This is a genomic window from Acinetobacter sp. Ac_3412, from assembly GCF_013072675.1.
GTDB classification, from domain to species: Bacteria; Pseudomonadota; Gammaproteobacteria; order Pseudomonadales; family Moraxellaceae; genus Acinetobacter; species Acinetobacter higginsii.
The window spans coordinates 805699-855581 of sequence record NZ_LXUJ01000007.1; the positions used below are offsets into that span (position 1 = coordinate 805699).

Genomic DNA, 49883 nt, shown 5'->3' on the forward strand with positions numbered 1-49883 from the left:
AATATCCAAATTCACGTGTGAAAATACTGGTTGCTAGAAGTACTTTAGGCGTGGTGATTAGGCCATGATCACCTTCTAAGACCCATTGATTATTATTTCTTTTTAAATCACGGATTGGTGATTGCTCTAATAACTCGACAGTTTCTGGTAAATGATCACCCATCCCCCTTACCAAAGCTGCTGGTTGCATTAAGTAAGAACCAGGAGTAAAAATTGCAAGACTATAAAAATCTGTCCCGAGTACTTTTTTCAGCTCGGCCTTTTCAACCCAACGATAGGGTTCACCTAAATCTTTCATCAAATGTTCAAAATGAATGAGATGAGCTTCACCTCTTTCACCTACAGCGCCTTGGTATTTACCAACTGCCGACCACTGACAATCAATATGATGGCGCTCGACTAAACCTTGTAATTGTGCAATTGCAGATCGATTTAGACTTAACAACTTTTGCTTATGCGAAGGATCTGGATGTGATAATGCAAATTTATGCGGTAAATCAATCACAAAGCCAGAGTTACGTCCAGATGCACCTTCAGCCACACGTTGTGCATCTACTAAAATAATCCGGGCATTTGGCTTGAGTTCTGCCAATCTACGAGCTGCGGCTAATCCGGCGAAACCCGCTCCAATAATGGCGTAGTCTGCTTTTTGTGAACCTATTAACTTTTTAGCAGGACCTGCTGGAGGTAATGCCGCATACCAACCACAGGTACGATCATCATTTGGTAAAGCAATCATTTTGTTATTCCTTTAACTTAAACTGTGGATGAACACGAATCTAGTTTCTCTAGCCATTCACTACGATGATGTTGTAATTGACGACCGAGTAAGGCAAAGCCTGTTAACCTGCCTTGTTCATTGTAAAAACCAGCAGCAAACTCTCCGTCATGTTGTTCCACTCTCCACTCACCTGTCCCCATTGCAGGTAAAACAGAGAGCGGCAAAATTGGTGTTTTTACTAAAACAGGTGTTGATTTCAAATCCGCAGCAGTTGACTGACCTAAAAGATTATTCACTAAAGCAGGTAATGCTTGCGTGATTGGATTGATATAAGGCACCCAGTGGCCATTCACTTCCGCACAATCTCCCAAAGCAAAAATTGCGGGATCACTACTACGGTGATCAAGTCCAGTACAGATACCCCGTGCTGTCGCTAAACCAGCTGCTTGAGCAAGTGCAATATTAGGTCTCAGGCCCACTGCACTTAACACCAAGTCAGTTTCAACTGATTGACTATCTTGGAGTGTTAATTGGTAACGACCATCTGCTGATTGAATAGAACGGATACTATTTTGTAATTTCCACTCTACGCCTAACTCACTTAGCGCATTTTGTAGTGCATGACCTAAAGGTTCTGGAATAAGACGTTCCATCGCCCATTTACCTAGTCCAACAACGGTAACTTTGACACCATGTGCAGCTAAATCATTAGCGAACTCACAACCAATCAGACCATCCCCCAGAATTGTGACATGTTGTTTATTTGATAATTGCTGACGAAAACAGCGATAATCTGCGAGATTATTTACGCTTATTGTTGCTGTAGAATCCCCATCAATCGAAATGACAACTGGAGTTGCGCCAGTCGCAAGTACGAGTCTGCCGTAAGGATAATCACCAATTGTGGTTTGAAGCTTTTTATTAGCACGATCAATATGAGTCACTTTAGTATGAGGATAAACACGGATATTTAAGCGTTGTTCCCAACTAAGAGCAGTCTCACGGACTAAACTATCTCCATCTTTACCTAATGCCAAAGCATTCGATAAAGCAGGTTTGCTATATAAAGCCCCATCATCAGCAGTAAATACGGTAATAGACAAGTCTGGAGATTGTGCACGTAAAGTCGAAGCCACTTGATAACCCGCATGGCCACTACCAATAATCACCACGGGTTCAATCACTGCAGTTACTGCTACTTGAGGAATTTCCTCACTCTCAACATCAGTAATATCAAGCATTTCGAAGTCAGCTTTACCCACCTGACACTCTGGACACATCCAGTCATCTGGAATATCTTCCCATTTTGTTCCTGGCGCTATCCCGTCATCAGGCCAGCCTTTCGCTTCATCATAGATCCAGCCACAGACAATACATAACCACTTTCTCATCTTGTCTATTTCCTTATTTCTTACACATTACACGCTATGTTTCAAACGAATACCGATGTTACGAGTCTGAACATAACTGTAGATGGCTTCCTGCCCTTTTTCACGACCAAAACCTGATAAGCCCACGCCACCAAACGGTGTTTCAATACCACCTGCAAACCATTCATTAATAAAGACCTGACCTGCAATAAGACGATTTGCAACTCGGAGTGTTTGATTTAGACTTTCACCAAACACACCAGCGACAAGACCGAAGTCCGTACCATTAGCAATCGCAACGGCTTGGTCTTCATCATCAAAAGGCATGATTACCATTACAGGACCAAACACTTCTTCCTGAGCAATCGACATATCTGCTTTTGCTTCAATAATCGTAGGTAAGACAAAATAGCCGTCTAGATCTGCAGCTTGACCACCCGTTAAGATTTTTGCACCTTCTTCACGAGCCTTATCAATCATGCTAAGAATCTGTTGCTGCTGATCTTTAGAAACAACTGGTGTAAGTTCTGCATTACTTTCACCAATGCCTATTGTTAGGTTTTCTGCCAGATGAATAACGGCTGCCTTAACTTCTTCATAGCGACTACGATGTACTAATAACCGAGACATCGCTGAGCAGACTTGCCCAGAGTTATAAAAAATTCCGACTTTAACGCTACGTAGTAACTGCTCTAGATCAACATCTGAAAAAGCGATAGCCGCTGACTTACCACCTAACTCCATTACAGAAGGTGTAGCACGTTCAGCCGCATCTTTCAAAATGCGTTGGCCTGTTACAACGGAACCCGTGAATACAATCTGATTAGTCTCTTGATGTTTAACCAGATGGGTGCCAACTTCTGACCCTTTACCACACAGTAAGTTCACTGCACCTTGTGGAAAACCAGCTTGCTCAATGGCTTTGATGAGTAAAACCATTCCTAACGGCGAAACTTCAGGTGACTTAATCACCACCGCATTGCCAGCTGCTAAAGCTGGTGCAAGTGAACGTGCACAGATCGAAACAGGAAAGTTCCAAGGTACGATCTGAACCGATACACCCATTGGAATATACGAAGTGAAATCAATATAATCTTTACCTAAAGGGACTGAGATTCCTTCAATTTTATCTGCCATACCTGCGTAGTATTCGAAATAGCGAGCAGCTTCATCGAATTCTTCACGTGCCGTATCAATATTTTTACCGTTTTCACGACAAAGAATGAGAGCGCCCTCTTCTGCAATTTCACGAATGGCTGCTGCTGCTTTTAACATCCAAGTTGTACGTTGTGCAGGACGTACATCAATTAGTGCACCACTGTTTACACAACCTCTAGCCGCAGCCATTGCTGCATCTGCGTCTTCGATACTTGCACGTGCTACGGTTGCAAAAACATGAGCTGTAGCAGGGTTGATCACCTCAAATTGGTGTGCAGCATCTCGCCACTGACCATTCACATAGTTCAAGTAATGTTGCATGTTAGGCCTCCAACGCAGCTTTAGCCTGAGTCGCTAACCACTTCTGGAAAAAGTGTGTTGGCAAATCCATTTCAGGAGAAAAAACACCTCCACCAAAACCTGGTGAATGACGACCTTTCTGCATATTTTCGACAGCAAAAACATCTTCAGCAAAAACTACCTTCCATGATTCTAATGTTGCTTCACGGCATGCATCATATTTGGCATTTAGAGACTCATCGCTGACGTAATATAGGCGAAGCCTTTCTATGGTCTGTTCTGGCGCAATTGGATCAATCATCATGGCAAATGCATGATCAGCTTGAATACCTAACAATACGTTTGGAAATACAGCAACATATTCTGCATGGCGTAATTGATCTTCAGGCCAAGTTGGGAATTTTGGTAAATGGGTGCCTGCTGTCGCTGATAGGTTATATTTATAACTACCCTGACCTGCAAAGCGATCTTCGAACATAATGTTGTAATGATCTTCAAGTTTGGAGTAAGTATTTAGTGCTGGATGTACCCAAGGTAAATGATAGGCTTCACAATAATTTTCAACGGTAAGCTTCCAATTGCTTTTTACTGGAAGTTCAAAATGTGAACCCACATTGCTACTACGGATGAGCTTTAAACCATTTTCGCCCAAGAAAGGTTTCCAACGCTCCACCAAAGGTGCAATATGCGATTCAAATGTTGCTGCATCGCCAGAAATATTGACGAATACCATATCCATCCAAATTGCTGAACGAAGTGCTTTTAAACCATGTTTTTCACACTTAAAACGAGCATCTTTGTGCTGACCAATTCCACCGACATGCGGAGTACCTTTCAAATTACCATTTAGGTCATAACTCCATGAATGGTATGGACAGCGAATAACCCCTTCAATCGTACCTTCATCATGTACCAGTTGCATGCCACGATGGCTGCATACATTATGAAATACCTGAACTAAGCCATCACGGTTACGCATCATGACCAATGGCATACCCATAAAATTCACTGGCTTTACATAACTATTTTTAGGTAAATCTGAAGCAAAACCCACACATACCCATGTTTTACTTAAAATATTGTCACGTTCGAAATTAAAATATTCATTGCTGGTATAAGCCAAATTTGGCATGCCATTAGATTCAGTAATTGGATTTAAAACATTATCAACTTGCTGAACCGTAATTAATTGTTGGCTAACTCGACTATTCATCTGATGATCTCCCTTATATTTAAACGAATGCAGAACTCCCTGCGCTGAGATGATTTGCACACTCTGCTATTTCTTTGGAGATTGTGTTAAATATCGGGTTGTCCCACAAACGACTTTTTAGCTTGGTATCTATGAGTTTTAATCATGCTCTTCAGATTTATTTTTTATGACCAAATTAAATATTAAAAAATAGAGTTCTTTGAACAATCGAAGAATGATCCATCATTAATAAAAATTGTTGCTGAGAGTTCCTTATTAGGATGAGGGGGATTCTTCATATAAATTCTCTCCCGCTTGCGCGTAACGATGCTCATCCTTTTAAAAGGAAAAGGGACTTTCGTTGCGAATTCACTACAGCTTAAAAAAGACTTATGCAAGAGCGCTAATCATCTCCCATGATTAAAACTCACTGATGAATGAGAATAAATCAGTTGAGTGTTCTTCCTCCTCATTACTACTCTGTATTATTCGCATCTGATAGCTAATAGTTTTTAGCTATTTGCAACGCATCCAAGGAGGAGTTATGCGTACAACAACAGAGGCCACTGATTCTCATTCAGTTGTTTCAATAATTTCAAAAGTATTTGTAGTTGCATTCGTTATATTTTGTGCTGTTTGCGCAGATTCCGCGGGAAAAATATTCGCCGATCTATCCAGTATTTTATTACACAATATGAAGTGGTTTATTTTGTCTTCTGTATCGGCAATGTGCTTTTTCCTGCTGTATGTAATGTGTAGCAGATACGGCTTACTTAAAATCGGGAAAGATACAGATAAACCTGAATATAGCTATTTTGCATGGATTTCCATGCTATTTTCTTGTGCTATGGGAGTTGGTTTGGTGTTTTGGGGTGTCGCCGAACCGATGAACCATTATGCAAGCAACCCTTTTACCAAAGGCTTAACGGATGAAGCAGCCAGTATGGCAATGCAAATTTCCTATTTTCATTGGGGTTTACACGCCTGGTCCATTTATTGTTTAGCCGCTTTAGCCATTGCCTATTTTTCATTTCGCAAAGGCTTGCCCTTTTCATTACGTTCAATCTTGCATCCTATCATTGGCGATCGTATTTATGGCCCAATCGGGCATATCGTTGACATACTTGTGATTATTATTACAACCTTCGGCATTTCACAAACACTCGCCATCGGTGTATTACAGATTAATGCAGGCTTGCATAAAGTTTTTGATATAGAAGTCAGCGTTACTGTTCAATTTATTCTCATGATTTCATTGTCGAGTATTGCGACCTTCTCGGTTGTGCGTGGTATCGGCACAGGTATGCGCCGTCTTTCAGAAGTTAATATTATCTTGTCCATCTTGCTCATTTTGATTCTGATGTTTATCGGCCCTGCACGCTATATCACCAATTCATATATCGAAGGCATTGGCAACTATACATCGCACTTTATTGGGATGAGTTTATGGAGTGATGCCCAAAAAGATTCAGAATGGCAAAATTGGTGGACCGCGTTCTACTGGTTATGGTGGCCGACATGGGCGCCGTTTGTAGGAATGTTTATTGCCAAAATTTCTAAAGGACGTACCATTCGCCAACTCATTTCAGGTGTGCTGATTGTTCCAACTTTAGTGACTTTCTTTTGGTTTGCAGTATTTGGTGGTTCTGCCCTCAAAATTGAACAAGATGCTCGTAAAAGTTTTGAACAACAAACCGCATTGATTGAAAATCATATCGCACCATCTACGGATACGATTGCATCTCAAACATCAACAGTCACACCTGCTGCTGTTGAATTTAAGGGTGGACCCATTGTAAAAGCAACTCAACAAGATAATACGCTGGCTGTATTTGAATTATTTAATGCCATAGATAGTGGATTATTTGGATCAATCCTCAGTATGGCGACCTGTCTGTTACTGATTACCTATCTTGTAACTTCACAAGATGCGGGTACCCATGTGCTGTGTTTTCTAGATACGCGTTCCGAAAAGGATACACCTATTCGTATTCGAATCATTTGGTGTCTATTCGTTACCGCAATTAGTTTAGGTTTACTCTATGCAGGTGGACTAAAAACAATTCAAGCCGCTGTTATTCTGTTTGGCTTTCCAATTATCGTTTTCCTCACTATTTCAATGTTTGCCTTAATGAAGGCATTTAAACAGGAAGACATTTCTAATATTGGTGTTGTGCCAAAGCATCCTGAAAGTGAAACCAAAATTTAACTTTATGGAATCTACATATAAAAAAGAGAACCCTTTTTAAGCGGTTCTCTTTTTTATAGCATAAGCTGGAAAAGCTGTTTTCGCTTAAATATATTGCTAGTCCATTAACAGCTCATTCAAACCTTTCTGCCCAACTTGCCCTGGCAACTGCTCTAAAAGCCAATGACGGAACTGTTTGACTGTAGAAGGAATAACCCCTCGATCAGTAGGTTCTAACATACAGAAATTCGCTTGGGTGCGTAATACGGTTTCAACAGGACGAACCAATGCCCCACTTTCTAAATAATCATCGACTAGAGAACCCCATGCCAAAGCTACACCCTGCCCATTAATAGCAGCCTGAATGAGTAATGGGTAATTATTAATATTGACTCTGCTTTTGGGCTTGAACATCGGATATCCCACCAAAGCAAACCATTCAGCCCAATTTACCCAATCCTTTTGCGATTCATCCAAAGACAATAAACTCTTTCCAAAGATATTTTCAGGGCTTTTATCCTGAAATTGAGCAAGATAAGCAGGACTACAGACAGGAAAAACTTCTTCAGGGAATAAAGGCGTAACTTTCATCTCGATTGGTGGTACTTTGCAATAAAATAAAGCTAGGTCACAATCCATTTTATGCAGGTCAAGAATATTCTCAGTGGTTAATATTCTTAAATCAATGCCTTCATTTTGTTGAAAACTCGCCACTTTGGGTAATAACCACAAGGCTGCCATAGCATTGGTTGTAACAACAGTCACCTGATGCTCACCCTGCCATTTTTTAATTTCGGCTGTTGCCTGAGACACATCCTGTAAAGCACTGTATATGGTTTGATAATATTGTAAGCCTGTGGGCGTTAAAACAAGATTGCGATTGGCACGGACAAATAACTCCTTCCCTAGATATTCTTCGAGTTGCCTAATCTGACGACTTATTGCACCTTGAGTCACATTCAGTTCATTCGCAGCCTGCGTAAAACTCAGATGGCGTGCTGCTGCCTCAAATACAATCAAACTGTTCATGGGTGGCAATGGTTTAATTCTCATGGACGCTCCTTATTTGTCCTCTATGTCGATGTCGAACACCTGTGTTAACCACCTTGTTCAAGTAAAGGTGGCTAAAGGTTCAAACGGACTTCCTTGTGATGTCACTCAATTAACTTATTATCCAAGTAATAAATTATTTCATTTTTTTAATTTCGATAAAGTCTCATAAATCACAATCGATAAAAAGTGAGAAAAACAAATAGATGCATGAGTTTTTCTCATTCAAAATAATTTGCCCAACATAAAAACAAAAAGGGCTGAATTTTCAGCCCTTTTTAACGATCAATTTACAACTTAAGCATCTGTATTCAACGCCACACTCGGCTGAGCATTTCTTAACTTACGCTGCTTCAAATAATAGGCCAACATCAAACACAGAATCCATGCGGGAATCATCATGACCGCGATACGCATATCTGCAGTCATTGACATCACCACAAGAATACTAAGCATAAAAATAATGCATAGATAATTACTGAATGGATAAGCAATACTTGGGAACTTAGTCGTTAGCCCTTGCGCTTGCATGGCTTTACGGAACTTTAAATGCGTCCATGAAATCACCACCCAGTTAATCACAATCGCTGCAACCACCAACATCATCAATAAACCAAATGCTTTCTCAGGAAATGCATAGTTCAACAATACACACAGCACTGTCACAAATGCAGATACATACACCGCATTGGTCGGAATACCACGTTTGTTGATTTTCTTAAGGAATTTAGGTGCATTACCTTGTTGAGCCAAGCCCAATAACATACGGCTACTGCAATAACTGGTTCCGTTATAAACAGATACAGCCGCAGTCAAGATCACAAAGTTCAGCATTGTTGCCACGCCTTGGCTATCTAATGATGCAAAGACCATCACAAATGGGCTACCACCTTGTGCCATTTGGTTCCAAGGGAACAGTGCGAATAAGATGAAAAGCGTTGCAATATAGAAAATCAAAATACGGTAGATAATTTGATTTACTGCTTTCGGCAAGGTTTTATCAGGATCACGTGCTTCTGCCGCAGTGATACCAAATAACTCAATTCCACCAAAGGCGAAAATGATCACTGCCATGGCCATGACCAGACCTTCTACACCAAATGGAAAGAATCCACCCAATGCCCAAAGATTACTGATACCAGCTTGTGGCCCTGCTGTTCCTGTTGCAAGTAAATACGAACCAAAACCAATCATGGCCAAGATTGCTAAAATTTTGATGATAGAGAACCAAAACTCCATTTCACCAAAAAACTTGACATGCAAAAGGTTGATACCGTTAATTAAGATAAAAAAGGCCAATGCCGAAACCCATGTCGGGATTTCAGGCCACCAATATTGAATATATAACCCAATCGCCGTGAGCTCAGCCATACAGACCAGAACATTGAGTACCCAATAGTTCCAACCTGACATGAAACCTGCAAATGAGCCCCAGTATTTATAAGCAAAATGGCTAAATGAACCACTGACTGGCTCTTGTACCACCATTTCACCTAACTGTCGCATCATTAAAAATGCAATGAGCCCTGCAATCGCATAACCCAGAATGACCGATGGGCCAGCCAGCTTAATCGATTGTGAGATACCTAGAAACAAACCTGTGCCAATCGCACCACCTAGCGCAATAAGCTGGATATGCCGATTGCTTAAACCTGGGTTCAGGTTTCCTTGCTCCTGTTTTGACATATGATTATTCTCATCCGTGTCGCGTAATTTTTCTGTCTAAAATTACGTATATCATAAGTTAATCACAAATGCCTATATCTAACCCGAAAAATAATTAATTCACTTTTCGAATAACCGCGCATATAAACAGAAAATTCAATAAATAACAAATATTATGAATAATGTAATTAAATTATGTATTGCGTAATTAATTATTTTAAGTATGATAGAAATTAAGACACAGGGATTTTTGCTCTAAGCAAACTAGAATTGACCGATAAAAACCTATACATCATTTTATCTTTCAATCGCTTAATCAAAACACTCCCTAAATAACCAGATTAGACCGACAGAATTAAAGACAAGGAAAGCGAATCATGGCACATCATTTAACTTCTTTTCTTGAGATTGATGCCCAATCAGATTTCACAATACATAATTTGCCATACGGCATTTTCAGCGAGACAGCACAAGGTGAAAAACGCGTTGGCGTTGCAATTGGTGAATGGGTGCTTGACCTTGCCGCATTAGAGCAAAAAGGCTTATTACAGCTCACAACAGTAAACTGCTTTAATCAGCCAACATTGAATAAATTTATTGAAACAGGCAAACACAATTGGCATACGGTTCGCAGCACTGTGCAAAGCTTATTGTCTGCGGAAAATCCGACCTTACGTGATGATGCAGATTTACGTCAGCAAGTCTTGTTTAAACAAGAAGATGTGGTTTTACATTTACCGATTCATGTACCTGGCTATACCGACTTCTATTCATCGAAAGAACATGCCACCAATGTCGGTACCATGTTTAGAGACCCTAAAAATGCGCTATTGCCGAACTGGAGCGAATTGCCTGTCGGCTATAACGGTCGTGCCAGTTCTGTGATTGTCAGCGGTAAAGACATTGTGCGCCCTTCAGGACAAATCAAATTACCGAATGAAGAACGTCCTATGTTCTCGGCGACACGTAAACTCGACTTTGAATTAGAAACTGCTTTTGTCGTGGGTAAAGCAACTGAATTGGGCGAGCCGATTGCCATTGAAAACGCATGGGAACATATCTTCGGTATGGTGTTGCTGAATGATTGGTCAGCACGTGATATTCAACAATGGGAATATGTCCCTTTAGGCCCTTTCAATGCCAAAACCTTTGCCAGTGCCATCTCACCGTGGGTGGTGACCATGGAAGCGCTTGAACCATTTAAAGTCAAAGGTCCGGAGCAACAACCAAAACCATTAGGCTATCTACAAGAAAACACCGCAAACAGCTATGATATTCAGCTTAGTGTTGAAGTTCAAACCCCTCAATCTTCACAGTCTAATGTGATTTGCCAAACCAACTTCAAATATATGTATTGGTCAATGGCACAGCAACTGACCCATCACACTATTGCAGGCTGTAATGTCCAAGTCGGTGATTTAATGGGTTCAGGCACGATTTCAGGCCCAACTGAAGACTCTTATGGCAGCTTACTGGAACTGACTTGGAATACCAGCAAACCGCTCACCCTTTCCAACGGCGAAAAGCGAGGTTTCTTGGAAGATGGTGACCGTGTCGTGATGAAAGGCTACTGTGAAAAAGATGGAATTCGCGTGGGCTTTGGTGAAGTTGCCAATACCATTTTACCAGCACGTCACTTTCGTTTTAATGAACAAAAGGACGAACGCTATGAAACTGTATAGTTACTTTCGTAGCTCCGCGGCTTATCGGGTACGTATTGCACTCAACCTGAAAGCGTTGCCCTATGAAACTGAAGCAGTGCATCTCGTTAAAAATGAGCAGCAACTGGCAAGTTATCGTGCCCTCAATCCGAGTCAGTTGGTGCCAACGCTGCTTGACCAAGATCAGCCCTTTACCCAGTCGCTCAGCATTTTGGAATATCTGGAAGAATGCTATCCAGCCAAAGCACTGTTACCTAAAGATCTAGTGGAACGCGCCAAAGTCCGCGCCTTTGCACAAAGCATTGCCTGTGACATTCATCCAATCAATAACTTGAGAGTGTTGAAGTACCTGCAAAACGATCTTGCGATCAGTAACGAGCAAAAAACACTGTGGTACCGACATTGGATTTTAGAAGGCTTTCACAGCTTAGAAATGCAATTACAGCATTCCAATGGGCAATTCTGTTTTGGCTCACAGCCGACTTTTGCCGACTGCTGTTTGATTCCTCAAGTCTATAACGCCAAGCGCTTTAAAATCGATTTAAGTGCTTTTCTCAAGATTGAGTCGATCTACCAACATTGCTTAACCCTTCCCGCATTCTTGAATGCGACCCCAGAACAACAACCAGATTGGGAATAGAGATAAAAGGAGTTTTATCATGAGCTTTGCAATTAAAAAAATTCATCATGTGGCTTATCGCTGTAAAGATGCGAAAGAAACCGTCGAATGGTACAAAAAAATGCTGCATATGGATTTCATTTTGGCATTTGCAGAAGACCATGTGCCATCCACCAAAGCCTTTGACCCGTATATGCATTTGTTTCTAGACGCGGGCCAAGGCAATGTATTGGCATTTTTTGAACTGCCGACGCAACCAGATATGGGCCGTGATGAAAATACACCGCAATGGGTACAACATATTGCTTTTGAAGTAGAGGATTTAGATGCACTGATGGCAGCAAAAGCACATCTCGAAGCCAATGACGTGAAGGTATTAGGGGTGACCAACCATGGTATCTTCCATTCGATTTACTTCTTCGATCCAAATGGTCATCGTCTGGAACTGACCTATAATGATGTCCATGCCGATGCCAAGATTGCACGAATTACCGAAGAAATGAAATTAGAAATGCTGGATGAGTGGAGCCGTACCAAACGTGCACCACACCATACTCATTTCTTACACGAAGATGAACTCGGTGCATAAATCCAGTTCCATGAATTTGGCATTAGCGTTGTAAAATGTTAATGCCTTTTTTTATGGTCTAAATTTAAAGCATTTTGTATGTTTTTAAGGCATAGTAGGCTCAGCAAAATTGCGTGCAATCTCTCTAAAAACAATTGTATGCTTATGCAATTCACCGATTTGATTCATTTAAAAAGATGATTTCTATTTTGCCAACTGCTCAGGCATTATGTGCTGGATGTAAATTGTCCATGATTGACAGCAACAAACACGGCGTGAAAGCACGCAGCTTAAGGGTTATTGAATGATTGAAGAAAAGTTATCTGGTGGGGTTCAATCACTTGAGGTCGGTTTAGCGGTACTGAATGCCCTTTTAGAGCATAACAAGCCCATTATATTAAAAGATCTATCCAGCAAACTGGATATGCACCCTGCCAAGGTACACCGTTATCTGGTCAGTCTGATTCGCATGAATTACGCCAAGCAGCTCACCGATGGTCAGTATGCCTTAGGCGATCAAGCATGGCGTTTAGGCTTGAACTGTATCCAGCATACCGATGTATTACAGCTGGTTCAGCACCTGATTTATGAATTACAAAACAAGATTGGCTGTGGTATTCAAATCAGTAAATGGTCACCTAAAGGACCTTTAGTGGTTCAATCAATTGAATCAAATCACCCGATTTCGATTGTGACCAAGGTTGGTTCAATCATGCCATTGGTCAATTCCGCAGCGGGTCGTGTGTTTGCCTCTTATATGCCTGAAGCCGTGATTAAGCCGTTGATACAAGCGGAATGGGAAAAAGCGGCTCATAACCATTACCCGATTAAACCGACCGATTGGGATGAGTTCTTAGTATTAAAAGAAAATGTTCTGCAACATGGCATGTCGATTGCTCAGGGTGATCTTCTGGTCGGGATTAATGCAGTGGGTCTACCGATCTTTAATGCGCATCATTCAATGGAGTTTTGTATTGTGGCATTGGACAGTGAAATGTTTTTCTCGGTTCATGAAGGCAGTGAGAACTTAGAATTGTTTAAACGTGAAGTTGCAGCAATCAATCAATATATTCAAACCCGTTAATTTTTCATCCATATAAAAAAGCCAAGAAGCGAACTTCTTGGCTTTTTTGTTTCAAGCTTTGAGCTGAATTATTTTGCTTCTAGTACACCACGGCGGATCTGGTCACGTTCGATGGATTCAAACAATGCCTTGAAGTTTCCTTCACCAAAGCCATCATCATCTTTACGTTGAATAAATTCAAAGAACACAGGCCCTAGCATGTTTTGCGAGAAAATCTGCAACAACAGTTTTTTCTGACCATCTTTGGTATTGCCATCCAACAAGATACCGCGTTTTTGCAGTTCTTCCGTTGGCTCGCCATGATTCGGTAAACGCTCTTTCAACATTTCATAGTAGGTTTCAGGTGGTGCGGTCATAAACTGCATGCCGATCCCTTTTAACTTGTCCCATGTTGAAAGCAAGTCATCGGTAATAAACGCGATATGCTGAATGCCTTCACCATTGAAATCTGCCAAGAACTCTGCAATTTGACCGTTGCCCTTGTCTGAATCTTCATTCAATGGAATACGAATCATGCCATCTGGTGCAGTTAAGGCTTTAGAGGTTAGACCTGTATATTCGCCTTTGATATCAAAGTAGCGGATTTCTTGGAAGTTAAAGATTTTTTCGTAGAAGTTCGCCCAATACTCCATACGTCCTTTATAAACGTTATGGGTTAAATGGTCGATTTCGTTCAGGCCTGCACCTTTTGGATTTCTGTCCGCATCATCAAAGAAAACGAAGTCATTTTCATAGATATCACGATCCACAAGGAAAATTGGCATGCCACCAATCCCTTTAATCGCAGGGATATTTAATTCCATTGGCCCAGCTTGTGAATACATTGGTTCTGCACCAAGCTCCACGGCTTTGCTAAATGCTTTGGCTGCATCACGAGTTCTAAAACCCATTGCACAGGCTGAAGGGCCATGTTCTTTAAAGAAGAATGAAGCATAAGATTCAGGCTGGTAGTTCAAGATAATGTTGATATTACCCTGACGCCATAAATAAACTTTTTTAGACTTATGCTTTGCGACTTTAGAAAAACCGATGGTCTCAAAGATCTGATCTAATCCGTTTTCCGTCGAAACAAATTCAATAAAAGCAAAACCACATAATTCTAATGGGTTATCTAAAATGTCCATCTAGTTTCCCTTATTTAGATAAATTCATCCGTTTAATGCTCTGTATAGGTCTTATTCTTCAATTGCTTAATCGCTATCTAAAAGCATCAACCTATACATGCGTTATCAGAAAAGGCGACCGGTGTTTTTATAAGTATGTAAAAGCATCCGTGTTAAAGCCCTTTCCGTCCATAAGTCAGCCAAATGAAGAAATCATGATTCTTGATCTTGGCTCTCAGCTATAAATTCATGCTACAAGAAAGTCCAAATTTATGCAATACATAATTTAATTATGTTATGTGTAATTTTATTACTATTTGGCTCTACCAATAAAGGTCGCTATTAAAGAATAATTGGCGATATCTCTAAATCAGACCATGGTCTCAAGCTGATAGAATAAATGTATTGTGAGTAGACTGCCTGTCTTATTTCCTTAACAAAGTTCGATTAGCTTAAACCTGTGATTTACAAAGGCGAATGAGATATTTTAGACATGACGCAAACTTCGATTTTCGAACAGTTAACTCAACTCATTGAAAGCTATAGCCATGAACATGGTGGTAGACCGCAAAAGATCTTGATTGGTTATAAGGCCTATTATGACTTGATGGGAAATTCGAGTTTCGCCACTGAGGTCACTGACTCGGCTTTAAACCCGAATAAAAGAAAGTATAAAAAGATTAAAATAAAAGTCACCAAAGATGACTATCAGCTTGAGCTAGAGTAATTTTTTGCCTGAGAAATACCTTTTCCTACATTCTTTCGTAAAGCATAACACCCCACCAAAACAACAATTAAAAATTGTGGGGTGAATAATAAATATTGAATTAGATCATATCAGCACTAAGGTCTTGATCACTCTCTTTTACTCTTATTTTTAAAACACGATTCCTCAAAAATTTTCTTATAGGACTTTGTTTTTGATTTATTTTTTAAGAAAAAAACCGCATGCAATCTAAAATTTACCAAAGAAACATGATCCGTTTATTTTTATCTTTTTCTAAGTTTTCTATTCATCATCTCCCGAAAATTATTTTTATAAAATCAGCCAACCTTCCAATTACTTCAGGCTAATTTCGATACTTGACTTCAGTTAGATTAAATTATATACATTAATAATGATACGTTTCGTATCATTATATAAAACTACAAGAATAGGTGTATAAAATGGTAGGACTAATTGGAATAGTCTTGTCCTTAATATTGTTAATGTATTTAGCATATAAAGGATTTAGCGTAATCGTACTTGCGCCCTTCCTGGCATTATTTGCTGTCGCATGGAGCGGTCTCAGCGATCAACTACTTGGGTTTTATTCCCAAGTGTTTATGACAGATTTAGGCGGTTATATCATCAAATACTTCCCTCTATTTTTACTAGGTGCGGTATTTGGAAAATTAATGGAAGATTCTGGATCTGCACAAACCATTGCCAATTTCTTTGTTGAAAAGCTTGGTCATCATAGAGCGATGCTTTCGATCGTGCTGTCTTGTGCAATTTTAACCTATGGAGGCGTTTCACTTTTTGTTGTCGGTTTTGCAGTTTTTCCGATTGCTTCGGCATTATTTAAAGAACTCGGCATTCCTAAACGCCTGATCCCCGCAGCGATTATGCTAGGTGCACTCACCTTTACCATGACCGCATTACCAGGCACACCAGCTATTCAAAATGCAATTCCAATGCCTTTTTTTGATACTGATCTCTATGCTGCACCTGGTTTAGGTGTTTTAGCATCTATCTTTATCTTGATCACAGGCATGTGGTGGCTCAATCGGCGAGTTAAAAAAGCGGATTTAAGTCTCGAAGGATATGGCAACCATCTCGAAAGTCATCTTGAACAAAATCCAACGAGTGCCAAACCAAGTCTTATGGTCGCGTTTATTCCAATTTTCATCGTGATTGTGAGCAACTTAGTCCTCACTAAACTGATCTTGCCGTCACTTGATACGGCCTATTTAGCAACGGATCAATTTGGGAATACCTCACTTAATTCAGTGATTGGACTTTGGGCAATCATATGCGCTTTGGTTTTGGCTTGTGTAAGTATCATTGTTCTAAACTGGAAGTCTATTGTTGATATCAAAAACTCAATCCAACAAGGTGTTTCCTCATCCTTTCTACCTATTTTTAATACTGCCTCAGAAGTCGGCTATGGTTCAGTGATTGCGTCTTTGGCAGGCTTTATTATTTTACGAGACTTTCTTGTCGGCATTGCTCCCAACAACCCACTCATTTCAGAAGCAATCGTGATCAATGTATTAGCAGGTATCACGGGTTCTGCTTCGGGTGGTTTGAGTATTGCGCTGAATACAATGGGAGAAACCTATAAGGATTTGGCCTTCCAACATGGCATTTCACTCGAACTGATGCATCGAGTTGCCTCTATGGCTTCTGGTGCCCTGGATTCACTTCCTCACAATGGTGCTGTGATCACCATTATTACCTTGTGTGGTTTAACCCATAAACAATCTTATTACGACATGTTCATTGTCGCCGTCATCATTCCATTGATTGCGCTGAGTGGCGTGATCACATTGGGAACAATATTCGGTTCATTTTAAAAACAATCAATTTTGACGTTAATACGGAGAATTAAAAATGTCATTTTCAACTCACCTTCCAAGGATTATGGAAATTGGAAAAAATGCGAGAGCGAAGCTTCCAATAATTCTAGAAAGCTTAGGTGCAAGCAAACCACTGATTATTACCGATAAAATGATGGTTTCACTTGGCTATATCAAGCAAATTCAAGACCTACTCAAAGCAGCACATATAGACAGTGACTATTTTGCTGAAACCATTCCAGAGCCGACCTCTAGCTCCATCGAAGCAGGTGTAAAATATATTCAGGCGCAGCAGTATGATGCGATTATTGCGTTTGGTGGTGGCAGCCCGATTGATAGTGCCAAAGCGATTAGTATCTTAAGCAAACACGGTGGCGACATCTCTGATTATAAATTCCCTAGACAAGTCAATGAGCTAGGTCTGCCCATTATTGCTATTCCAACCACAGCAGGAACAGGTTCCGAATGCACGCGTTTTACCATTATTACCAATGATAAAACTAGTGAGAAAATGCTGTGTGCTGGGCTCGGTTTTCTACCAATCGCGGCGATTATCGACTACGAACTCACCCTATCTCTGCCTCCACGTACAACCGCAGATACAGGTATTGATGCACTTACCCATGCCATCGAAGCTTATGTCAGCAAAAAAGCCAGCCCATATAGCGATGCACAAGCGCTTGCAGCGATGAAACTGATTGGTCCAAATTTACAGATCGTTTATCACCAACCCAACAATGAACGAGCACGTGAAAAAATGATGCTTGGCTCTACTTTGGCAGGTATCGCTTTTTCAAACGCCTCTGTTGCACTGGTGCATGGTATGAGCCGACCCATTGGTGCTTTCTTTCATGTTCCGCACGGCTTATCTAATGCAATGCTGCTTCCTCTTATCACAGAGTTTTCTATTCAGGCAGCACCAGAACGCTACGCCGATTGTGCCAAGGCAATAGGTTGTGCACATGCAGATGATCCGATTGAGGTCGCCAATCAAAAACTCATAAAAACCTTAATCGCGATTAATCAAGATTTGAAAGTCCCCACATTGGCTGAGTTCGGTGTAGACAAACAATATTTTGATGAAGTTGTTCAGACCATGGCCGAGCAAGCACTTGCCTCAGGTTCACCATCCAATAACCCTATTGTGCCGACGATTGAGCAAATGGTCAGCTTGTATCAACAACTTTGGTCAGCATAAACGCTTTCATTTTTTATAACAGAGGAAAAATTCACATGGAACTCATTGGACATTTTATTCAGGGTGCAATCAATACAGCACATACACGCACGCAAGCCATCTATAACCCGTCATTAGGCATACAAACAAAAGAAGTCGCACTTGCCAGCAAAGCAACCGTGGAGGAAGCAATTGCAGCGGCAGAAGCGGCTTTCCCAGAATGGCGCAATACCCCAGTGATCAAACGGGCTCGCGTCATGTTTAAATTTAAGGAATTGCTGGAAAACAATGCTGAAAAAATCTGCCAGCTGATTGGTGAAGAGCATGGCAAAATCGGACATGATGCCGCAGGCGAATTACAACGTGGCATCGAAAATGTTGAGTATGCTTGTAGTGCCCCTGAATTTTTAAAAGGTGAATTTAGTAAGAATGTCGGACCTGCAATCGACTCATGGAGTGAGTTTCAACCTTTAGGGGTTGTTGCAGGGATTACCCCATTTAACTTTCCAGTTATGGTTCCATTGTGGATGTTCCCAATGGCCATTGTGTGTGGAAACACTTTCGTGCTTAAACCTTCCGAGCGTGATCCTTCATCAACGTTATTTATTGCCCAACTGCTCAAAGAAGCAGGACTCCCAGATGGCGTACTGAATGTCGTGAATGGAGACAAAGAAGCAGTTGATACCTTGCTGCATGATCCACGTGTTCAAGCTGTTAGCTTTGTCGGTTCTACACCCATTGCAGAATATATCTATAAAACCGCGACTGCGGCAGGTAAACGCTGTCAGGCACTGGGGGGCGCAAAAAACCATGCCATTGTCATGCCTGATGCAGATTTAGATAATGTAGTCAGCTCTTTATTAGGTGCAGCATTTGGTTCATCTGGCGAACGCTGCATGGCACTTTCAGTCGCAGTCGCGGTAGGTGATGACATTGCCGATCAAATGATTGCAAAATTATCCAAAGAAATTGATTTGCTCAAATATGGTCCATATTCCAATAAAGACAATGATTTTGGTCCAGTGATTACGGCGCAACATAAAGCCAAAGTAGTCAACTATATTGATAGTGCAGAACAACAAGGCGCCAGCGTGATTGTCGATGGTCGAAATGCTGCACCTGAAGGCTATGAAAATGGTTTTTATGTTGGTGCAACGCTAATTGATCAAGTAACACCAAATATGACCAGCTATAAAGAAGAGATCTTTGGTCCCGTACTGCAAGTCATCCGTGTAAAAACCATGCAGGAGGCAATGGACCTGATCGACAATCATGAATATGGAAACGGCACCTGTATTTATACCCGTGATGGAGAAGCCGCACGCTATTTTAGCGATAATATTAAAGTGGGAATGGTCGGCATTAATATCCCACTTCCAGTGCCTGTGGCTTATCATAGTTTTGGCGGTTGGAAGCGTTCGCTGTTTGGTGATTTACATGCCTACGGACCAGATGGTGCTCGTTTCTATACGCGTCGTAAAACCATTACTCAACGCTGGCCGAGTACCAATGTTCGTGAAGGCGCTCAATTTTCAATGCCGACACTCAACTAATTTATTTACTCACTAGAAAAGAGTGAGCATTCAGCTCACTCTTTTTATACATCGATCAGTTTATTTAAATCACTTGCCGCCTGACGTAACAAGGGCTCATAAGCCACTAGATCTTCAAGAGACTTTCTTATTGTGGGTGCATGCACATATAGGCATGCGACAATGGTACCTGCTCTTTGAATCGGGACTGAACACGCCACCATCCCCGAAATAAACTCTTCATTATCAGTGCCAAGTTTATCCACAAAAATTTGCTCCAGATTTTCTTCAAGTAATACTGGATTGGTAATGGTATTTTTGGTGAGTTGTACAATCGGGAGATGTTCTAATATATTTTTCCTGCGATTCACAGGCTGAAAACTTAAAAACAGTTTTCCACTCGAAGTACACCACAAAGGTACTGTCGCACCAACGGGTAAATACACCTGTAGCGGCCAATTCGCCTGAACCCTGTCGGTGTAGAGCATTTGATTATCACTGAGTATCGCAATACCACAGGTTTCATTAATCTGATCAGATAGTTTTTGCAGGATTGCCAAGCGTTCCATCTTTCGAGGTTCCTGCTCCCAAGCATTCATCAGCAGCTTATAGGTGCGATCACCTAAAATATAACCACCATACATATCCGTCTTCACAAACTTTTCTTGTTCTAAGGTTTGCAATAAACGGTGAATACTTGGCTTTGGGATATCTAACTCTACTGAAAGATCTAAAGGTGATGGTGGATGTTTTGCAGTTGAAATTGCCTCAATAATGTCTAAAACTCGAGTAATTGATGAACCTTTTTTATTCATTTTTAAGTCCCAAAACCTGCATATCGCCAATTTCTTTTCGAATACAGCACATCTATATTTATGAAAGTTACCAATATTCAAGATAGTAATCGTGTTAGGAACATGGATTCAAGTCATTCTTCCGCTATAAACAGGAAAGTTACTTTCCAATAAAGAATCAAATAAGCTGGCTTATAAGAGAATAATTCTCATATCTAACAATTCATTACTTGAGCTTATGTGTGCTTCTTGGCATCGTTTGTCAGTTGCTTCATTATGGGAATCTCCTGCCGATGGCTAGTCCAGCGCAAGCTATAAGACATAAATTACTTAATACTTTCTTTTCAAGACATTCTGTTTGGTTTCTTTGTATTTTTACTGCTTTAACCATTACTTGGTTTAAATTTACCTATACCCCACATACCATTTATTATTTTATATCCGATACACTTTTAAACGGTCTTTGGTTAGTCACAGGGTTGCTCAGCATTGTTGGTTTACGCGATTTGCTGCAAAAGAAACATGCCATCTTAAGAAACTATCCAATTCTTGGACATTTTCGTTTTCTTTTTGAAGATGTTCGCCCTGAAATTCGTCAATACTTCATTGAATCAGATCAAGATGCACTGCCTTTTTCTCGTATGCAACGTAGCTTGGTATACCAACGTGCAAAAAATGAAAACGCAGATAAGCCATTTGGTTCAATCATAGATGTCTATGATCCAAACTACCGTTTCATTGTACATTCCATTGCCCCGTGTCCTCCTGCTAATCCAGAATCTTTCCGTGTCCTGATTGGCAATGCGCAATGTAGCCTGCCTTATAGCGCATCGATCATGAATATCTCTGCGATGAGTTTTGGTAGCCTGAGTGCCAACGCAATCCGAGCATTGAACAAAGGTGCACATTTAGGTAACTTCTACCACGATACAGGTGAAGGTAGTCTGAGTCCCTACCATTTAGAGCATGGTGGCGATATTGTCTGGCAAATTGCCAGTGGTTATTTTGGTTGCCGCACAGCAGAAGGCTTATTTGATCCAGATAAATTTGCACAGCAAGCCAAAAATCCGAATATTAAAATGATTGAGGTCAAGCTATCACAAGGCGCGAAACCAGGTCACGGCGGTATTTTACCCAAGCATAAGATCACCGAAGAAATTGCTCGTATTCGAGGTATTTCCAGAGATCATGACTGCGTTTCTCCTTCTAAGCATCCAAGTTTTAACACCCCAATTGAAATGATGCATTTCATCCAAAAACTCAGAGAGCTTTCAGGCGGTAAACCTGTAGGCTTTAAATTATGTATTGGCCAACCGTGGCAATTTATGAGCATTGTCAAAGCCATGCTCGAAACCAAAATTGTACCTGACTTTGTGGTGGTTGATGGTTCTGAAGGTGGGACTGGCGCAGCACCAATCGAGTTTAGTGACTATATTGGTACGCCACTCAGAGAAGGTTTGCGCTTTGTGCACAATACACTGGTGGGTGCAGGACTTCGTGATCAAATCAAAATTGGTGCCAGCGGTAAAATGATCAGCGCCTTTGATATTGCCAGTACCTTTGCCTTAGGTGCAGATTGGGTCAATTCCGCACGTGGCTTTATGTTTGCGGTAGGTTGTATCCAAGCACAAAGCTGCCATACCAACCAATGCCCCGTGGGTATTGCGACACAAGATAAAGATCGACAAAAAGCCATTGATGTTCCAAGTAAGGCTGAACGCGTATTTAATTTCCATAAAAACACCCTACACGCTTTATCTGAAATGATTGCTGCTGCAGGTTTACATCACCCCTCAGACATTAAAGCGCATCATTTGGCACAGCGTATGAATGATCGCGAAATCAAAAACTATGCACAGATCCACTTCTTCTTAAAGGAAAATGAATTACTGCATAGCGATTTAAATGATGACGAGAATTTCTACTATCGTATGTGGAAAATGGCAGATGCCAATCAGTTTTAATATAAACGCTTAAGCAAATAAAAATCACCACTAGTAATAGTGGTGATTTGGTTTTGCATGCAGGAAAGCAGGAATTAAACCTGTCAGTGCAGCACGAATATCTGCACGCTCATTAATTAATTGATGCGAACCTTCTTCCAACATCAATAAAGTCTGCAATCTAAACTTACGGCGAATATATTCAATGTTATAACGCCAATCTACGGTTTGATCCAAAGCACCCTGTGCGAGCCACACAGGAATACGACATGCAGGTCGTTGTTCCATTTCCAGCATCCATTTTGACATTGCCAAAATCCAGTCCATGCCCATCATACGAGGTTGTAAAGGATCTTTTAAACGAACAAAACGTAGAAACTCTGGATTATGATTATTACGGCGGAAATGTCGTGGCACTTGACTTTTAATCCGACGGATAATACCTAGCCCAACCGAGTTGTGCCACCATGCCGTTTTCGCAGGCCGGATCAAGGGCGACAACAATAATACGCGATCGACAATAGGATCTTCTCTGCGTTCTGCATATTCAAGTAAGTGATGCATCCAAATAGCACCTCCCGTACTCTGTCCAATCCCTAGCCACGGATTCGGTAATTGTTTCGCACCACGCACGGCATCATAAACTGCATGTAACACTTGCTGATAATGATCAAAATTCTGAATACTGGCTGGTGAGCCATTGCTTAAACCATGTCCAGGTAGATCGTAAGTGACGATGCTAAAGCCCTGATCTAGAATCTCTTTAATAATCGGCTGGTAAATACCGCTATGTTCTAAATAACCATGTAGCAAACACACGGTACCTTGGATTTTCTGTTGTTTGGGCTGAAATACTTGGACATGTACGCGGAACAATGGCATTTCTACATAACCCTGCCAATGTTCACAGTCCAATAAATGTAAGCCATATAATTTACGATAGGCTTGTAATGGTTTCGAAATTTCAGTGACACCAGATAAATCCAAAGGTTCAAGCACCTGTGGTGTTGTCTCTCGATTGGGTACAGGTAAATCTAATTGTTTTAAAATTGTCGGATTTAAAAATGGAAGATCAGACATTATGGTATCTCTCGACAATCACTTGAGCCAAATAACATATCACGTATTGTTGCCAACATTTCGTAGTTGGCACGACGGCTATGATCATAGTTTTGTTCACTTGGACGCCATTCGGTTAGCTTTGTTGGCATCGGAGCAACGACAGGAATCGTTTCAATTCCATTTAAAGCAAACAAGCGACGAGTACGTGGCATGTGGTATTCATCAGTAATGAGGATCACTGTTGGTGCGCCGCCTTTCTTTTGCAGTAATAAAGAACTAAATCGCGAGTTTTCACAAGTATTCATACTGCGATTTTCAAGTAGCTTCGCTTCAACACCACGCTCTTTTAACCATGCTTGCATGTAGGGTGCTTCAACACCACTCAGCACGATTGGTAATGCATATTTTTTCTCGACTTGTAATGTTTTTTCTAAGCGTAAGCGAGTGTAATTATTCACTACAATATCTTTACCATTGGCACCTAACGTCAACCCGCCACCCAATACGACGATTGCATTGGGTTGCGAAATACTTTGTTGCTCGGCCGCACTATCTTTGTTTTTTTTGAGTTCAATCAAGTCTTTATTGGTCTGATCTTTGTCATCCTCGCTCACAGGCAATGCGATCGGATAAGTTTCTAAAAAGGCAATATACTTCCCCATGAGTGCCTGATTATCAGGTGTATTCCATTGTAAAAAGTCCAATGGCGTATTGATCACAACTGCAGAACTTTCTTGATCCTGATCAGGCTGCTGTTCACTCATTAATGGAATATTCGGTTGTTTTTTTTCATCCTGATTTTCTTTTTCTTGCTCTTCAGCAATCAACTCTTGCAGCAATTTATAACGCGCTTGAATTAACCTTAAATCCTCTGATTTTTCAGATTGAAAGGTTTTTTCCATAAGCTTCAAATAAGCCTGACGAGCAATCCATAAATTAGAACCTGGCTCAAGCGTTTCATGTTCACTTAAGGCTGCTGGCCGTTGACTTTGTGCCGCCACTTCATTGACATCTACAGGAACAAAACGATTCAAACCTTTTACAACAAACTGTGAGTAAAAAGGTGAATATAAAAAAAGTACAAAACAGCCTAATAGCACGAATAATATGGTAATTACCCGTACTAAACTGACCATCCAATGTACTTTCGCCATAGATTTCTTCACCCACTATGCGCTTGAATCAAACCTTGTTCACTGTATAACACAGGTTCAGGTTCCAATAGAATACTAAACTTTTGTTTTACATCACTTTGTACAGCCTGATACGTGCTTTGTACATCCGCTAGGGTCGCCTCGGCATAATTAACCAAAACCAAAGCTTGTTTATGAAACATGCCAACCGAACCTAATTGCTTACCCTTCCAACCTGCTTGATCAATTAACCAGCCTGCAGCCACTTTAACACTGCTATTTGCCTGTGGATAATGCGGAATGTTTGGAAATTGTTGAGTAATTTTATCAAATTCAACTTGTACCAAAATTGGATTCTTAAAAAAGCTTCCAACATTTGGAAATTCTTTCGGGTCTGGCAATTTACTTTGGCGAATTTGTATCACCTGATTCTGTAAATTTTCTGCGGTCAGTTCATCGCCTACTGCTTGCTTAAGATCACCATAATTCAGTTTAAGCTCAGCTTGCTTCAATAGTTTGAAAGTCACACTGACAATGATGTAACGATTGGGATGATCTTTGAAAATACTATGGCGATAAGCAAAATGGCAATCTTGAGCAGAAATCGAATCAAACTGTTTTAGTTCACGATCATAAACTTGTACCGATTCAATAAACTCACCTGCTTCAACGCCATAAGCACCAATATTCTGTACAGGAGAAGCACCGACTAACCCTGGTATCAAAGCAAGATTTTGCAATCCAAACCATTGCTGTTGGGTGCTATACAAAACAAAGTCATGCCAGACTTGCCCAGCACCTACTTTAACGGTAATGGTATTTTCATCTTCAGAAAGTACTTCTATACCCTGAATATTTAAATGCATTACCAATGCTTGTATTTGCTGTGGCAATAAAACATTACTGCCACCCGAGAGTACCAAAACGTTTAAATGCTGCTGTTCCGCAAATGCTAATGCAGTAATGACCTCATCAGGATGATTGATTTGCACATAGTGTGAAGCAATCGCATTCAAATTTAATGTATTTAAGTTTTTAAGCTGAACCTGCGCTTGTAGCTGCATATTAAATTAAATCCTATTGCCCTGCTTTCATTTGCTTTTTAAAAATATCGACCCATGCTTGGCTGCTGGATTCACACTGATCGAGTACTCGATCAAATCCATCTGCGCCACCATAATAAGGATCTGGTACAGCTTGTTGATTAAACTGAGGATCATGCTCGCTCATCAAAGCTAACTTGGCGCGAATCTGATGTGTGCCGAACTGTTGCACAGCCTGTGACATGAGTGTTTGAATATCATCGAAGTTTTCATGATCCATTGCTAAAATCAAATCAAATTCAACAAAGTCTGCTAAAACAATCTGTCTGGCACGTAACTCAGATAAATCATAACCACGTTTTACTGCATGTTTTTGACTGCGTGCATCTGGTGCTTTATTTGGATGATAATTACTGGTTCCCGCAGAATCGACCATCACATTTAAGCCATGCGCATCACAATAATGTCTGAGAATTGCCTCTGCGGTTGGTGAACGGCAGATATTACCTAAGCAGACACATAACACCTTATATTGTGTTGTCATTAGATAAAATTTCCAACATTTTGTTTTATAAGGAGATTAAAATATTGCATGCAAAATTCCTGCAAAATTAACGCAAAACTATTCAATGTCATTATGCCTGAAGTGACGCTTCTGACATCAGCTATTTTGTCAAAAATTGCATTGATTTGAAAGGAAATAGTGTTTATCTCTATTGAATTTTCTGTATGAATATGTACTTTTTTGGAATTAACAATGTGTACCACTCACAACCGTTGCATGAAACCACACTGAACAACCAAGCTCATAAAGAAACTGAATGTTTAAAGGTCAATTATATAAAGCTAAAATGCAAAAAACGCTCAAAGAATACGGTTTTTGCGGACGCGCATTCGACTCACGCCACCTCCATCAAAGACTAAAAATAATTGTTGAAAAAGTTAAGATACATTTTGATTAAGGAATCACTTAATCCTGCTCTGCAACTTCAAACATTGAAAACATTTGCTTTTTCATATTTGCTATAGCAGTTCGACTATTATTTAAGTAGATAAACAGCACTATCTGTAAACTTAAGCGTATATTGGAAACCGTAAAATTTGGGGAAATGACCCATAAGATTTTTAAAGCAGGCATTATCATGATTACATTACATCACTTAGACCAATCACGTTCTTTCCGAATTTTGTGGTTACTCGAAGAAATCAAACAACCATATCAATTGCAACGCTATTATCGTGACTTAACGACTCATTTGGCACCTGAGTCACTAAAAACCATTCATCCTTTAGGAAAATCTCCTGTAATTGAATGGGAAGGTAAAGTGATTGCGGAATCAGGTGCTATAGTAGAGTTGTTAATTCAAAGATTTGCTCCACACCTTGCACCAGATATAAATGAAGCTATTTATGCAGATTATCTACAATGGATTCACTTCGCTGAAAGCTCTGCTATGGTGCCATTTTTATTAAAAACGTTTAATCAGATAGAAGCTAAGCATGGTACGAAATTGGTGTTTCTAGAAAACTATACTCAAGTTGAGTTTGATAAAGTTTTTGGTTTTTTAAATGATTATTTAAAAGATAAAAATTTTTTAGTGGATGATCGTTTAACAGGGGCAGACTTTATGATGGGATTTGGGCTTCACGGCTTAATTCATCATATGGAACAAGGTGAAAATTATCCATATATTAAAAGTTATGTAGAACGTTTAAGCTCACTACCAAGTTGGAAGGCAGCAGAAAAAATTGAACAAGACGGCATGCTGATCTAAAAATAACAATAAATTCTTAAATCACTTAATAAATAAGAATAATAAGGTACATTCTTATAAATAAACATTGAGTACAAGTAAAAATTTATAAAATAATATTAATCCAGATGAGTAGAAATTAAATTACCCGAAAGTTTTTAATACCTACTCACCCTTATTTACACATTAACCTTAAAGATTATTTCTTGTATTTATTCAGATCGAGCTAACTGAAACAGTGGTCGTAAACATTTCATTTTTTTCGTTAACAGTTGCAATCACATTAAAATACGCTGTTCCTTCAAATGCTGGGATGTTTTGAGTTTCTCGGAAAATTTCAATTGTTCCATCCGTTGAAGTTATAACATGCTCTACAGCAGTTGCTGATACATAAATCATTGTGTATTTTACAGGCAAGTCGGTTGTTTGATATGAAGTGCCAAGCAGCGTTAACCCAATATTCGGACTTCCTAAACTATTATTAATACAGTTAATTCCAATATTAGCTTGACCTGCTGCGACACCATTTACATCTGCTAGTCGTGTGCCACTCAATACTCTAGATGCGAAAGACATCACGTTGGGAACTATCATTTCAAGCTTGTCACCAATATTTGCCGTAATGCCAGCATGATAACCATATGCCAGATCTGGGGAGGTTTCAGTTCCCAAATCAATTAGTCCTTCAGTCCAAGTAAGAACTCCATTCTCATACGTACAGTTGGTCAATTTCCAGTCTGATGTATCAGGATTAGGAATACTGGTAACCCCAAGTACTGTAAATCCAGGCAGTATATTAACCTGCTCAAGATTTGTCATAACCTGATCATAAGTTAGATCATCTTGAATCCGTACCAATGCAATATGGCCTTCAGGAATATGAGTATCTGTTAAAAGTTTAAATAGCATTTCTACTGCGTTATTTACCATGAGCAAACTCCTTTATAATGATGTAATCGTTGCTTCTAAAATTTAGATTATTTAAGCACTTGCCTTTAAAGGCTATTCTGTAGTGGATGAACTACTCTTTTATTTTTAGCATTGGTTTTTTGTGAAATACAGAATTTTAATAATGAACTTCACAAAATTTTGGATCGACGAAATAATGGAATTACAAATCCATTTATAATTAACAAAATATCAAGCCGAAATTTTGATCTAATACTAAAACAGAGAAATAACATTGGAGTTAAATCAATAAGTAGAACATCAGCCTTAGTTTTCTAATTTAGTGACTCCTAAAAACGTATCCTTTATTTAAAAGGTGCAAATTTCTACCTTTCATGTGATACATTCATTCGCTATTTTTCTACATAAGAAAGTAGTTAAAAGTGCACAAGGCTTGGCTAGCCACTTAGAAAAAATGACTGAGCATTATGAGTTTGTGTATGAAATTAACTAAAACGATGTAAATGCTGTTATTAAACTACCATTTGCAAAAATGACAGAAGAAGCGACTGCAAAACCATAGCTTAAGTTATTGTTTTCGTTACATTCTAAAAATACTGATTCTTGCGAAAAATCCGACAAAATAACACCATAAAATCTAATAATTTCAATATGATAAATAGGTGAAAAAACATAAGACCTTATAGGTCGTCTTGAACAGTATAATCGTCTCAAAGTTACACTTTTTAAGTGTGTCTTATGTTAATTTATTTAGACAGTGAAACTTATAGTCACATGATATAAGAATGTTGTATTTATTATGAAAATAAGGATGTATGTATGAACTCGTTTCAATTTCAAACTGTTCCCAACATCATTGCGGGACTAGGTTCAATACAAGAACTTAAAAGTGTTTTAACACAACAAAATTATCATAAGGCACTCATCGTAACCGATGCAGGAATGATACAACATCAATTGCATCAACCCATTTTAAAAATTCTGAATCAGATTAACCTTGAATACATTATTTATTCCGATATCCAAGCAGATCCACCAGAACATATTGTATTGGAAGCTGTTGATTTTGCAAAACAAGAACAGATTGATGTGATTATCGGTTTTGGTGGTGGTAGCTCCATGGATGTAGCTAAAATCATTGCCTTGCTGGCACATCCTACGCAACAGCAAAACCTCAGTGAAATCTACGGCGTAAACCAAGCCAAAGCCCCGCGTTTACCACTGATTCTCATCCCAACCACAGCGGGCACAGGTTCAGAAGTTACTCCCATTTCAATCGTGACTACGGGGGTAACCACTAAAATGGGCGTGGTATCACCCATTTTATATGCCGATGTTGCCATTTTAGATGCGACTTTCACTCAAGGTTTACCTGCACATATCACTGCGGCAACAGGCATCGATGCCATGGTGCACGCCATTGAGGCTTATACCTCAAATATTAAAAAGAATTTTTATGCCGATATGCTGGCTAAAAATGCATTGAAATTACTTAATCATAATTTAGCCAAAGTCTTGAAAAATGGGGCTGATTTAGAGGCACGCCAAAACATGTTGGTGGGCTCTATGTTAGCTGGTCAAGCCTTTGCCAATGCCCCCGTTGGTGCGGTACATGCCCTCGCATACCCATTGGGTGGGCATTTTCACCTTTCGCATGGACATACCAATGCATTGGTACTGGTTGAAGTTTTAAAATTTAATGCACCCAAAGCCAAACAACACTATGCAGAATTGATGCAATTACTAGACCCTCGAAGTACGGGTTGTACCGATGGCCTTTGCGACCTGTTTATAGACCATATGCAGAATCATCTGAACCAAAGTGGCTTAACCTTGAAGTTAAAAGAACTCGATATTGCTGAAGCGAAATTACCACAACTTGCCAAAGATGCCATGCTGCAAACTCGACTGTTGCAGAACAATCCAAGAGAAATGACCGAACAAGACGCATTACAGATCTATCAGGCGATTTATGCATGAGCAAACCGACTTTAAAACGACGCGAACAATTTAAGTTCTTTTTTCCAATCCAGACCCGTTGGGCCGATAATGATATATACGGCCACGTCAACAACGTGACTTATTATAGTTATTTTGATACTGCAGCCAATTCATTACTGATTCAGAAAACAGGTTTCGATATTCATCATAGTGAAATTATTGGTCTAGTGGTTGATTCGGCTTGTAGCTTTCAACAGGAACTGTCGTTTCCAGAAATCATTGAAGTAGGTGTAGCGATTGGCAAAGTAGGAAACTCATCACTTAGATACGAGTTGGCGATCTTTAAACAAGGTCAGCACGAGGCTGCTGCTCAAGGGCATTTTGTCCATGTCTTTGTGGATCGGATAAGCCGAAAAAGCACCACCATTCCAGAAGCAATGCGGGATGTCCTAAACCACTATTTATTATAATTTCAGATTGCAGAAATAAACATGCCGCAATGTATTGAGCGATTGCGGCAGGCCATGATCAATCTAAATCATTAGATATGTGGTAAAGCATAAGGTACGATATCTTGGAAGGTACGACCATGCACATTTTCACCAATCGCATGCATTTTCCATGCATCATTGTGGCGATAAATTTTTGCAATAATCAAACCAGTATGTGCGCCTTGTGAAGACAGCTTATAGCTTGCAATTTCCTGATTGCAGGATTGATCCACCAAACGACAGAATGCATTTTCAACTTTCTCAAAGGTCTGTCCACGGAAACTGCTCACAGTAAATACCAACGATTTTACTTGTGCTGGAATCTGGTTCAAATTAACACGAATGACTTCATCATCACCATCGCCCTCACCAGTTAAGTTATCGCCCGAATGATGGATACTGCCATCCTTACTTTGCAATTGACCAAAGTAAACGACATCCAATACTTGTTTGTTATCATCAAATAAAATGACAGAGGCATCAAGGTCAATATTCCCACCGCCACCACCAAAGCCGAAAAAGCCTTTGCTTTTCGCAACGTCCCAGCCCACACCTAAAAAGATTTGTTGTAAGCTGCTACCATCTGCTTTTTGCAAACTAATTTTTTGACCCTTTTCTAAATTAATTCCCATGTGTTTTTCTCCTCTGGATAAAAATGATTGTTTTAATTAGATTGATTACGGTTTAAGTTTAACTTCGAGGTTAACCATTGCAGGAAATTGTTACGGTTTCGAGAACAAATCACCACCTTACCTTGGCCGGAAAAACGTAACACCATCCCTTCACCACTGGTCACACTATTGACCAAATTGCCAAGAAAGCCACTACTCTGTGAAGTAGAAACGGATAAATTATAATTTAAGCGTGAATCCCAACAGACCACGTGTCCATTATCAATAATGACTTCTTTGTTTGGTTCAACTTCAAGCTCAAACAAGGTGCCACAACCAGACACCACCACTTGGCCTTGCCCGCTGGTTTCCATCACCAAAAAACCACCCGTATTACCAAAAAATGCACCACCCAGACTGCTGTTTAAACGAGCTTTGACTTCAACTGAGTCATGTGCCGCCACGAAAGCCCCATCACTCAGCAAATACTGCGTCGCACCGACATCTAAAATCTGCATATCCCCATCCAACGCTGCGGATAACAGACAGTCACCATCACCGCGTACAGCTTCAATATGCTGCTGAAACAATGATTCATCATTGGCAAAACGACGTAATAGGGATTGCATTAAACCACCTTGCAAACGCCCTTTTAACTCCAAAGGCGCTTCCATCATCACCATGGCATTACTTTCGCAATAGATTTTGTCGCCACGGCGCATGGATACATGCAGGAACGGTTCTGGTGAACCAACTAAGCTAAACTGTGCCATTATTTATTCCTTTTAATTTCTAACAATCTGATGTTGCTTCGCAGCGTTCAACCAATCAGGGAATTCTTGTAATAACAATTCATATAGGCGTTCATCTGAAACACTATCGATGCGGTCCAAACTAAAGAAATTACAGTTATCGACAATTCGACCTGACATTTCATCCAGCTTTTCTAGTGCACCATAATCTCGCCCACCAATCCCGACAAATTGCCAGAAAATAGGCAGTTTGGCCGCTTGGGATAATATTTTCTGCATTTGTCGACGGCTGCCCACGCCACCATCCGAAATAAATAAAACATAAGTCGGAATTTGATCTTTGAATTTTTGGAAATAATTAATCACAGCTTCAATTGCTGGAATTTCCTCATTATAACGTGCCCCCACTTGCCAGTTCTTCCAGCCACATTGGGTGGTATTAATGAAATCATTGACATTGTCGAGCGTCACATCATCCAGTTGTGTCGTTTTAGCAGCAAAAGCCCAACACTCAAAACTGCCATCATCATCAAAATGAATGGCCAGTGGCATTAAGCGATTCACCACCTTTTGCACATCACCGCGGCGATATTGCCCATCCATTGAGCCAGATGCATCCAAGACCAGTGCCACGCGTGCGGTTACACCCAGTAAGTTTTTCTTTTCCAGTTGGACCAGTGATTTTTTGGTCAGATCGATAATGGATGCATTGCCCGTTTTTTCGGCCTTTTGCAAAGATAATTTTTTCTTTAAATCGATATTCGATTGTGGTGCTGCAGGTGTCGGCTGTTGTACTGTCGGCTCTTCGGCAACTTCTCCACCAAAATGTTGAATTAACGCGGCAAGCCCTGCATTAAAGCCTTGTCCAATGGCTGCTAAACGCCAAATACCTTCTTTTCGATAAATCTCAATCAGCATGGTGGCACGTTCTTGATCAAAGATGCTGCCATCTAACTTCAGTTCAGCAATCGGCTGTAACTGCAAGTTAAGAATTTGAATCCTCGCTTGCTGTAATTGCGACATGACATTCTGTCCATCAATTGCAGCGGTCAAAACCAGATGTTGAATATTTGCAGGTAGTTTTGCAGAATCAACTAAAAAGCGGCTGCATTTATTGTGATTTTCAATCAGACGAACCGCTTGGCATGGCGTTTCAGGCTGATTGTAAAAAGTCATATATCGCTCATCACTTAAACGATACTGCGGATCAAGTCCAAAACTGGCGATATCTAAATCAAAAGCGGCTTGATATTGAATCTGGATATAAAAAGAGGATTGCCCCTGTAAAACATCAGTTAATTTTATTTTTTGTCCGCGAACTAAATTCAACATATTAAGGAATAACCTATTTTTATCATTTATAAATATCGAAAAAGAAGATAGTGCCTAAACACTATCTTCCACAAGCATCTTAAACAGAAACACCATAAGAAGCGGCTAACGGCCCTAAGCCACCAGCAAAACCTTGACCGATTGCGCGGAATTTCCACTCGCTACCGTGTTTATAAAGTTCACCAAAGATCATTGCAGTTTCAGTGCTGCTGTCTTCAGACAAGTCATAACGTGCAATTTCAGTACCACCCGCATCGTTAATTACACGAATGTAGGCATTCGCAACTTGACCAAAGTTTTGGTTACGGGTTTGACCATCATAAATCGTAACCGCAAAGATCACTTTTGCAACGTCAGCTGGAACTTTGCTTAAATCGATACTTAGGGTTTCGTCATCACCATCGCCTTCGCCTGTACGGTTATCGCCATTGTGAACCACAGAACCATCAGATGACTTTAAGTTATTAAAGAAAATAAAGTCATTATCAGCACGAACCTTACCGCCTTCATTAACTAAAAATGCAATTGCATCTAGGTCAAATGCAGCACCATCAGTTACGCGAGGATTCCAACCTAAACCAACAGTTGTTTTTGTAATACCAGGCGCTTCTTTGGTTAAGCTAACGTTGCCGCCTTTGGTTAAACTAATTGCCATTCGAGTTTCTCCTTATTAAATTTCAACTCATTGTTTATTTCATTTGAATCATGGACATCATATAAATGATGTATCCATACATTTTTATCAAGCTTGTGTTTGTTTTTTACTGTAAGCAATTGAAGATAATACAGCCCAAATAATGAATGCAATACCAATCAAGCCTGTTACAACTTCAGGCACATGACCACCTGTTCCGGTATAAAGCATAATTGCAGCTAAAGCACCAATCGCATAATGTGCGCCATGCTCCAGATAGATAAATGCCTCTAATGTGCCTTTCTCAACTAAATAAATCGTCATCGAACGGACAAACATTGCACCAATTGCCAGACCAAGCATAATCACAACCACATCACTTGTGATCGCAAATGCACCAATCACACCATCGAAACTAAACGAAGCATCTAATACTTCGAGGTAAAGGAAACCACCAATACCTGCTTTGACGATATTGCTTGAAGTACCAGTAACTGGTTTTTCATCGGCTTCATCATCTTCGCTGCTGCCTTCAAGCAAATGACCCAGTACCTGTACACCGATATAAACCACGATGCCCCAGATCCCCGCGACAATCACAATCAGTTTTTGTTGCTCAGGCACAAAAGCAGCCATAGTCAGCAAAGCAATCAGTGACACGAATACTGACATCGCTGGGATGTTTGCTAGATTCGATAAATGGGTTTCCAACCAATGGAACCAGTGCGTATCTTTACCATCATCAAACAAGAAGTTTAAGAACACCAACAGTAAGAACATCCCACCAAAGGCTGCAATTTCAGCATGATGTGCAAGTAACTTTTCTGAATAAGTTTTTGGATCATTCAGTGCCAGTTTCGCAACCTCAATCATTCCCATGTCAGCGGTTACACCAACAATTAAGAGTGGGAAGATTAAACGCATACCAAATACAGCAACTAAAATACCAACGGTAAGAAATAGTTTTTTCCAGAACTCATCCCAGTTTCTGAGTACTGATGCATTGACAACAGCATTATCAAAAGACAGGGATACTTCCATGACCGCCAGTACTGTCGTAATCAATAAAACTTTAAGCATCATCGAGAAACCAGCATTTGGGCCATGCGTAAAGCCCCACCATGCTGATAACCCTAGACAGATTACGGTAAAAATAATTGAGAAACGAAAATGTTTCATTTTTTTCCTTTTCTAAACAGCTTTAAGCTATTCATCATTTATGTGTTGAAATGAGAACTTTAGCCGACCTGAATACCATATTGTTGGCACATCGCAGCAAGCCCACCAGCATAGCCTTGACCAACGGCTTTAAATTTCCATTCGCCATTGTGGCGATAAACCTCGCCAAACACCATGGCAGTTTCAGTTGAATAATCTTCTGCCAAATCAAAACGAACCACTTCAACATTGGTGTCTTGGTTCACAACACGAATAAAGGCATTGGCAATCTGACCAAAATTCTGGCCGCGTGCTTGTGCATCATGAATGGTCACAGTAATCGCAATTTTTTCAATTTCAGGCGAGACTTTTGACAGATCAACCAATAAGGTTTCATCATCACCATCGCCTTGACCTGAACGGTTGTCACCCGTGTGCTCGACTGAAGCATCTTGAGATTTAAGTTGGTTGTAGAAAATAAAGTCGTGATCACCACGTACTTTACCTGTTGCGGTTAATAAGAATGCACTCGCATCCAAGTCAAATGCTGCCCCATCAGTCGCACGCTCATCCCAGCCCAATCCAATTAAAATACGAACTAAATTTGGATCTGTTTTGCTTAGGGATAAATTTCCACCTTTATTTAAACTAATTGCCATTTTGTTTTTTCTCCTCGTTTGAACACTTAAAATTCAATGGTCTTAATAATGTCTACATAGATATCGAAATTGTTGTTATCTAGTACATGATTAAATATCAACTTTATTTACTGCCTGCAACCCAGCGCAGACCAAAACCAAAGGCTTGGTCCAACTCCTGATGTCCAGGTACATAGCGCACGTGACGTTGTACTTGAATACTACCGCCTTGATTCACCAATTCAACAATTCCGCACATCCCCAAAGGCTGCCCTTCAGTTAAGCGGATTTCAATCGGTGGTTGATCTGGAACATAAATGGTGACCACAGCATCTGTTTCAGCCCAGTTCGGGACACCTTCATAAATAAAGGCAAACAACACTACACGGCGAATCTGCGACCAGTGCTGTCCATTAATTCTGAGCCACTCACCCTCTGTTAATGCACCAGTACGGTCATCCGCAGAAAGTTGGATAAAGGGGAAGCCGTTAAAATCACCAAATCGATTACCTAAAGCCTGAATCACCGATTTGCTACCATCTTGCATCTCGAATAGGCAACCCAAATCCAGATCAATACCTTGATTTTGGTTGAGCAGCTTTTTAAAGAAACCAGCTGACTGAGCTTGTTGAGTCCGTTGGTTCCAATTCAGATTAATTTTAATCTCACCAAAACCGTGAGCCTGTTTCTGTAAATTAATCTGGCTATTGCGTTTATCTAAGGTAATTTTGCTTAAATTAATTTTAGGCTGAGGTGCTGGCGCCGATACAGGTTGAGGCACTGGCTCAGGGGCTGCAGCTTGATCACTAATTTCTACCCCAAAATGTTCAGCTAGCGGTTGTAAACCACCATTGAACCCCTGATTGACAAAGCGGAATTTCCACTGCTCTTTATGACGATAAACTTCGGCCAAAATCAGTGCTTTTTCAGTCTTTTCAGCACTTTTTACCGTTGCTGTTGCCGTGAGCTGTCCGTTTTCCCATAATTCAATCTGAATATCTTGAATCGCATTGATTGCACCTTGCCCATCAATCGTTGCACACATCGCAAGCTTGCTGATATCCGCATCGAATAATTGAGTGTTCAGATTGAATTGTGCGATATACGGTGCTTTTGTTGTTGCCTCGACCAATTCCACACTACGGTTCGGTGTCTGCTTTTGCCCATAAAAAATCATGTCCGCATCACCACGAACTTTCGCCTGAGCATTCAAGACATAGGCGGTGACATCTAAACCGATATGCGCCGCTAATGTAGTTTTAATTTTCACTTGGCACTGTGACTGGCTCAATGCCAAATTGGCGCCTGTAATCAATTGTTGCATCGATTATTCCTATATTTTTTGATTTTATACTTTTAGCCCAAACACTTTTGCCCGTTCTAAAATACGTTCCGCCCAACGACGATGGGTTGCGGGTTCAAGCATACTGCCATGACAGGCAAATACAGCCTTGCTGCCATCCTGTAAAATACCCTGCGCTTGTTTCAACTCGATTTCATTGACCTGATAAGCCTGATGCACAATTGAGATCTGTGCAGGATGAATCACGGTTTTACCCGATAAACCATGCTGTAAATCCAGATATAATTCATCCTGCAACAATTTCACCTGACTAAAATGCTCACAGACAGGTGCGCTCAGTGCAAAACCATAAGGTAAAAACTGACCTGCTAGGTTTGCAATAAGTGTGCCGATAGGCGTTTGGTATAAGGTCATATCACTCGGCCGACGTAAGGCCAAACAATTGAGTAGGTCATTACCTCCAACCCGAAGCACCAATACTTTATGAAATTCTGGCAAGGCTTGTCTCAGCTCTTTCATTTGCCCCATGTCAAAACTATCAGCTGTTTCAAGCGTAGGCATATAATGAAGATTTGGCGGAAGAATGCTAAGCCATTGCTTAAAGCTGGCTAAACCAAATTTCGGCAATACCATGCCATCTAAAGCGGTGATTTCTTGCCATTCTGCCAACTCAGCGGCCATTGCAAGGTGACGAGGGCGAATAAATACTTTTGGATGTTGTTCAAGGCGCTGTTGCTGCTGAATTTGCTGCAACAACTGTTTGAGATTTTGTTTAGCAAACTCAATCTCCTGTTCAGTAATTGCATCTTCCAGACAGATCACCAGAGAACGCAACTCTGGATATTTTTCACCCTTCACCACAGCCCATAAGTCTGGACGCGTGGCAGGCATATATAATGTTGCCCCTAAAGATAATGCAGATAACATAAAATTATCCTTTCCCCAATTTTTGAATCAATGTAATCGCTCTATACGGCGCAATTTGATCACCGACCACTTGTACAGGTGTCTCTGTGACTTGCGTTAAATAACGCAATAAACGGGTATCGGCATCATCAGCATCGCGAAGCAAGACCAGATCCGGTACTCGTCTTAAAATCGCTCGGGTTGCTTCAGCAATACTCGGTTTTATCCGATTAATATTTTGAATGTCGTATTCTTGGGCCAGTTTCTGTACCACCTGCTGGCTTTGATCTTGTTGTGTCAGTTGCTGTGTTTGCTTCCAAACTGCATTCGGTTGTGGATTAAGCTGTCTGCGAATCTGGTTGATGCGCTGAATAAACTGCTGCGAAATATCAAATTCTTTTAAATGACTATATTCAATACAGCGATGCCATTGATCGATATTTTCGGCATTGATTTCCTCGGCACTCAAGGCTTCACCTTCACAAATGCTACGGGAAATAAGACCTGAAATGGTCGAACCCAAAATACCAGATGGAATCAGCCAGTCATCGCCACTGGCCGCCAACCATGCACAACCGGCAATATCCGACAAGACCACCAACGGTAACGGTCGCCCTGCAAAACGAGCATCATCGCCTAAACTACGTTGTAATTCTTGGCGAATCGCGCCTTTCCCCGTCCAACCATCCACAAACACAATCGATTGGTGTCCATGTTTAGCAATAATGGTTTCCAAGGCAGCAAAATCGATACCACGGTCTCGAATAATACTGATGCCATAATGTACACAGTCACAGCCTAAGTCCTGTATCGCATGATAAAGCAGTACACCTAAGGGTACGCCCGCACGTACAAAACTCACCAATACAATTGGTTCCTTGAATGCTGTAACCAAAGTTTGTGCCAACTGCTGAACTTCTTGAGCCAAACGCTGCTGCCCTTGCTGCATGGCCTGTTCAAATAACTGTAAATGACGTTCAGTCGGTGCACTCTCCAAACTGATCATTTGCGAATAATGCTTTTCACCTGATTGAATCAGGCGTTCTTTTTCGATGGTATCGGTTGGTTCAATATGCGTCCGTTTAAGTAAAAAAGTCACTTGTTCTGCTTGGTAACTACCACTAAACCCTTGTCTTAAAATTAATTCACTTGCTTTATCTTTATTGATAATCGCCATAATATCCTTCTTGTTTATATTGCTGCGTCAAATTATGTTTTACCCAACGATTCAATTGACTGTGGTTCGGCATGCCCCACCAATGACATAGATTCAAAAACTCTACATCGGACAAACTATCGCCAAAACCGAGAATCGGGCGTTGTTGAGACGCAAACTGTTGCAATAAAAAACGGGCTGCATTGGCTTTACTTACAGGTTCTGGAATCAAAGCCAAATTATTGCCATTTAAATGAAAATAGAACCCATCCAATACATCTGGGCTTAAGCTATTTAATAGTTCTGGTAAGAAATTCGGTGCATAAGGATTATCATTTTCGGTATTTTGCTTGGCAACCACATATAAGCCCAAACCTTGCTCTTCGACCACCCAAGTACGGATAGAACCAAAATGGACTGCCTGTTGTTGTACCACCTCAATCAAAGCCTGTTGCCGTGCTTGATAAGGGGCCAATGCATGTTGCATCTGTACATGCCAATCCAGATTTACACTGAAATCTGCATTCAGTACCGTACCGCCATGAGAACAGACTGCTCCATACTGAAAAGGTAAATGTACCCGAGACAATGCCTCTGCACTTCGTGCTGTGATGGGAATCAGATGTGTACTATGCAACAACCACTGCACAAAGTGCTGCTGAATCGGGTTCATATACGCCAATGCTTGTCCCTGTTTGTCCGTGGTGACCATTTTAAAGTCAGCTTGGGGAACAATACGGCGATGGGTCTGGAATAAAGTATCATCCAGATCAACCAACATGAGCGGCGTTGCAATATTTGGCGCGTCAAATAAGAAATTAGTCATTCGCACTACACAGATTAAAGGTTTGATGAGGGAATTCTACTGCGCTGATAACTTCAGCATTTGGAATCGCATCTAATAGGCTATTGGCGACTGACTCAGCACAGGTTTCCACTGTAATAAAGATTCGGTCATACTCTAATGGATTGATATTGTAGACAAAGTTCTGAATACCCAAACCATAGTTATCTGAAAAAGCCAAAGCAGATTGAATTGCATGCCCTACTGCAATCGGTGAGCGGGTGATCGCACTAAATTTCACCTCTGCGCCCTGACGCTGCAAATCTTCAGCCAATAAGAATGAAGACCAGACATATTCACCACTTCCTAATACTAAAATCCGTTGCTGAGGTTCGACCTGCAAACGAATATAGGCAGAAGTATCCTGAATCGGTAAACGTCCCCAAGTCGGTTCAGACAAGGTCGCGTACTCACCAAATGCCACGGTATCGACTTTGGGCATATTGATCTGTGGCGGATTTTCGGCATCCTGCCACTGCCATTTACCTGTCATCAATGCCACGGACTGACAATCTAATCCAGCAATATGAATACCTGATGACCAATCTGCCAAAGTAGCCGTCACAATATGGGAAATTTGATCAAAGCCAGCCGCTTGTAGTGCAGACACTAAATTGATAAAGGTTTTCCCTGTAGAAGCTTCATCATCAACCAATACGATACTTTTGCTGGCTAAAATTTTCTTTTGGATATCAGCATCAGGAGATCCATACAGCAATTGATCTTGGGCATGGCTATGTTCTTCTAAAAAGCGAGCCAATAACGGTGCGCTTTCAACAGGATGACGAGTCGTGGTGACATACAGTGCATCTGGATAGCGTTCTTGCAGGACTTGATGTACACCTGCGCCTAAACCTACCGCGGTTTCTGCCATCCCAATCACCAAGATTGGCTCAGGTAAATCACTCGGAATCAGTTGGGCTAAATCAGTAAACGCATGGCGCATGACTTGAGGGCTAACTGGAATATGTCTCCCCAAGACTTTTGAGACAAATAAAAAGGCTCTTTTCGGATTTATTCGTTCAGCAAAACCGAGTAAATCCTGCCATTTCCAATGGCTATTTTCATCGGGCTTTAAATCCAATTTGCCACGTTGTAATTCAATCTCAATCATATAATTCTTAAATCTAAGTTAAAATAATATACATAATGGTCTTTATATTACACAAATACTCTGACTTATGCTGCGTACAGTGACCGAACTTTTCATCTTTTCAGGTTGATAATTGAGCTGTAGTGCTTGGGCAATCGCCAAATGCACCAAATTCACGCCGCTCATGAAGGTATGTGCAATGCCACCTGATGGCCGAGAATTCACTTCCAAAATATACAACTGCTGTTGATCATTATATCGAGCTTGCATATTCACTAACCCATCACAACCAAATAATGCAGCCACCTGATTGGCCAACTCGATCGCAGGATCTTCGAATGTCAAACTCTGGCAGCCATTCTTTTGCTTATAACGTGCGATCGCACCATGCACCTGACCATGTACGCACAACATATCCACTGAGCACTCCAATCCAGCAAGAAATGGCATGACCAAATACACAGGAGGCTGTTCTAACTGGCGATAACTCTCAATAAAACTTTCAGGATGCGCCTTGAATCTCATACTATTGGCAAACACATCAAAAGCATCCGCATTAGGGTCTAAATGCCAAAACCCTGAAGCGAAAACTCCTTTAGCAGGCTTGACGCACACATCGCCTTTTTGCAGCCAGTCATGATATGCATCTTCTAATTGCTCGGCATTTTCAACTATGGTTGCTGGTGCAACTGCCAAGCCGTGAGTTACACAGATCTGAGTGAACAGAGCTTTGTCATTCAGTTGCTCGATCTGCTCAACCGTATCACAGCCCGCCATGAGACGGATGCCCAATTGTTCGAAGCGCTGTTTTTGCGCCAGATAAAGTTCAGCATGATGCCCAGCAATAATTAATTTGACGTTTAAGCATTGTGCCTGCTGTAAAACCCACTCGACTCGCTCTGACAAAGGCGGTTCTTGTAAAGCGATATCTGCAACAGATGTAATTTCAGGACGATCGTCTGCATGTGATGCCACCACATGAATTCGGGTATCAAACGGCGCCGTTTTTGCGGCCAAAATTAAATCACGTTGACAAGAATGCGCTTGGGTAAACCAAATCCCGATCGAATTTTCTGCAATGCCAATCTGAGCAAGATCATTCACTATTTGTGTCATACACATTCCACCATTTGCACCACCACTAAGCGACCTCCATCCTGACGTGAAAGTAAAATTTGTTTTCCATCCAGCAATTCAATTTTTTCGCCAATTGGAATGGTTGTTTTGCTTGCCACATCCATGAGATCAGGCAGATTTTCATTGACCAACCACCACTGATTTTGATGAAAAATAAAATAGCCAACACGTTTGGTTTGTTCTGCTGTTAGACGCTCATTCGGTGCAATCAAATTATTGGCATGCCACGGGTAAAGTGACTGCCCTGTCCAGACCATTAAACGGTGATTATCAGGTCTAAAACTGCCTTCTCGGCGTGCCGAATAGAGGTTCAGTACAGGTAACTTGCCTTTAAAGGCTGTACCACAAAATGGACATACTGGTTTTGTTGTATTATCAAATACATACCATTTTTGACTGCAATCGCTATTTAAGCAAGGCTGGATCAAATCTACCGTTTTAACCAAAGCGGTTTCCCAATCATTGGCAGAAGGTCGCTGCTGCGGCTGCTGTAGACCCGTCACAAAGCTTTGTAAAAACAGTTCTTTTAAATAAGGGCCTGTCACGGTGAATGGAATTTTTTCAGGATCGGCCCACGGTAAAGCACTTGGACGGACTTGACTAACTTTTACCCGATTGCTTGGGTCGGTTGGATGTTCAATAAATAAGGCATTGTCACCCATTGCCAGATTTTCATCGCGCTGCGGATCATTCACATCATGGACTTTTCCACCACGCAATGGATGCCGATACAGTAAATACATGTAGATCAAGACCGCCAAGGCATGCCGATCGGTCATGATATTTGGGAGATTTCGCTGTGGGTCATCTTTTTTTAAATGATTGGTTTTCACCACTTCAGGTGCAATAAAATCAGGCGTTCCGACCACATCAGGTGGATATTTGCCAGGCACAACCAAACCATCAACATCAATTACACAGGCACGGCCAGTTACAGGATCAATCAAAATATTCTTATAGGATAAATCTGAATGTGCCAAACCTGCTGCATGCATACGGCGCACAGCACGGGCAATTAAAATACAAATTCTTAGATAATTCGACCAATTGCCTTTTTCTTTTTCATCTAAAAAGCGATTTTGGTTATTGGCACTGGCAAACCATTTCCCTTCTTTCTCCTTACCTTTAATGCCTAAAAAATCATTATTTTTAGACCCATGTTCGAAGAAAAACTGTTTTTGGTAAGTGGGAGCTGTAATCCCCAACAAACCATTATATTCAATCAAACCATCGGGCCAGCAAAACACATTTTTCCAGTAATCCCCGCCGGCACTGTTGAAAATACCTTGCCATTTATTGCCAACAATTTCCTTTAAGCGGTCCTTCTGTCTTTCCAGCTCAGCATGTGACTGATAGAAATGGTTTTTTTCTTTGCTAAAAAAACACACCACATAAGATTTATCAGGAGAAAAATAGACATCTTTCATTGCTCCTGAGCCAATCACTTCATCAACGAATGCAACTGGCCGACCATCTAAAGTTTGACACTGGATAATCTTAGTCATGGGCAAGCCCCTCCACACTCACAGGCTTATTCCATAAAATCGCCAAAGTACGATCATCATGATGCCCTGCACTAAAGAACTTTGACCATTCCAATAAAGCCTGATCCGGGTGTGGCTGCTGTAACTGTGGTTCAATTTCTTGCCATAAGGCCTGCCATTTTTCGTGGTTCGCAAGTCCAGCATCTGTTTCAAAGCGCGGATCGGAAATACCATCTGTCATTAAAATCACAGCTTCACAATCATCGTAATAGCCAATATTGACGCGACTAGCAAACTGCTGTGCAAAACTGCGATCTAAGAAACGGGTTTGCCCAGCAAACTCGCCACCATCTGGTTTGCCCATTAAACGTACTTTATCTTTGGCATATACAGCAATCGCGCCATCGCCCATCCAAAAGGTACTAATAAAGGTTTTTTGCTCACACTGTTTAACCACAGCCACCAATAAAGTCGTGGCATAGGCCTTGGCTGCAACCTGCTTTAACTCGGCTTCCTGCTCAATGGCTTCAATGGCCACTTGGGCTGTTTTATAGAAAGTATCATGAAAATCTTTATAGATTTGCTGTGCAACAAACTTGGTCATTTCATCATCACTGCCAACTTGCCATTGCTGCAATAAGCGATCCAGATGCGGATGATGCTGTTCGAGGTAATCCGTCAGCGTTTTGGCTGCGCTTTGCACCGCAAGTAAAGAACCTTGTCGAGAGTAACTGGCACTACCAGCACCGTCTGCAACAATCAATACTGACCAATCGGTCTCTGCAACACGTGCAATCAGAAAGTCATCATCACGGAAAGTACCTGCGTGTTCATGTGAGCGCCCGCGCTGACTACAGGCAGCAAGGTTAAAATGCTCAGTCTGAATCAATTGGTGGTCACTATGTGCTTTTTGATAAGGTTCATTGCTATCAGGCTCATTGACCTGCCATAAACTACGCGGATCAGCAGTAATAATGAAGGTCACCTCACCCGAAGACCATGCTTGTGTGGCTTCGTTATTTTTATACTGAAATGCCAGTTTAAATTCACCTGCTTGTAACGGTATGCCCTGTAATTGTTGCGCTTCATCATCAAATACGATGCCTAAGTCGTCTGGAATTTTGATCGATTCAGAGCAAATCAGCACGTCCTCTTTGACTGGATATTGCATTTGGATACGGGCTTGATAGTCTTGCCCAACACGCGCATTGGGTATCTGAAAATGAGGCATTTTGTTCACCATTTTCACCTCATGATTTGGTCTTCCTGAGGCATTATTCTGATTGTGGTCTGTATTATTTGAGTCAATATCTGCAGTCGAATTAACTAAAATTAACGAGGTTGTCGGAAGTGACGTAGCGACAGAGCTATCATTGATGAAAGATGGTTCAGCTTCTGCTTCAACGGGAGATGACAAATAAAGCTCATCTAGAAAGTCAAGCTGATCAACTGACTCTAACGCATCAGTCTCATGAATTGGATTCTGCATCATTTGGGTATGATCGAATAGCGGTTGGCTTGAATCAGCGCTATTGATATTTTCAGCTTTAGAGATGTAAACCGGCAAGCGCCCCTGCTCCAAGATGCGCTGTAATAAAGAATGCTGAAACACTGCTGACTGTTCTAATTGAAAGCCTATTTGCTCATAAATCTGTTCAACCAAATCATGATAGGCATTATAAATTTTTTTACTGTTCAGCAATTGATCAAGAGAATCATCATCCAGTAACAGAGGGTTCTGTTGAGTTTGATCTTGTAACAGCTGCTTTAATGTATTTAAAAAAGCGGTCTGAACGTCAGTAGTCAAAGTTTGCGACATGGCTTTTCCTAGATCCAATTGTTAACCACGCCCTCGTTGCACATCGAAGCCGTCCATTCCACCATAACCAAAACTGACTTGGCGACGACACCATGGACAAGTCACATCCTCACTAAAACCGTCATAACACATCAATTGGCCACAACCACACATGGCAAAAGCCGTTTCAGCCAAACAATGTGGACATTCTGGAGTACCTTGTAATAGCGTGGTATTGACCTGCTGCTGATGTTGGGTTTGATCAGACCACGTAAAATAATCCTCATCAATTTTGCAGCATTCGGTCAATTGAAAATGATATAAATTCAGGTTGATATTTAAATCTTGAGGCGCTTGATACTGAATTTCACGTTCAAATTTCATTAAATAGGGTCGATTCAGCTTGCCACAACGCCCCACAAAAGTGACACAGTTTTCATCCACCAAGGTTTTCTTGGCAGGCAAATCCTTGACCAGACGCATATAACGCTCATCAATTGGCGGTAAATGATCTTGCTGCTGCCCATCCCCAATACTTTTACTTTGTGCAACCACAGAAGCACTAATCCACTGGAAAAACTTTTTAAAGTCTTGTTCATTCAACTCATCAAAAGCAATACAGTGTTCTGTTAATTGCTTGAGCGTTGCATAATCAACGTTCTTACCCATTCCTAAGGCAATCAGCGTACAGCGTCGTGCATATTTCTTTTGCCAGCGATATATCGCATCTTTACATTCATCGGTCGGACGACCATCCGTAAACAAATATACGATTGGCTTCCAATCCCCTTTGGTTTCTTCTGTTGTTTTAATCAAATGACGATCAAATTCATTCATCAAATGTTCTAAGGCTTTGCCTAAATGTGTCCCGCCGCCCAAAGGTAATTTCGCAGGATAATAAGCAAACACTTCCACTAACGGAACTAAGGTTCGGACAATCCCTGCAAAGGCAATAACAGAAACATACACGGTTTCCAAGGCATATGGATCTTGACGTAATTGTTGCATAATCAACTGGATGCCTTGTTGCATCTGTTGAATATTTTGCCCCGCCATCGACTCAGAACAATCCAATACGAAAAAAACAGGTAAACGGCGCATCTTCTAATTATCCTTAATGTATTCTTTATTTTATTCACAACACCAATTGCACTTCGGGTGGTGGTGGTGGTAATGAAACAGAGCCTGAAATCCCCGCACTACTACTTCCCACCACGACACTGGCAGACACCCACTTAAAGAATCCTGCAAAAGATGCCGCATCCATGGTATCCAATACCACGACTTTATCGGTCAGTTGTAGGAGATGTTCCTGTTTGGCTTTTGGCCCAGCGGCACAGGCAACGATACTGGCAAAGTTTAACTGTTTTATGACAGGAATCGCTTGCTGGTAAGCATAGACATCTGAAGGTGAGCCGTCAGTCATCACAAATAACAGCGGACGCCAATCCCCTTTGACCTCATCGGTACTTTTCTGTAATTGCTGAGTGACTTGCTCAGCAAGCAACTCAAGTGCAGCGCCCATAAAAGTTGCGCCTGCACTTGGCACATCGATATCGGCAAGCTGTACTTGATCCAAGGGCGTTAAAGGCAAATAAACCTTCGCCTCTAGATCAAAGGTAATAATACTTAAATGCACACTCTCCAATGCATAAGGGTCTTGCCGTAATGCACTCAACATGGACTGCAAGCCGACATTCACCGAATGAATTGGCTCACCTCGCATCGATCCTGAGGTATCTAATAAAATATAAACGGGTAAACGGCGCATGTTGTTCTAAACCTTTCTTTAGCCGAAAATCAAATTTTTAAGCGTATTGTTTTAACCATTCTACAAATGAATCGGATTGGGAGGCCTGTCCGACTGCATTAAATTTCCATCCAGCTGATTCACGGACAAGTTCAGCAAACAGTAATGAACGCTGTTGATCATATTGTCCCGTGCCCGACAAATCGAAACGGACCATTTCCTTACCTGTAGTATCCACTGCACGAATAAATGCATTTTTGACTTGACCAAAATGTTGTTTATTTTCAGCAGCTTTATAGATTTGCACCACAAAAACCACTTTTTGGTATTGTTGATTCAGATCATTGAGCTTCACGATAATTTGTTCATCATCGCCATCCCCCGCACCTGTACGGTTATCACCGGTTAACCAGATATGTCCAGAGGAATGCTTTTGATTATTAAAAAAGATAACATCACTATTTTCTAAGGTGACATTACCCTGCGCATCTCGCCCCAGATTATTGACCTTGCCATTGCTCCCCACCAGGAAGGCAATCACATCCAGATCATATTCAGCGCGATTGCCACCAAATAATCCACCGAGAAAGCCTTTTTTCTGTTCCTGAATATCCCAACCTAAACCAATGGTTACTTGAGACAAATTATTTTCAGTTTTACTTAAACTTATGCCTTGACCTTTATTTAAACTCACAGCCATGGTTTTACCCTCTTATTTAATCTTTATTTTGCTTTTATAGTACGATGTTGACTTCAGGCGGTGGGGGTGGCAAATCGCCTAGACCAGTGACTTCTTTTTGTCCTGCATCCACTTTCTGGCTACCTGTTGAAATACTGGCAGAAACCCATTTAAAGAACGCTTTGATCGTATTTGAATCTGCCGTTGCCAATTCAACAACAACTTCTGTGATTTGTTTTAAAATTGAAGTATCGGCACCATGTCCCGCTGCGCAGGCCACGATTACCCCTGTTTTGACTTGTTGTAAACGTTGCAACCCTTTACGCCAATCATCTGTTGGCACACCATCAGTCATAATGAAAATCAAAGGTTTCCAGTCACCTTTGACCTCTGCAGTGGTTTTTGCCACTTCCTGTTCAATTTTATCGGCTAATAGCGCTAAAGCATCGCCCAAGGCTGTGGTTCCTGTGACCTGCAAATCTGGCGCTTGGAAAACAGCCAATTCAGTTAAAGGCACTAACTGTTTGGCTTGGCTGTCGAAACTGATTAAAGATAAATAGGCCGTTTCCAGCGCATAAGGATCTTGACGTAAAGTCGAAAGTAAAATTTGTACCCCATTTTTTACGGCTTCTATAGGCTCACCATGCATAGAACCTGAGGTATCAAGTAATAAATAAACTGGTAAACGACGCATTATTTTTTACCCTTATTTCGTTATGATTTAAATTTTAAGCCTAGATTACACTTTTAGCTTACCTAAATCATTACAAAGTAAAAAATAAATACTCTTCTGTCTACCTATTCCAGCTAAGGATTGAGCTTAATATTGACCAATTCGGCTTCAAAAGTATCGACCAAACTCTTAATTGTCGGCTCTTGGTGTAATAACTCGACTGCACGATGATATGCTCTTTCTTTACGCTCATTCTGCATCATTAAAGGCGTATTGGAATCCACTGCAGCATATTGCACACTGAACAACGTTTGTGGCCATTGTGCTTTTAATGCATCCTCCAAGCCATGCTGCAATTGCGATAACATACCTTCATATTCTTGAGGAATCTGAAAAACACAAGCAGCATTGATCTGTCCTTGCATCACACCATGCTGAGCTAACTCTTGAACCGCAGGTGAAAGCTGGCTAGTTCTAAACCAATACTCCCACTTCTCTAAATTCCACTCGCCTTCTAAAACCTGCTCACGCAGTTTTAAAATATCTTGAGGCATCAGATCAGTTTGTCCGTGATCTTGCTGTTGTATTACAGGTGCAGCTGGTTTATCTGCGACAACACTCTGTTCCGAAACAACCGCTTCAAGCACTGACTCTGCGATGAGATCAAGCGCCTGTTCAGCTTGAGGCTGCTCCAGCTGTACTTGAGGGTTTTGCTCAACAGGAAAAACCAGTACATCATCCGCCTCAACGATATTCGACTGAATCGTATGTTGTTGTACTGATACATCCAATCCAATTAACTGACCGTCCTCGACATCAAACACCATGAGATGAGGATCTTGATTGCGCTGTTCAGGTTCAGGTTCAGGTTCAGGTTCAGGTTCAGGTTCAGGTTCAGGTTCAGGTTCAGGTTCA

Annotated in this window: 44 protein-coding genes and 2 pseudogenes (1 of these 46 running past the window's edge); 13 read left to right on the top strand and 33 right to left on the bottom strand. The window is 40.9% G+C overall.

Annotated features, from left to right (window positions below; translation table 11 throughout):
- From A7P54_RS07405 to A7P54_RS07420, 5 genes and pseudogenes are all read right to left on the bottom strand, one after another.
- Positions 1-739 carry the 5' portion of an FAD-binding oxidoreductase gene (locus tag A7P54_RS07405; protein ID WP_171549161.1) on the bottom strand. 578 nt of this gene lie to the left of the window's left edge, so only the first 739 of its 1317 coding nucleotides appear in the window; its start codon is at positions 737-739; its stop codon lies beyond the left edge, outside the window.
- 17 nt (positions 740-756) lie between these two features.
- Positions 757-1962 (bottom strand): FAD-dependent oxidoreductase, encoded by a 1206-nt coding sequence (locus A7P54_RS07410; RefSeq protein ID WP_252728600.1) that lies wholly within the window; start codon positions 1960-1962, stop codon positions 757-759.
- Positions 1951-2112, bottom strand: a pseudogene (locus A7P54_RS18960) (rubredoxin); the annotation flags it as partial. The pseudogene A7P54_RS18960 and the gene A7P54_RS07410, both read right to left, overlap by 12 nt.
- A gap of 27 nt (positions 2113-2139) precedes the next feature.
- On the bottom strand, positions 2140-3570 hold the full coding sequence (locus A7P54_RS07415; protein WP_171549163.1) for an aldehyde dehydrogenase family protein: 1431 nt from the start codon (positions 3568-3570) through the stop codon (positions 2140-2142).
- Position 3571: 1 nt separating this feature from the next.
- Positions 3572-4762, bottom strand: coding sequence for an aromatic ring-hydroxylating dioxygenase subunit alpha (locus A7P54_RS07420; protein ID WP_171549164.1), 1191 nt, complete (start codon positions 4760-4762; stop codon positions 3572-3574).
- 523 nt (positions 4763-5285) lie between these two features.
- On the opposite strand from A7P54_RS07420, the gene A7P54_RS07425 reads away from it, so the two are divergent.
- Complete coding sequence (locus A7P54_RS07425; RefSeq protein ID WP_171549165.1) at positions 5286-6950, top strand: BCCT family transporter; 1665 nt, start codon at positions 5286-5288, stop codon at positions 6948-6950.
- Between the two features lie 96 nt (positions 6951-7046).
- Here the strand turns inward: A7P54_RS07425 and A7P54_RS07430 are convergent, their stop codons facing one another.
- Both A7P54_RS07430 and A7P54_RS07435 read right to left on the bottom strand, forming a co-directional pair.
- Complete coding sequence (locus A7P54_RS07430) at positions 7047-7982, bottom strand: LysR substrate-binding domain-containing protein (protein ID WP_004807560.1); 936 nt, start codon at positions 7980-7982, stop codon at positions 7047-7049.
- Between the two features lie 294 nt (positions 7983-8276).
- Positions 8277-9665, bottom strand: coding sequence for an amino acid permease (locus tag A7P54_RS07435; RefSeq protein WP_004807561.1), 1389 nt, complete (start codon positions 9663-9665; stop codon positions 8277-8279).
- A 356-nt stretch (positions 9666-10021) separates the two neighbouring features.
- On the opposite strand from A7P54_RS07435, the gene fahA reads away from it, so the two are divergent.
- The 4 genes from fahA (at position 10022) to A7P54_RS07455 (ending at position 13576) form a co-directional block, all read left to right on the top strand.
- Positions 10022-11326, top strand: coding sequence for a fumarylacetoacetase (fahA, locus tag A7P54_RS07440; RefSeq protein ID WP_171549166.1), 1305 nt, complete (start codon positions 10022-10024; stop codon positions 11324-11326).
- The gene (gene maiA / locus A7P54_RS07445; RefSeq protein ID WP_171549167.1) at positions 11313-11945 is read left to right on the top strand and encodes a maleylacetoacetate isomerase; all 633 of its coding nucleotides are present in this window, start codon (positions 11313-11315) and stop codon (positions 11943-11945) included. Before fahA ends, maiA begins: the two co-directional genes overlap by 14 nt.
- Positions 11946-11964: 19 nt before the next feature.
- Entirely contained in the window at positions 11965-12513 is a 549-nt protein-coding gene (locus tag A7P54_RS07450; RefSeq protein ID WP_004653219.1) for a VOC family protein, read from the top strand.
- A gap of 283 nt (positions 12514-12796) precedes the next feature.
- Positions 12797-13576 carry an IclR family transcriptional regulator gene (locus A7P54_RS07455; protein ID WP_171549168.1) on the top strand — a complete coding sequence of 260 codons (780 nt, stop codon included), beginning with the start codon at positions 12797-12799 and terminating at the stop codon, positions 13574-13576.
- 68 nt (positions 13577-13644) lie between these two features.
- Here the strand turns inward: A7P54_RS07455 and hppD are convergent, their stop codons facing one another.
- The gene (gene hppD / locus A7P54_RS07460; RefSeq protein ID WP_005189102.1) at positions 13645-14700 is read right to left on the bottom strand and encodes a 4-hydroxyphenylpyruvate dioxygenase; all 1056 of its coding nucleotides are present in this window, start codon (positions 14698-14700) and stop codon (positions 13645-13647) included.
- Between the two features lie 472 nt (positions 14701-15172).
- On the opposite strand from hppD, the gene A7P54_RS18825 reads away from it, so the two are divergent.
- The 4 genes from A7P54_RS18825 (at position 15173) to A7P54_RS07480 (ending at position 19971) form a co-directional block, all read left to right on the top strand.
- Positions 15173-15406, top strand: coding sequence for a hypothetical protein (locus A7P54_RS18825; protein ID WP_005189105.1), 234 nt, complete (start codon positions 15173-15175; stop codon positions 15404-15406).
- 440 nt (positions 15407-15846) lie between these two features.
- On the top strand, positions 15847-17238 hold the full coding sequence (locus A7P54_RS07470; protein WP_171549169.1) for a GntP family permease: 1392 nt from the start codon (positions 15847-15849) through the stop codon (positions 17236-17238).
- 37 nt (positions 17239-17275) lie between these two features.
- Entirely contained in the window at positions 17276-18439 is a 1164-nt protein-coding gene (locus A7P54_RS07475) for an iron-containing alcohol dehydrogenase (RefSeq protein WP_171549170.1), read from the top strand.
- 35 nt (positions 18440-18474) lie between these two features.
- The gene (locus A7P54_RS07480) at positions 18475-19971 is read left to right on the top strand and encodes a CoA-acylating methylmalonate-semialdehyde dehydrogenase (protein WP_151716416.1); all 1497 of its coding nucleotides are present in this window, start codon (positions 18475-18477) and stop codon (positions 19969-19971) included.
- A gap of 44 nt (positions 19972-20015) precedes the next feature.
- Here the strand turns inward: A7P54_RS07480 and A7P54_RS07485 are convergent, their stop codons facing one another.
- A complete protein-coding gene (locus A7P54_RS07485; protein ID WP_171549171.1) occupies positions 20016-20765 on the bottom strand; it encodes an IclR family transcriptional regulator in 750 nt (249 codons plus the stop codon).
- Between the two features lie 272 nt (positions 20766-21037).
- On the opposite strand from A7P54_RS07485, the gene A7P54_RS07490 reads away from it, so the two are divergent.
- A complete protein-coding gene (locus tag A7P54_RS07490; protein WP_216077040.1) occupies positions 21038-22708 on the top strand; it encodes an FMN-binding glutamate synthase family protein in 1671 nt (556 codons plus the stop codon).
- Positions 22709-22738: 30 nt separating this feature from the next.
- On the opposite strand, the gene A7P54_RS07495 is transcribed toward A7P54_RS07490, so the two are convergent.
- From A7P54_RS07495 to A7P54_RS07510, 4 genes are read right to left on the bottom strand one after another with little or no spacing between them, the layout of a single operon-like run.
- On the bottom strand, positions 22739-23767 hold the full coding sequence (locus tag A7P54_RS07495) for an alpha/beta hydrolase (protein ID WP_171549172.1): 1029 nt from the start codon (positions 23765-23767) through the stop codon (positions 22739-22741).
- Positions 23767-24903 (bottom strand): YdcF family protein, encoded by a 1137-nt coding sequence (locus A7P54_RS07500; RefSeq protein ID WP_005203269.1) that lies wholly within the window; start codon positions 24901-24903, stop codon positions 23767-23769. Before A7P54_RS07500 ends, A7P54_RS07495 begins: the two co-directional genes overlap by 1 nt.
- An 8-nt stretch (positions 24904-24911) precedes the next feature.
- Positions 24912-25946, bottom strand: coding sequence for a UDP-N-acetylmuramate dehydrogenase (gene murB / locus A7P54_RS07505; protein ID WP_171549173.1), 1035 nt, complete (start codon positions 25944-25946; stop codon positions 24912-24914).
- A 13-nt stretch (positions 25947-25959) separates the two neighbouring features.
- Positions 25960-26469, bottom strand: coding sequence for a low molecular weight protein-tyrosine-phosphatase (locus A7P54_RS07510; RefSeq protein WP_171549174.1), 510 nt, complete (start codon positions 26467-26469; stop codon positions 25960-25962).
- A gap of 598 nt (positions 26470-27067) precedes the next feature.
- On the opposite strand from A7P54_RS07510, the gene A7P54_RS07515 reads away from it, so the two are divergent.
- Positions 27068-27700, top strand: a complete 633-nt coding sequence (locus A7P54_RS07515; RefSeq protein ID WP_171549175.1) for a glutathione S-transferase — start codon at positions 27068-27070, stop codon at positions 27698-27700.
- 195 nt (positions 27701-27895) lie between these two features.
- Here A7P54_RS07515 and A7P54_RS07520 read toward each other — a convergent pair whose 3' ends face one another.
- Entirely contained in the window at positions 27896-28609 is a 714-nt protein-coding gene (locus A7P54_RS07520; protein WP_171549176.1) for a hypothetical protein, read from the bottom strand.
- A 798-nt stretch (positions 28610-29407) separates the two neighbouring features.
- Here A7P54_RS07520 and A7P54_RS07525 point away from each other — a divergent pair.
- Complete coding sequence (locus A7P54_RS07525; protein ID WP_171549177.1) at positions 29408-30568, top strand: iron-containing alcohol dehydrogenase; 1161 nt, start codon at positions 29408-29410, stop codon at positions 30566-30568.
- On the top strand, positions 30565-30999 hold the full coding sequence (locus A7P54_RS07530) for a thioesterase family protein (protein WP_005203254.1): 435 nt from the start codon (positions 30565-30567) through the stop codon (positions 30997-30999). Before A7P54_RS07525 ends, A7P54_RS07530 begins: the two co-directional genes overlap by 4 nt.
- A 71-nt stretch (positions 31000-31070) precedes the next feature.
- On the opposite strand, the gene A7P54_RS07535 is transcribed toward A7P54_RS07530, so the two are convergent.
- From A7P54_RS07535 to A7P54_RS07625, 19 genes and pseudogenes are all read right to left on the bottom strand, one after another.
- Complete coding sequence (locus A7P54_RS07535) at positions 31071-31652, bottom strand: TerD family protein (protein WP_171549178.1); 582 nt, start codon at positions 31650-31652, stop codon at positions 31071-31073.
- 32 nt (positions 31653-31684) lie between these two features.
- On the bottom strand, positions 31685-32404 hold the full coding sequence (locus A7P54_RS07540; protein ID WP_004807604.1) for a TIGR00266 family protein: 720 nt from the start codon (positions 32402-32404) through the stop codon (positions 31685-31687).
- A gap of 12 nt (positions 32405-32416) precedes the next feature.
- A complete protein-coding gene (locus A7P54_RS07545; RefSeq protein ID WP_171549179.1) occupies positions 32417-33715 on the bottom strand; it encodes a VWA domain-containing protein in 1299 nt (432 codons plus the stop codon).
- A 79-nt stretch (positions 33716-33794) separates the two neighbouring features.
- Positions 33795-34370, bottom strand: a complete 576-nt coding sequence (locus A7P54_RS07550; RefSeq protein ID WP_004653185.1) for a TerD family protein — start codon at positions 34368-34370, stop codon at positions 33795-33797.
- Positions 34371-34457: 87 nt separating this feature from the next.
- Positions 34458-35528 carry a DUF475 domain-containing protein gene (locus A7P54_RS07555; protein ID WP_171549180.1) on the bottom strand — a complete coding sequence of 357 codons (1071 nt, stop codon included), beginning with the start codon at positions 35526-35528 and terminating at the stop codon, positions 34458-34460.
- A gap of 59 nt (positions 35529-35587) precedes the next feature.
- Complete coding sequence (locus A7P54_RS07560; RefSeq protein ID WP_005315964.1) at positions 35588-36166, bottom strand: TerD family protein; 579 nt, start codon at positions 36164-36166, stop codon at positions 35588-35590.
- Positions 36167-36269: 103 nt separating this feature from the next.
- Positions 36270-37469 carry a TerD family protein gene (locus A7P54_RS07565; protein ID WP_171549181.1) on the bottom strand — a complete coding sequence of 400 codons (1200 nt, stop codon included), beginning with the start codon at positions 37467-37469 and terminating at the stop codon, positions 36270-36272.
- A 24-nt stretch (positions 37470-37493) separates the two neighbouring features.
- Positions 37494-38375 (bottom strand): HpcH/HpaI aldolase/citrate lyase family protein, encoded by an 882-nt coding sequence (locus A7P54_RS07570; protein WP_171549182.1) that lies wholly within the window; start codon positions 38373-38375, stop codon positions 37494-37496.
- A 4-nt stretch (positions 38376-38379) separates the two neighbouring features.
- Positions 38380-39531 carry a cysteine protease StiP gene (gene stiP / locus A7P54_RS07575; RefSeq protein ID WP_171549183.1) on the bottom strand — a complete coding sequence of 384 codons (1152 nt, stop codon included), beginning with the start codon at positions 39529-39531 and terminating at the stop codon, positions 38380-38382.
- The gene (locus A7P54_RS07580) at positions 39515-40336 is read right to left on the bottom strand and encodes an HAD hydrolase family protein (RefSeq protein WP_171549184.1); all 822 of its coding nucleotides are present in this window, start codon (positions 40334-40336) and stop codon (positions 39515-39517) included. The genes stiP and A7P54_RS07580 overlap by 17 nt, the downstream gene beginning before the upstream one ends.
- The gene (locus tag A7P54_RS07585) at positions 40329-41468 is read right to left on the bottom strand and encodes a phosphoribosyltransferase domain-containing protein (RefSeq protein WP_171549185.1); all 1140 of its coding nucleotides are present in this window, start codon (positions 41466-41468) and stop codon (positions 40329-40331) included. The genes A7P54_RS07580 and A7P54_RS07585 overlap by 8 nt, the downstream gene beginning before the upstream one ends.
- 42 nt (positions 41469-41510) lie before the next feature.
- Positions 41511-42563 (bottom strand): ATP-grasp domain-containing protein, encoded by a 1053-nt coding sequence (locus A7P54_RS07590; RefSeq protein WP_171549186.1) that lies wholly within the window; start codon positions 42561-42563, stop codon positions 41511-41513.
- On the bottom strand, positions 42560-44089 hold the full coding sequence (locus A7P54_RS07595; protein ID WP_171548267.1) for a lipopolysaccharide kinase InaA family protein: 1530 nt from the start codon (positions 44087-44089) through the stop codon (positions 42560-42562). The genes A7P54_RS07590 and A7P54_RS07595 overlap by 4 nt, the downstream gene beginning before the upstream one ends.
- The gene (locus A7P54_RS07600) at positions 44082-45887 is read right to left on the bottom strand and encodes a PP2C family serine/threonine-protein phosphatase (RefSeq protein ID WP_171548268.1); all 1806 of its coding nucleotides are present in this window, start codon (positions 45885-45887) and stop codon (positions 44082-44084) included. The genes A7P54_RS07595 and A7P54_RS07600 overlap by 8 nt, the downstream gene beginning before the upstream one ends.
- 21 nt (positions 45888-45908) lie before the next feature.
- Entirely contained in the window at positions 45909-46967 is a 1059-nt protein-coding gene (locus A7P54_RS07605) for a TerY-C metal binding domain-containing protein (protein WP_171548269.1), read from the bottom strand.
- A 34-nt stretch (positions 46968-47001) separates the two neighbouring features.
- Positions 47002-47637, bottom strand: coding sequence for a VWA domain-containing protein (locus tag A7P54_RS07610; RefSeq protein ID WP_005203233.1), 636 nt, complete (start codon positions 47635-47637; stop codon positions 47002-47004).
- A 37-nt stretch (positions 47638-47674) separates the two neighbouring features.
- Positions 47675-48316 carry a TerD family protein gene (locus A7P54_RS07615; protein WP_171548270.1) on the bottom strand — a complete coding sequence of 214 codons (642 nt, stop codon included), beginning with the start codon at positions 48314-48316 and terminating at the stop codon, positions 47675-47677.
- A gap of 34 nt (positions 48317-48350) precedes the next feature.
- Positions 48351-48989, bottom strand: a complete 639-nt coding sequence (locus A7P54_RS07620) for a VWA domain-containing protein (RefSeq protein ID WP_016540376.1) — start codon at positions 48987-48989, stop codon at positions 48351-48353.
- Positions 48990-49102: 113 nt separating this feature from the next.
- Positions 49103-49883, bottom strand: a pseudogene (locus tag A7P54_RS07625) (DNA polymerase III subunit gamma/tau); the annotation flags it as partial.

Coding starts and splice junctions, on each gene's coding strand:
- murB (WP_171549173.1), bottom strand. CDS start 25,946: ATGCAGCTACAAGCGCAGGTTCAGCTTAAAAACTTAAATACATTAAAT.
- hppD (WP_005189102.1), bottom strand. CDS start 14,700: ATGGACATTTTAGATAACCCATTAGAATTATGTGGTTTTGCTTTTATT.
- A7P54_RS07555 (WP_171549180.1), bottom strand. CDS start 35,528: ATGAAACATTTTCGTTTCTCAATTATTTTTACCGTAATCTGTCTAGGG.
- A7P54_RS07615 (WP_171548270.1), bottom strand. CDS start 48,316: ATGGCTGTGAGTTTAAATAAAGGTCAAGGCATAAGTTTAAGTAAAACT.
- A7P54_RS07500 (WP_005203269.1), bottom strand. CDS start 24,903: ATGGCGAAAGTACATTGGATGGTCAGTTTAGTACGGGTAATTACCATA.
- A7P54_RS07550 (WP_004653185.1), bottom strand. CDS start 34,370: ATGGCAATTAGTTTAACCAAAGGCGGCAACGTTAGCTTAACCAAAGAA.
- A7P54_RS07585 (WP_171549185.1), bottom strand. CDS start 41,468: ATGATTGAGATTGAATTACAACGTGGCAAATTGGATTTAAAGCCCGAT.
- A7P54_RS07425 (WP_171549165.1), top strand. CDS start 5,286: ATGCGTACAACAACAGAGGCCACTGATTCTCATTCAGTTGTTTCAATA.
- A7P54_RS07610 (WP_005203233.1), bottom strand. CDS start 47,637: ATGCGCCGTTTACCCGTTTATATTTTATTAGATACCTCAGGATCGATG.
- A7P54_RS07435 (WP_004807561.1), bottom strand. CDS start 9,665: ATGTCAAAACAGGAGCAAGGAAACCTGAACCCAGGTTTAAGCAATCGG.
- A7P54_RS07565 (WP_171549181.1), bottom strand. CDS start 37,469: ATGCAACAATTGATTACAGGCGCCAATTTGGCATTGAGCCAGTCACAG.
- A7P54_RS07600 (WP_171548268.1), bottom strand. CDS start 45,887: ATGTCGCAAACTTTGACTACTGACGTTCAGACCGCTTTTTTAAATACA.
- A7P54_RS07475 (WP_171549170.1), top strand. CDS start 17,276: ATGTCATTTTCAACTCACCTTCCAAGGATTATGGAAATTGGAAAAAAT.
- A7P54_RS07415 (WP_171549163.1), bottom strand. CDS start 3,570: ATGCAACATTACTTGAACTATGTGAATGGTCAGTGGCGAGATGCTGCA.
- A7P54_RS07530 (WP_005203254.1), top strand. CDS start 30,565: ATGAGCAAACCGACTTTAAAACGACGCGAACAATTTAAGTTCTTTTTT.
- A7P54_RS07515 (WP_171549175.1), top strand. CDS start 27,068: ATGATTACATTACATCACTTAGACCAATCACGTTCTTTCCGAATTTTG.
- A7P54_RS07535 (WP_171549178.1), bottom strand. CDS start 31,652: ATGGGAATTAATTTAGAAAAGGGTCAAAAAATTAGTTTGCAAAAAGCA.
- A7P54_RS07410 (WP_252728600.1), bottom strand. CDS start 1,962: ATGCTTGATATTACTGATGTTGAGAGTGAGGAAATTCCTCAAGTAGCA.
- stiP (WP_171549183.1), bottom strand. CDS start 39,531: ATGGCGATTATCAATAAAGATAAAGCAAGTGAATTAATTTTAAGACAA.
- A7P54_RS07620 (WP_016540376.1), bottom strand. CDS start 48,989: ATGCGTCGTTTACCAGTTTATTTATTACTTGATACCTCAGGTTCTATG.
- A7P54_RS07455 (WP_171549168.1), top strand. CDS start 12,797: ATGATTGAAGAAAAGTTATCTGGTGGGGTTCAATCACTTGAGGTCGGT.
- A7P54_RS07420 (WP_171549164.1), bottom strand. CDS start 4,762: ATGAATAGTCGAGTTAGCCAACAATTAATTACGGTTCAGCAAGTTGAT.
- A7P54_RS07520 (WP_171549176.1), bottom strand. CDS start 28,609: ATGGTAAATAACGCAGTAGAAATGCTATTTAAACTTTTAACAGATACT.
- A7P54_RS07490 (WP_216077040.1), top strand. CDS start 21,038: ATGGCTAGTCCAGCGCAAGCTATAAGACATAAATTACTTAATACTTTC.
- A7P54_RS07450 (WP_004653219.1), top strand. CDS start 11,965: ATGAGCTTTGCAATTAAAAAAATTCATCATGTGGCTTATCGCTGTAAA.
- A7P54_RS07495 (WP_171549172.1), bottom strand. CDS start 23,767: ATGTCTGATCTTCCATTTTTAAATCCGACAATTTTAAAACAATTAGAT.
- fahA (WP_171549166.1), top strand. CDS start 10,022: ATGGCACATCATTTAACTTCTTTTCTTGAGATTGATGCCCAATCAGAT.
- A7P54_RS07595 (WP_171548267.1), bottom strand. CDS start 44,089: ATGACTAAGATTATCCAGTGTCAAACTTTAGATGGTCGGCCAGTTGCA.
- A7P54_RS07605 (WP_171548269.1), bottom strand. CDS start 46,967: ATGCGCCGTTTACCTGTTTTTTTCGTATTGGATTGTTCTGAGTCGATG.
- A7P54_RS07590 (WP_171549186.1), bottom strand. CDS start 42,563: ATGACACAAATAGTGAATGATCTTGCTCAGATTGGCATTGCAGAAAAT.
- A7P54_RS07560 (WP_005315964.1), bottom strand. CDS start 36,166: ATGGCAATTAGTTTAAATAAAGGTGGAAATTTATCCCTAAGCAAAACA.
- A7P54_RS07430 (WP_004807560.1), bottom strand. CDS start 7,982: ATGAGAATTAAACCATTGCCACCCATGAACAGTTTGATTGTATTTGAG.
- A7P54_RS07540 (WP_004807604.1), bottom strand. CDS start 32,404: ATGGCACAGTTTAGCTTAGTTGGTTCACCAGAACCGTTCCTGCATGTA.
- A7P54_RS07525 (WP_171549177.1), top strand. CDS start 29,408: ATGAACTCGTTTCAATTTCAAACTGTTCCCAACATCATTGCGGGACTA.
- A7P54_RS07510 (WP_171549174.1), bottom strand. CDS start 26,469: ATGACAACACAATATAAGGTGTTATGTGTCTGCTTAGGTAATATCTGC.
- A7P54_RS07480 (WP_151716416.1), top strand. CDS start 18,475: ATGGAACTCATTGGACATTTTATTCAGGGTGCAATCAATACAGCACAT.
- A7P54_RS07545 (WP_171549179.1), bottom strand. CDS start 33,715: ATGTTGAATTTAGTTCGCGGACAAAAAATAAAATTAACTGATGTTTTA.
- A7P54_RS07470 (WP_171549169.1), top strand. CDS start 15,847: ATGGTAGGACTAATTGGAATAGTCTTGTCCTTAATATTGTTAATGTAT.
- A7P54_RS07570 (WP_171549182.1), bottom strand. CDS start 38,375: ATGTTATCTGCATTATCTTTAGGGGCAACATTATATATGCCTGCCACG.
- A7P54_RS07485 (WP_171549171.1), bottom strand. CDS start 20,765: ATGAATAAAAAAGGTTCATCAATTACTCGAGTTTTAGACATTATTGAG.
- A7P54_RS07580 (WP_171549184.1), bottom strand. CDS start 40,336: ATGACTAATTTCTTATTTGACGCGCCAAATATTGCAACGCCGCTCATG.
- A7P54_RS18825 (WP_005189105.1), top strand. CDS start 15,173: ATGACGCAAACTTCGATTTTCGAACAGTTAACTCAACTCATTGAAAGC.
- maiA (WP_171549167.1), top strand. CDS start 11,313: ATGAAACTGTATAGTTACTTTCGTAGCTCCGCGGCTTATCGGGTACGT.